55 protein-coding genes and 1 pseudogene (1 of these 56 running past the window's edge) are annotated in these 57671 nt (G+C 67.0%); 42 read left to right on the top strand and 14 right to left on the bottom strand.

Annotated features, from left to right (window positions below):
• Together ACN675_RS08280 and ACN675_RS08275 are read right to left on the bottom strand one after the other, a co-directional pair.
• A protein-coding gene (locus tag ACN675_RS08280) for an acyl-CoA dehydrogenase family protein (RefSeq protein WP_420750387.1) crosses the window boundary here: on the bottom strand, nt 1–186 show its 5' end (the start). 972 nt of this gene lie to the left of the window's left edge; 186 of the gene's 1158 nt are visible here — the first part of the coding sequence; its start codon is at nt 184–186; the stop codon falls past the left edge of the window.
• Entirely contained in the window at nt 183–998 is an 816-nt protein-coding gene (locus ACN675_RS08275; protein WP_420750386.1) for an enoyl-CoA hydratase-related protein, read from the bottom strand. Before ACN675_RS08275 ends, ACN675_RS08280 begins: the two co-directional genes overlap by 4 nt.
• A gap of 123 nt (nt 999–1121) precedes the next feature.
• Here ACN675_RS08275 and ACN675_RS08270 point away from each other — a divergent pair, with 123 nt between their 5' ends.
• The gene (locus tag ACN675_RS08270; RefSeq protein WP_420750385.1) at nt 1122–1880 is read left to right on the top strand and encodes an SDR family NAD(P)-dependent oxidoreductase; all 759 of its coding nucleotides are present in this window, start codon (nt 1122–1124) and stop codon (nt 1878–1880) included.
• Nucleotides 1877–2296, top strand: coding sequence for a VOC family protein (locus tag ACN675_RS08265; RefSeq protein WP_420750384.1), 420 nt, complete (start codon nt 1877–1879; stop codon nt 2294–2296). The genes ACN675_RS08270 and ACN675_RS08265 overlap by 4 nt, the downstream gene beginning before the upstream one ends.
• Before the next feature lie 375 nt (nt 2297–2671).
• Here the strand turns inward: ACN675_RS08265 and ACN675_RS08260 are convergent, their stop codons facing one another.
• Nucleotides 2672–3451, bottom strand: a complete 780-nt coding sequence (locus tag ACN675_RS08260; RefSeq protein ID WP_420750383.1) for an IclR family transcriptional regulator — start codon at nt 3449–3451, stop codon at nt 2672–2674.
• A 272-nt stretch (nt 3452–3723) separates the two neighbouring features.
• Here ACN675_RS08260 and ACN675_RS08255 point away from each other — a divergent pair, with 272 nt between their 5' ends.
• The 8 genes from ACN675_RS08255 to ACN675_RS08220 all read left to right on the top strand — a co-directional run bounded on the left by ACN675_RS08255 (nt 3724) and on the right by ACN675_RS08220 (nt 14028).
• Nucleotides 3724–4920, top strand: coding sequence for a Rieske 2Fe-2S domain-containing protein (locus ACN675_RS08255; RefSeq protein ID WP_420750382.1), 1197 nt, complete (start codon nt 3724–3726; stop codon nt 4918–4920).
• Between the two features lie 49 nt (nt 4921–4969).
• On the top strand, nt 4970–6154 hold the full coding sequence (locus ACN675_RS08250) for an acyl-CoA dehydrogenase family protein (RefSeq protein WP_420750381.1): 1185 nt from the start codon (nt 4970–4972) through the stop codon (nt 6152–6154).
• 31 nt (nt 6155–6185) lie between these two features.
• On the top strand, nt 6186–7097 hold the full coding sequence (locus ACN675_RS08245; protein ID WP_420750380.1) for a VOC family protein: 912 nt from the start codon (nt 6186–6188) through the stop codon (nt 7095–7097).
• A gap of 67 nt (nt 7098–7164) precedes the next feature.
• Complete coding sequence (locus tag ACN675_RS08240; RefSeq protein ID WP_420750379.1) at nt 7165–8781, top strand: flavin-containing monooxygenase; 1617 nt, start codon at nt 7165–7167, stop codon at nt 8779–8781.
• A gap of 36 nt (nt 8782–8817) precedes the next feature.
• Nucleotides 8818–10797 carry a flavin-containing monooxygenase gene (locus ACN675_RS08235; protein ID WP_248673013.1) on the top strand — a complete coding sequence of 660 codons (1980 nt, stop codon included), beginning with the start codon at nt 8818–8820 and terminating at the stop codon, nt 10795–10797.
• Nucleotides 10794–11054, top strand: a complete 261-nt coding sequence (locus ACN675_RS08230; protein WP_420750378.1) for a hypothetical protein — start codon at nt 10794–10796, stop codon at nt 11052–11054. Before ACN675_RS08235 ends, ACN675_RS08230 begins: the two co-directional genes overlap by 4 nt.
• A gap of 131 nt (nt 11055–11185) precedes the next feature.
• Nucleotides 11186–12034, top strand: coding sequence for an SDR family oxidoreductase (locus ACN675_RS08225; protein ID WP_248673015.1), 849 nt, complete (start codon nt 11186–11188; stop codon nt 12032–12034).
• A 71-nt stretch (nt 12035–12105) separates the two neighbouring features.
• Complete coding sequence (locus tag ACN675_RS08220) at nt 12106–14028, top strand: ATP-binding protein (RefSeq protein ID WP_248672921.1); 1923 nt, start codon at nt 12106–12108, stop codon at nt 14026–14028.
• 82 nt (nt 14029–14110) lie between these two features.
• Here ACN675_RS08220 and ACN675_RS08215 read toward each other — a convergent pair whose 3' ends face one another.
• On the bottom strand, nt 14111–14596 hold the full coding sequence (locus ACN675_RS08215) for a nuclear transport factor 2 family protein (protein ID WP_420750377.1): 486 nt from the start codon (nt 14594–14596) through the stop codon (nt 14111–14113).
• A 190-nt stretch (nt 14597–14786) separates the two neighbouring features.
• On the opposite strand from ACN675_RS08215, the gene ACN675_RS08210 reads away from it, so the two are divergent.
• The 3 genes from ACN675_RS08210 (at nt 14787) to ACN675_RS08200 (ending at nt 17640) form a co-directional block, all read left to right on the top strand.
• Complete coding sequence (locus tag ACN675_RS08210; protein ID WP_420750376.1) at nt 14787–15806, top strand: alpha/beta hydrolase; 1020 nt, start codon at nt 14787–14789, stop codon at nt 15804–15806.
• Between the two features lie 62 nt (nt 15807–15868).
• Nucleotides 15869–16762, top strand: a complete 894-nt coding sequence (locus ACN675_RS08205; protein WP_420750375.1) for an SDR family NAD(P)-dependent oxidoreductase — start codon at nt 15869–15871, stop codon at nt 16760–16762.
• A gap of 2 nt (nt 16763–16764) precedes the next feature.
• Entirely contained in the window at nt 16765–17640 is an 876-nt protein-coding gene (locus tag ACN675_RS08200; protein WP_248672925.1) for an SDR family NAD(P)-dependent oxidoreductase, read from the top strand.
• A gap of 134 nt (nt 17641–17774) precedes the next feature.
• Here ACN675_RS08200 and ACN675_RS08195 read toward each other — a convergent pair whose 3' ends face one another.
• Entirely contained in the window at nt 17775–18647 is an 873-nt protein-coding gene (locus ACN675_RS08195; RefSeq protein WP_420750374.1) for an alpha/beta fold hydrolase, read from the bottom strand.
• Nucleotides 18648–18794: 147 nt separating this feature from the next.
• Between ACN675_RS08195 and ACN675_RS08190 the strand changes: the two genes are divergently transcribed.
• Nucleotides 18795–19325 carry a nuclear transport factor 2 family protein gene (locus tag ACN675_RS08190; RefSeq protein ID WP_420750373.1) on the top strand — a complete coding sequence of 177 codons (531 nt, stop codon included), beginning with the start codon at nt 18795–18797 and terminating at the stop codon, nt 19323–19325.
• A gap of 67 nt (nt 19326–19392) precedes the next feature.
• On the opposite strand, the gene ACN675_RS08185 is transcribed toward ACN675_RS08190, so the two are convergent.
• Together ACN675_RS08185 and ACN675_RS08180 are read right to left on the bottom strand one after the other, a co-directional pair.
• The gene (locus ACN675_RS08185; protein WP_420750372.1) at nt 19393–20046 is read right to left on the bottom strand and encodes a response regulator; all 654 of its coding nucleotides are present in this window, start codon (nt 20044–20046) and stop codon (nt 19393–19395) included.
• Complete coding sequence (locus ACN675_RS08180) at nt 20043–21185, bottom strand: sensor histidine kinase (RefSeq protein ID WP_420750371.1); 1143 nt, start codon at nt 21183–21185, stop codon at nt 20043–20045. Before ACN675_RS08180 ends, ACN675_RS08185 begins: the two co-directional genes overlap by 4 nt.
• Nucleotides 21186–21294: 109 nt before the next feature.
• Here ACN675_RS08180 and ACN675_RS08175 point away from each other — a divergent pair, with 109 nt between their 5' ends.
• The 5 genes from ACN675_RS08175 (at nt 21295) to ACN675_RS08155 (ending at nt 26586) form a co-directional block, all read left to right on the top strand.
• The gene (locus tag ACN675_RS08175) at nt 21295–22272 is read left to right on the top strand and encodes an ABC transporter ATP-binding protein (protein WP_420750370.1); all 978 of its coding nucleotides are present in this window, start codon (nt 21295–21297) and stop codon (nt 22270–22272) included.
• Between the two features lies 1 nt (nt 22273).
• Nucleotides 22274–23167: an ABC transporter permease gene (locus ACN675_RS08170; RefSeq protein ID WP_420750369.1), complete on the top strand. Its 894-nt coding sequence runs from the start codon at nt 22274–22276 to the stop codon at nt 23165–23167.
• Between the two features lie 193 nt (nt 23168–23360).
• A complete protein-coding gene (locus ACN675_RS08165; RefSeq protein WP_420750368.1) occupies nt 23361–24155 on the top strand; it encodes a carbon-nitrogen hydrolase family protein in 795 nt (264 codons plus the stop codon).
• 143 nt (nt 24156–24298) lie between these two features.
• Nucleotides 24299–26008 (top strand): 3-ketosteroid-delta-1-dehydrogenase, encoded by a 1710-nt coding sequence (locus tag ACN675_RS08160; RefSeq protein WP_420750367.1) that lies wholly within the window; start codon nt 24299–24301, stop codon nt 26006–26008.
• Between the two features lie 32 nt (nt 26009–26040).
• Nucleotides 26041–26586, top strand: a complete 546-nt coding sequence (locus ACN675_RS08155) for a hypothetical protein (RefSeq protein ID WP_420750366.1) — start codon at nt 26041–26043, stop codon at nt 26584–26586.
• Between the two features lie 36 nt (nt 26587–26622).
• Here ACN675_RS08155 and ACN675_RS08150 read toward each other — a convergent pair whose 3' ends face one another.
• From ACN675_RS08150 to ACN675_RS08140, 3 genes are all read right to left on the bottom strand, one after another.
• Nucleotides 26623–27504: an SDR family oxidoreductase gene (locus tag ACN675_RS08150; RefSeq protein ID WP_420750365.1), complete on the bottom strand. Its 882-nt coding sequence runs from the start codon at nt 27502–27504 to the stop codon at nt 26623–26625.
• A 26-nt stretch (nt 27505–27530) separates the two neighbouring features.
• Entirely contained in the window at nt 27531–27953 is a 423-nt protein-coding gene (locus ACN675_RS08145) for a CBS domain-containing protein (RefSeq protein ID WP_420750364.1), read from the bottom strand.
• An 84-nt stretch (nt 27954–28037) separates the two neighbouring features.
• Nucleotides 28038–28829 carry an FAD-binding oxidoreductase gene (locus tag ACN675_RS08140; RefSeq protein ID WP_420750363.1) on the bottom strand — a complete coding sequence of 264 codons (792 nt, stop codon included), beginning with the start codon at nt 28827–28829 and terminating at the stop codon, nt 28038–28040.
• 201 nt (nt 28830–29030) lie between these two features.
• Here ACN675_RS08140 and ACN675_RS08135 point away from each other — a divergent pair, with 201 nt between their 5' ends.
• The 4 genes from ACN675_RS08135 (at nt 29031) to ACN675_RS08120 (ending at nt 34198) form a co-directional block, all read left to right on the top strand.
• Complete coding sequence (locus tag ACN675_RS08135) at nt 29031–30182, top strand: TetR/AcrR family transcriptional regulator (protein WP_420750362.1); 1152 nt, start codon at nt 29031–29033, stop codon at nt 30180–30182.
• A 97-nt stretch (nt 30183–30279) separates the two neighbouring features.
• A complete protein-coding gene (locus ACN675_RS08130; RefSeq protein WP_420750361.1) occupies nt 30280–31881 on the top strand; it encodes an AMP-binding protein in 1602 nt (533 codons plus the stop codon).
• Nucleotides 31878–33146: an acyl-CoA dehydrogenase family protein gene (locus tag ACN675_RS08125; RefSeq protein ID WP_420750360.1), complete on the top strand. Its 1269-nt coding sequence runs from the start codon at nt 31878–31880 to the stop codon at nt 33144–33146. The genes ACN675_RS08130 and ACN675_RS08125 overlap by 4 nt, the downstream gene beginning before the upstream one ends.
• Complete coding sequence (locus ACN675_RS08120) at nt 33143–34198, top strand: phosphotransferase family protein (RefSeq protein ID WP_420750359.1); 1056 nt, start codon at nt 33143–33145, stop codon at nt 34196–34198. Before ACN675_RS08125 ends, ACN675_RS08120 begins: the two co-directional genes overlap by 4 nt.
• Nucleotides 34199–34287: 89 nt before the next feature.
• Here the strand turns inward: ACN675_RS08120 and ACN675_RS08115 are convergent, their stop codons facing one another.
• Complete coding sequence (locus ACN675_RS08115) at nt 34288–35025, bottom strand: SDR family NAD(P)-dependent oxidoreductase (RefSeq protein WP_420750392.1); 738 nt, start codon at nt 35023–35025, stop codon at nt 34288–34290.
• Nucleotides 35026–35199: 174 nt separating this feature from the next.
• Here ACN675_RS08115 and ACN675_RS08110 point away from each other — a divergent pair, with 174 nt between their 5' ends.
• The 8 genes from ACN675_RS08110 to ACN675_RS08075 all read left to right on the top strand — a co-directional run bounded on the left by ACN675_RS08110 (nt 35200) and on the right by ACN675_RS08075 (nt 42498).
• On the top strand, nt 35200–36390 hold the full coding sequence (locus tag ACN675_RS08110) for a lipid-transfer protein (RefSeq protein ID WP_420750358.1): 1191 nt from the start codon (nt 35200–35202) through the stop codon (nt 36388–36390).
• A complete protein-coding gene (locus ACN675_RS08105) occupies nt 36390–36872 on the top strand; it encodes a MaoC family dehydratase N-terminal domain-containing protein (RefSeq protein ID WP_420750357.1) in 483 nt (160 codons plus the stop codon). The genes ACN675_RS08110 and ACN675_RS08105 overlap by 1 nt, the downstream gene beginning before the upstream one ends.
• Nucleotides 36869–37279: a MaoC/PaaZ C-terminal domain-containing protein gene (locus tag ACN675_RS08100; protein WP_420750356.1), complete on the top strand. Its 411-nt coding sequence runs from the start codon at nt 36869–36871 to the stop codon at nt 37277–37279. Before ACN675_RS08105 ends, ACN675_RS08100 begins: the two co-directional genes overlap by 4 nt.
• Nucleotides 37280–37325: 46 nt before the next feature.
• Nucleotides 37326–38153, top strand: coding sequence for an SDR family NAD(P)-dependent oxidoreductase (locus ACN675_RS08095; protein ID WP_420750355.1), 828 nt, complete (start codon nt 37326–37328; stop codon nt 38151–38153).
• A gap of 3 nt (nt 38154–38156) precedes the next feature.
• Entirely contained in the window at nt 38157–39308 is a 1152-nt protein-coding gene (locus tag ACN675_RS08090) for an acyl-CoA dehydrogenase family protein (protein ID WP_420750354.1), read from the top strand.
• A gap of 16 nt (nt 39309–39324) precedes the next feature.
• Nucleotides 39325–40446: a CaiB/BaiF CoA transferase family protein gene (locus ACN675_RS08085; RefSeq protein ID WP_420750353.1), complete on the top strand. Its 1122-nt coding sequence runs from the start codon at nt 39325–39327 to the stop codon at nt 40444–40446.
• 172 nt (nt 40447–40618) lie between these two features.
• The gene (locus ACN675_RS08080) at nt 40619–41689 is read left to right on the top strand and encodes an alcohol dehydrogenase catalytic domain-containing protein (protein ID WP_420750352.1); all 1071 of its coding nucleotides are present in this window, start codon (nt 40619–40621) and stop codon (nt 41687–41689) included.
• A 386-nt stretch (nt 41690–42075) separates the two neighbouring features.
• The gene (locus ACN675_RS08075; RefSeq protein WP_420750351.1) at nt 42076–42498 is read left to right on the top strand and encodes a response regulator transcription factor; all 423 of its coding nucleotides are present in this window, start codon (nt 42076–42078) and stop codon (nt 42496–42498) included.
• Nucleotides 42499–42540: 42 nt separating this feature from the next.
• Here ACN675_RS08075 and ACN675_RS08070 read toward each other — a convergent pair whose 3' ends face one another.
• The gene (locus ACN675_RS08070) at nt 42541–43194 is read right to left on the bottom strand and encodes a hemerythrin domain-containing protein (RefSeq protein ID WP_420750350.1); all 654 of its coding nucleotides are present in this window, start codon (nt 43192–43194) and stop codon (nt 42541–42543) included.
• Between the two features lie 85 nt (nt 43195–43279).
• Between ACN675_RS08070 and ACN675_RS08065 the strand changes: the two genes are divergently transcribed.
• Both ACN675_RS08065 and ACN675_RS08060 read left to right on the top strand, forming a co-directional pair.
• Nucleotides 43280–44398 carry a response regulator transcription factor gene (locus ACN675_RS08065; protein ID WP_420750349.1) on the top strand — a complete coding sequence of 373 codons (1119 nt, stop codon included), beginning with the start codon at nt 43280–43282 and terminating at the stop codon, nt 44396–44398.
• 143 nt (nt 44399–44541) lie between these two features.
• Entirely contained in the window at nt 44542–46095 is a 1554-nt protein-coding gene (locus ACN675_RS08060) for an AMP-binding protein (RefSeq protein ID WP_420750348.1), read from the top strand.
• A gap of 35 nt (nt 46096–46130) precedes the next feature.
• On the opposite strand, the gene ACN675_RS08055 is transcribed toward ACN675_RS08060, so the two are convergent.
• Both ACN675_RS08055 and ACN675_RS08050 read right to left on the bottom strand, forming a co-directional pair.
• Nucleotides 46131–47177 (bottom strand): hypothetical protein, encoded by a 1047-nt coding sequence (locus tag ACN675_RS08055; protein WP_420750347.1) that lies wholly within the window; start codon nt 47175–47177, stop codon nt 46131–46133.
• Between the two features lie 153 nt (nt 47178–47330).
• A complete protein-coding gene (locus ACN675_RS08050; RefSeq protein WP_420750346.1) occupies nt 47331–48488 on the bottom strand; it encodes a globin domain-containing protein in 1158 nt (385 codons plus the stop codon).
• Nucleotides 48489–48746: 258 nt separating this feature from the next.
• Here ACN675_RS08050 and clpB point away from each other — a divergent pair, with 258 nt between their 5' ends.
• From clpB to ACN675_RS08005, 9 genes and pseudogenes are all read left to right on the top strand, one after another.
• Nucleotides 48747–51302 carry an ATP-dependent chaperone ClpB gene (gene clpB, locus ACN675_RS08045; protein WP_420750345.1) on the top strand — a complete coding sequence of 852 codons (2556 nt, stop codon included), beginning with the start codon at nt 48747–48749 and terminating at the stop codon, nt 51300–51302.
• Nucleotides 51303–51370: 68 nt separating this feature from the next.
• Nucleotides 51371–52228 (top strand): hypothetical protein, encoded by an 858-nt coding sequence (locus ACN675_RS08040; protein WP_420750344.1) that lies wholly within the window; start codon nt 51371–51373, stop codon nt 52226–52228.
• Nucleotides 52229–52256: 28 nt separating this feature from the next.
• Entirely contained in the window at nt 52257–52916 is a 660-nt protein-coding gene (locus ACN675_RS08035; protein WP_420750391.1) for a hypothetical protein, read from the top strand.
• Between the two features lie 51 nt (nt 52917–52967).
• Complete coding sequence (locus tag ACN675_RS08030; protein ID WP_420750343.1) at nt 52968–53759, top strand: SDR family NAD(P)-dependent oxidoreductase; 792 nt, start codon at nt 52968–52970, stop codon at nt 53757–53759.
• Nucleotides 53760–53850: 91 nt separating this feature from the next.
• The gene (locus ACN675_RS08025; RefSeq protein WP_420750342.1) at nt 53851–54468 is read left to right on the top strand and encodes a LemA family protein; all 618 of its coding nucleotides are present in this window, start codon (nt 53851–53853) and stop codon (nt 54466–54468) included.
• A gap of 79 nt (nt 54469–54547) precedes the next feature.
• Entirely contained in the window at nt 54548–55081 is a 534-nt protein-coding gene (pyrE, locus tag ACN675_RS08020) for an orotate phosphoribosyltransferase (RefSeq protein ID WP_197254864.1), read from the top strand.
• An 18-nt stretch (nt 55082–55099) separates the two neighbouring features.
• The gene (gene galT, locus ACN675_RS08015) at nt 55100–56203 is read left to right on the top strand and encodes a galactose-1-phosphate uridylyltransferase (protein ID WP_420750390.1); all 1104 of its coding nucleotides are present in this window, start codon (nt 55100–55102) and stop codon (nt 56201–56203) included.
• Entirely contained in the window at nt 56200–57351 is a 1152-nt protein-coding gene (gene galK, locus ACN675_RS08010; RefSeq protein ID WP_420750341.1) for a galactokinase, read from the top strand. The genes galT and galK overlap by 4 nt, the downstream gene beginning before the upstream one ends.
• A gap of 31 nt (nt 57352–57382) precedes the next feature.
• A pseudogene (locus ACN675_RS08005) lies at nt 57383–57671 on the top strand (lysoplasmalogenase); the annotation flags it as partial.

Here is a 57671-nt window from a genome sequence, read left to right as displayed (position 1 = left end):
GCCGAGCCAGCCTCGCTCGGCCACGCGGCCGCTGAAACCGGGGTCGAACCCGGTCATCCAGCTGTCGACGTCCGGAACGTAACTGCCCCGGGCGAGTTCGTCGGCGAGGAAGCCGCGCACGTCGGCGCGCAGGTCCTCGAGTCGGGTATCCGTGGGATCGGGATGTTCGGTACGCACAGCGGTCATGACCGATTCGGTCCTCGGGACGACCACGCGGCGTTGCCTTTCCGCGACATCGACCACATCTGCACGCCGCGCTCGATTTCGAGTGCAGATGCCCAGCCGACGGCCGGGGGACCGAGTTCCAGACGTGCGCTGGTCATGATGCGGCGGGTCAGTTCGGGATCGGCGGCGGCTGTTCTCACCAGCTCGTCGACCGTTCGGGGAATGTCCTCGACCGCGACCGCGGTGTAGGCCAGACCCCGGGCGACGGCTTCGGTCCCCGTCAACGTTCGGCCGCAGGCGGCGAGGGCGATGGCTCCCGACCAGCCGAGGGCCCGCCCGAGCAGGGAGATGTGCCCGCCACCGGGGTGGATCCCGCGGGCGGAGAAGCCGCTGTCGAGCACGGTGTCCGGGGTGACCACCATGATGTCGGCGGCCATCGCGAGATTGAGTCCGGCACCGACTGCGCCGCCGACCACGACTGCGATGGTCGGCACGGGAAGTGAACCGACGCGCACGAATGCGCCGTAGACGGCGGAAGTGCGGCGAACGGACTCGGGGGCAGCGGGATCGGAGGACGACGACGCGAGGTCGCGGGTGTCGGCGCCGCTGCAGAAGTAGCTGCCGTTGGCTTCGATCACGGCGACGCCGATCGTGGGGTCGGCTTCGACGCGGTCGCAGAAGGCGACGATTTCGGCTGCCATGTCGAGGGTGATCGCGTTCTTGCGGCGGGGATTGTTGAGGGTCAGGCGGGCGACGCCGTGGTCGAGGGAGGTGAGTACCGGCGGTTCCGTCGGGCCTGCGCCCAGGTCCGCGTCGGGTGAAGTCTGGGTCATGGGGCGACCGTAACAGATTGGATTCATATTTTGGATCCAATTTTGATTGACAAAAACTGGCGGGCTGCTGTGCACTGGCTGGACCACAAGTCGCCGCGCAGGCGGCGTCGGGAAGGAGTACCTGTGTTCAGCTTGGCGGGACGCATCGCGCTGGTCAGTGGAGGCGGACAGAGCGTCGGTGAAGGAATCGCGAAAGTGCTGGCGCGACAAGGTGCCGCGGTCATCGTCAACGATCTGCACGCCGAACGGGCCGAGAAGGTTGCAGCCGCGATCGTGGAGGAGGGCAACGTCGCCGTCGCCTCGGCGTTCGACGTCACCGACTTCGACGCCACCCTGGAACACGTGCGCGCCGCGGAAGCGGAACTCGGTGGGCACGTCGACATCGTCGTCAACAACGCGGGTGTCGCCGAAGGTCGCGTGATCAAACCGTTCCGGGAGCTGTCGCCCGAAGAATGGCGGGCGCCGATCGACCTGAACATCTTCGGGTCGATGAACTGCATCAAGGTTGCTCTCGACGGAATGTGCGATGCCGGCTGGGGGCGGGTCGTGCAGATCTCTTCGGGATCCGCGCGGACGGGCCAGGACATCAACCAGACGATGTACGCGACCGGCAAGAGCGGCATCGAAGGCTTCATCCGTCATCTCGCCGCCGAGACCGGCAAGCACGGTGTGACAGCCAATATCGTGGCGCTCGGCCACCAGAAGAACCTCGAGGACAAGATGAGCCCCGAGATGATCGAGCAGATCCTGCGGACCATTCCCATCGGCCGATTGGGCGACCCGATCGAGGTCGGGGCGTTCTGCGCCTATCTCGCATCCGACGAGGCCGGCGGTATCACCGGACAGACGTTGGACTTCAACGGAGGGTCGCAGACCCGATGACGCCGGACTCGAGCCCGCCGAGCACGATGTCGCTCACAGCGCTGCGGGTGGCCGATCTCGATCGCGCCGTCGAGTTCTACGTTCGGGGTTGCGGATTCGTGCACGACAAGGATCTCACCACCCCGGCGTTCCGGGCCACGATCGTCCGGGCCGGTGTCGCCGGACTCGAACTGGTGCTTCCGACGGACGGTGGTGCGGACGCCACGCCCGACCACGGCAACATGCTCGTCAAGATCGTCGTCAACACCACGGACACCGAAGCGCAGATGGCCGACGCCTGTGCGCACGGCGGTACCGAGGTGACCCCGGCGACCGGACTCGAGGCATACGGCATGGTGATCGGATCCGTCCGCGATCCGGACGGCTATCTCGTCGAGTTCGTACAACGCGCGGCCGTCGAGACTTCCGACCGTTGAGCGGGAGAGCCACTCGCTCCGAGGCACAGGCGCCGTCAGGGTCCGTGACGGAATTCCACGGACCCTGACGGAACGCGCGGTAAATACTGCTGCGAGACAACAAGTTCGACGTTGAATCAGTCGGTTCGGGGTGGTCACCCTGTGCGGTGCCCTCGCCGCAACAGCCCGCGGAACGTCGGTGTCCGCCTGAGATCGGAGAACGTCCATCGGCCGCGGTGTCTGCAGGGGACACCGCGGCCGACGTGTTCGGTGACAGCGAGGTTCGACGAACCGGCTCAGTGTGCGACGAACCGGCTCAGTGTTCGACGAACCGGCTCAGTGTGCGACGAACCGGCTCAGTGTGCGACGAACCGGCTCAGTGTGCGACGAACCGGCTCAGTGGGCCACGAGGTCCGCGGCCACGCAGCGCTGCCAGATTTCTCCCGCGACCATGCGCAGGGGAGCGACCATCTTCTGATGGTCGAACGTGCCCACGGGCGCGCAGACGGACAGCGCCGCCAGGTTGCCGTACATATGATCCGGCGGGCCGATCGACACCCCGACGCACGCGATGCCAGGGAACGCCTCACCCCGGTCGAACGCGGCGCCACGGTCTCGGACCAGGGCCATCTCCTCCTCGAAGCGGCTCGAGGCGGAAGGGATGCCGTGCTTGCCCTCGGTGGCGCCGTGGAGCCCACGGGCCGACGATGTCCCGGAGACCGCAGAGAAGGCCATGACGACCTTGCCGAGCGCGGTGAGGTGCGCCGGCACCCGCTGTCCGACAGCAGTCGGGGTGGGACCCGAGGAGCGTCCGTTGATCTTGGTCAGGTAGACGGTGTCCCCGCGGTCGACGACGCCGAGCTGAATCGTGATCCCGGTGCGCTGCGCGAATGCGTGCATGACGGGACGCGCGTGCTGGAGGAGCCGGTTCTGATTGAGCGCGGCCTGCCCCATCTCGTAGGCCTTGACACCCAATTCGTAGGTCTGCTCGGGCGAGCGGGCGAGCCATCCCGCATTGGCGAGTTGTTCGAGCAGGCGGTGCGCCGACGACCTGGGCAGCCCGGTGCGGGCCGTGACCTTGGCTAATGTCATCGGGCCCGTGCTGAGGGCCTCGAGGACCAGCGACACCCGGTCCACCACGGAAACCGGAACTCCATCGGTGCGTGACGTACTCAACCCATCCTCCTGACACCCGAACTCGGTGTGATGCCCATCACGGTACCTGCGGTGTGCTTCGGACATCAATGCACTCGAGACCGTTCGCCCCGCGCGTGCCGCGTCGGGGAACCGGCGTGTACGAGTACACGCCGCGGTCCCGGCGGGAGATGCCGCCGGAACTGCTCTCCCGTTGTACGGGAGACCCGCGTCACAGGGCAAGCCCCGCTTGCCAAGCTGACCACACACGACGGGCGAGTTGTCGCGATCAGTCGATCAGGAGGCGAGGCACAGTGAGTTCCACCGATTCCGAGGATCAGATTCGCATCATCGACACCGGCACGCCACCGGCACGGTATGCGCGCGGTTGGCACTGCCTTGGGCTGGTGCGCGACTTCGCCGACGGTGAACCGCATCAGGTGGATGCATTCGGGACATCCCTCGTCGTGTTCGCAGGCGAGGACGGACAGCTCAATGTCCTCGACGCGTACTGCCGGCACATGGGCGGCAACTTGGCTCAGGGCACCGTCAAGGGCAACTCGATCGCATGCCCGTTCCACGACTGGCGCTGGCGCGGTGACGGAAAATGCTCCGGAATCCCCTACGCGCGCAGGGTCCCTCCTCTCGCCCGCACGCGTGCGTGGACTACGACCGTGGTCAGCGGCCAGCTCTTCGTGTGGCACGACCCCGAAGGGGCCGAGCCGTCCGGCGAAGTGGCGATCCCAGCGATCCCCACGTACGGCGATCCCGGCTGGACGGACTGGGTGTGGAACTCGATCGAGGTCACGGGTTCGCACTGCCGCGAGATCGTGGACAACGTCGTCGACATGGCGCACTTCTTCTACGTGCACTACGGGATGCCCACATACTTCCGCAACGTGTTCGAGGGACACACGGCGACACAGGTTATGCGCTCGCGGCCGCGGGCCGATGCCGTCGGGGTGAGTCAGTCCACCAACTACAGTGTCGAGAGCCGATCGGATGCAACGTATTACGGTCCGTCCTACATGATCGACAAGCTGTGGAGTGGCGGCCGAGATCCCGAATCCGCGCCGAACATCTACTTGATCAACTGCCACTACCCGATAACGCCGACGTCGTTCCGCCTGCAGTACGGGGTGATGGTGGAGAAGCCCGCCGGAGTCCCGGACGAGCAGGCCGAGCAGATCGCTCAGGCGGTCGCGAAGGGCGTCGCGATCGGTTTCGAGCAGGACGTGCACATCTGGAAGAACAAGTCCCGCATCGACAATCCGTTGCTGTGCGAGGAGGACGGTCCCGTCTACCAGTTGCGCCGCTGGTACGAGCAGTTCTACGTCGATGTCGCCGATGTCCGACCGGAGATGATCAACCGGTTCGAATACGAGATCGACACGGAACGTGCCCTCGCGAGCTGGCAGGCCGAGGTGGACGAGAACCTCGCAGCCGGGCGCAGTGCCTTCGCGCCGAACCTGACGGCAACCCGTGCGGCATCCGGGACGGCCGGATCCTAGCGCGCGTCCCCCTCGACGATTTCATCCGATTCCTCACAGGAGTACGACCATGAGCTATGAAGTGCTCGACAACATCGTCGCGATCGCGGACGACCTGCGTGCCGCTGCCGACGAATCCGACGCACTCGGCCGGCTGACCGACGACATGGCCAAGAGCCTCAAGCGAGCCGGGATCATCCGGTTGCTGCAGCGCAAGAAGTACGACGGCTACGAGGCGCACCCTCGCGAATTCGCCGAGACCGTCATGAAGACGGCGAGCATCTACGGTTCTGCGGGTTGGGTGGGTGGAATCGTCGGCGTCCATCCCTGGCAGCTGGCGTTCGCGGACCCGAAGGTTCAGGACGAGGTGCTGGGCTGGAACTCCGATACCTGGCAGGCGTCGCCGTACATGCCCGGCGGCATTGCGATCCCGGTCGAGGGTGGATACCGCATGACCGGGCGCTGGCAGTTCTCCTCCGGAACCGACCACTGCGACTGGATCTTCCTCGGCGCGCTGATCGGCGGACCGGACGGTGCACCGATCATGCCGCCCAGCGGGTTGCACGTGATCCTGCCGCGATCCGACTACGAAATCGTCGACGACTCGTGGGATGTGATCGGACTGCGTGGAACGGGCAGCAAGGACATCGTCGTGAAGGACGCCTTCATCCCGGACTATCGGGTGATGAAGGCGCAGGACGTGATCGATGGAACCGCGGCCAAGGAATACGGAGTCACCGAGACGCTCTACCGGATGCCGTGGTCGACGATGTTCCCCCTCGGCATCACCTCCGCCACGATCGGCATCTGCGAAGGTGTCCTGGCCGCGGGAATCGCGTACCAGCGTGAACGGGTGGGCGCCGCCGGAACGGCGATCAAGGACGACCCGTACGTCCTCCATGCGCTGGGAGAGGCGGCCGCGGAGCTGGACGCTGCGCGGCAGCAGTTGCTCGCGAACGTCGACCGTATCTGGGATCTGGTCGACGCGGGTAAGGAAGTCGACTTCGAGACTCGAGCCTCCTCCCGACGCAATCAAGTGCGCTCGGCATGGCGAGCGGTCCGTGCGGCCGACGAAGTTTTCGACCGCACGGGTGGCAACGCGCTGCGCGTCGACAACCCTCTGCAGCGGTTCTGGCGGGACGCGCATGCCGGACTGCACCACGCCATCCATGTGACCAGCACGACCTACCACGCCTCGGCCATGGCCTCGTTGGGGATAGACGTCCCGAACGGCCCTCTGCGCGTGATGATCTGACGCTGTTTCCGGTGGACAGGAAGGGAACTCTGTGACCGAGATCAAGGGCCTGGGATACGTTCGTGTGCTGGCCACCGACATGAATCGCTGGCGCGAGCTGGGATTCGACGTACTCGGATTCGCACCGGGTAGCGGTATCGAAGAGGACGCGCTGCACTTTCGGATGGACGAGCGACCGTCCCGGATCACCGTGGAACGCAGCGATGTCGATCGCGTCAGCGCAGTGGGCTGGGAGGTCCGGGACGGCGCGTCTCTGCGCCGGCTCGCGGAGCGGCTCGACGATGCCGGCTGCGAGTACAGCGAGATGCCGTTCGAGATGTGCGAGGCGCGTCGCGTCGAAGGTGGGCTCCTCATGAAGGATCCGGGCGGTACTCCGCTGGAGTTCTTCTTCGGCCCGGCGCTCGATCACAGCCCGGTGATCACTCGCTACGGCCAGAAGTTCGTCACCGGAGCGCAGGGGCTGGGGCACGTGGTGATGCCCACAACGATGTTCGACGAGTCTTTCCGCTTCTATACCGAGGTACTGGAGTTCCTGCCGCGCGGCGCATTCCGCATGCCCTCCCCGCCCGGCACTCCACCTCAGCGGATCCGTTTCCTCGGCGTCAACCAGCGGCACCACAGTCTTGCCATCATGCCGAGCCTCGAGGGACGAGACCCCGGGCTGATCCACGTCATGGTAGAGGTGGATTCCCTCGACGCGGTGGGGCGTGCCCTCGATCAGGTCGAGGCGCACGAGTTCCCGGTTTCCTCGACGCTCGGCAGGCACACCAACGACAAAATGATCTCGTTCTACGTCCGGGTACCGGGCGGATGGGACATCGAGTACGGCACCGGCGGAAAACTCGTCGACGAGACCTACTACACGGCGGAAGAGATCACCGCGGACAGCTATTGGGGCCACGAGTGGATGTGGGCCCGGCAGGCGAAGGCCGCGAGCGCATGACCCCGCCGACCGATTCGCAACTGGGTGAGCCCGGACCGACGGACTCCCGGACAAGGATGTGACCAGAATGGACATGCAGAGAACAGATTTCGATGCAGTTGTCATCGGAGCCGGCATCTCGGGACTGTACGCGGTGTACAAGCTTCGTGCACGAGGAATGACCGTGCGCGGCTTCGAATCCGCGGCAGGCGTCGGGGGTACGTGGTTCCACAACCGCTATCCCGGAGCGCGGTGCGACGTGGAGAGCGTCGACTACTCCTACTCGTTCGACGAGGAGCTCCAGCAGGAGTGGACCTGGACGGAACGGTTCGCCACCCAGGCGGAGATTCTCGCCTACCTCGAGCACGTGGCAGACCGGCACGACCTTCGATCCGCCTACGAGTTCCTCACACGGGTCACCTCCACCGTGTACGACGAGGAGACGGCGCGATGGACAGTCACCACGGACACGGGTCACTCGGTGACTGCGAGGTTCTGCATCATGGCCACCGGTGTGCTGTCGGCGACCAACCGCCCCGACATCCCGGGCCGGGACTCGTTCACCGGCGAGTCCTACCACACCGGCGAATGGCCGCACAGCCCTGTCGATTTCGCCGGCAAGCGAGTCGGGGTGATCGGAACCGGCTCGTCGGGAATGCAGTCCATCCCGCTGATCGCCCAGGAAGCGGCACACGTGTTCGTGTACCAGCGCAGCCCGAACTATTCGATTCCCGCCGGAAACCGGCCGTTGACCGCCGAGCAGATCGAGGAAGTCAAGGCCACCTACTCGGAGCGTCGCCGGCTCGCGCGTCTGAGCGGCGGTGGAACCCCCTTCACGCCGTACCCGAAAGGGGCGATGGAAGTCGACGAGGCCGAGCGCCGACGCGTGTACGACGAGTGGTGGCAGCGCGGTGGATACCTGTTCGCGAAGGCATTTCCCGATCAGACCGTGAACCTGGCCTCGAACGACACCGCACGCGAATACGTCGAGGCGAAGATTCGCGAGATGGTGAACGATCCGGAGATCGCGGACCAGCTCATTCCCACCGACCATCCGATCGGGACCAAGAGAATCGTCACGGACAGCGGGTATTTCGAGACCTACAACCGGGACAACGTGACCCTGGTCAATCTGCGACGCACTCCGATTGTCGAGGTTACCGAGACCGGCGTGCGAACGAGCGAGGAACACCACGAGCTGGACATGCTCGTGTTCGCGACCGGCTTCGATGCGATGACCGGTGCGCTCTCGCGGATCGACATTCGCGGGCGCGGCGGCCGCGCTCTGCGTGACGAATGGGCAGCGGGGCCGCGTACCTACCTGGGACTGGCATCCCACGGCTTCCCCAACATGTTCTTCATGGTCGGTCCGGGCAGCCCGAGCGTACTGGCAAACATGGTGCTGATGGCGGAACAGCAGGTGGACTGGATTTCCGACTGCCTCGATCACCTCGACGAACACAATGCACGGTCGATCGAGGCCGGTGAACAGGCCGTCGACGAGTGGATCGCCGAATGCAACGAGAAGGCCGCGGGCACTCTGTTCCCGACCGCGAACTCGTGGTACATGGGTGCCAACATTCCCGGCAAGCCGCGAGTCTTCATGCCTTACATCGGCGGTTTCGCCAACTACTGCAACATCTGTGCCGAGGTCGCGGCCGCGGGCTACAAGGGATTCGACATCGTCGGATCGGAGAGGGCCTGACATGACTACGGCACATCCATCGACGAGGGGACAATGATGACCGAGACGGTGCCCGTCGACTCCGGTGCGGACGTCGACGCCGAGAGCCACGAATCACAGTTGCGCGCAGCGATCGACGTATGTGATCCGGCGCCGCTGCTCATGTCGCTCGTACACGTGACCGGTGATACCGGCCTCCTCGACGAGTTCGGGTCCCGGCTGACGATCGGCGAACCGGGCAACCACTACCGCACCGGCACCCGTCCGACCACTCCGCCGGGGCAGTACCCCGCCGAGGTCGTCGCCGACATCCGGACCCGTGCGCACGAACTGCTCACCGTCGAAATGATCGATCGCCTCGGTGTTCCCGATCGCGAGACATTTCTCCGCATGGCGACGATCGCGACGTCGGAGCGCGTCGACGACGAGTTCGTCCCGATCCTGCTCGAACAGGCCGGATTCGTCCTGGGGGAGCGCCGCGTGCCGGTGACCGTCACGCCGCCCGCCGACTTCTCCGTCATCGTCATCGGTGCCGGGATCGTCGGCATCAACGCCGCGATCAAACTGCAGGACGCCGGATTCCGGTACCGCGTCTTCGAGGCGCGACACGAGATCGGTGGAACCTGGTCGCGCAACACGTATCCGGGCGCTGCTGTCGACACTCCCAGCCACTACTACTCGTACTCCTTCGAGCTGAACCCCGGTTGGTCGAAGTACTACCCGTCGGGCGTCGAATACCAGCAGTATCTGAAGGGCGTCGTCGACACCTACGGGATCGCCGAGAACATCTCGTTCCGGACCCGGGTGCTGTCGGCACGTTGGCTCGACGACCAGCACGTGTGGGAGGTGACCACCGAGTCCGCCGACGGATCACGGGAGGTACACCGTGCGAACGCGGTCGTGACAGCGCTGGGCATGCTCAACTCGCCGAACATCCCCGACGTCGAGGGCTTGGATTCGTTCGGCGGCACGGTCGTCCACACCGCCGACTGGGACGAGGGTCTCGACCTGACCGGCAAGCGCGTCGTGGTCCTGGGCACCGGATGCACTTCCGTGCAGGTGGTCGCCGACATCGTCGATCGGGTGAAGACACTCGACGTCGTGGTCCGCTCACCACACTGGATCGTGCCGGAGAAGGCCGTCGTGAACGACGTTCCGGAGGAGGAGAAGTGGGCCCTCGCCCACATTCCCCGTTACCACGAGTGGTTCCGGTTGCGTTCGTACTGGTTCGCGTCCGACAATCTGTACACACTGCCGCGAATCGATCCCGAATGGGCGCAGACCCATTTCTCGGCCTCGCCGGCCAACGAGATGGTGCTCAACACTGCGCGGAACTACTTGCAGGACAGCTTCCCGGACCGTCCGGATCTGATCGAGAAGCTGACCCCGGACTTCCGTCCGTACGGTAAGCGGATCGTCAAGGACCCCGGCTTCTTCAAGGCACTCACCCGTGATCACGTGGCATTGCACCGAGCATCGTTCGAGCGTGTGACACCGGACGGCGTCGTCACAACCGAGGGCCGGTTCGTGCCCGCCGACGTCATCATCCTGGCCACCGGATTCGCGCTGGAGTTCACCACGTCTATCGAGATCACCGGACAGGACGGGCGCACTCTTGCGGAGCGGTGGAAGGGCGGTGACGATCCGCGTGCCTACCTCGGCATCCAGGTCTCCGGATTCCCGAACCTGTTCGTCACGGCAGGACCCAACTCTGCGCCGAATCATGGTGCGGGACACAATATTCTGAGCGAAGAACACGTCCACTACATCGTCGAGTGCCTGCAGTACCTCCTCGAGAACGGGCACGACGCGATGGACGTGCGTCAGGACGTACTCGACGAGTACAACCGCAAGGTGGACGAAGCGCTCGACAAGACTGTGTGGGTGCATCCCGGCGCGGAGATCAACGGCTACTACCGCAACAGTCAGGGACGGGCGGTGGTGCCGTGTCCGTGGCGCCTGGTCGACTACTGGACCATGCTGAGAGAGCCGAACCCGGACGCTCTGGAATTCATCGACCCGGTGGTCCCGGGATGACGATGCAGCCGCTGAACTGCGAGACGTGCGGACGTGGTGTGCTCGTCGAGAAGTTCAGCGCCGCGCACACCTCGATCCAGTGGACCTCCGACGCGTCGGAATGCCCGATGATCAGGGACGCAGTGCAATCGGTCGGTGACCACCGGCGCGGCTGCAGTGCGCTGCGTCGCTCCATCGACCGTGCGGTGGAGCGTCACGAACTGAGCGAATCACGGATCGATCTGCCGACCGGACCGGATCTGCCGCGGCTGCATTGACCAGCAGCAGCACGGCCCGCTGCGGAATCCCGCAGCGAGCCGTGCTGTCCGATCGGCGTCAGGCCGGAGTATCGAGTATCGGCCACCTGGGACGGTGGACGGTGGCCTTCGAGCGCGCAAAGGGCGGTGCTGTGGGTATCTATGCGGTGACAGGATCGGCGTCGGGAATGGGCCGTGCGGTTGCGGATCGGCTCCGGTCCGCCGGGCACACCGTCATCGGTGTCGACATCCAGGAAGCCGACGTCGTCGCCGATCTGTCGACCGTCGGCGGACGGCAGAAGGCGGTGCGGGGGGTGCTCGCGGCCGCGGGCGATCGGCTGGACGGTGCCGTGCTCGCCGCCGGTCTCGGCCCGGCGCCCGGGCCGGAGCGTCCGAGGCTGATCGCAGAGGTCAACTATTTCGGTGTCGTCGATCTCCTGGAGGGGTGGCGAGACGCGCTCGCGTCGACCGGCAACGCCAAGGTCGTCGTCTTCTCCAGCAATTCCACGACCACCACCCCGGCCGTGCCCCGTCGCACGATCAACGCCTTCCTCAACGGCGACTCGGACCGTGCGGTGCGTTCGGTCCGGATCTTCGGAAGAGGAGCTCCGGGAATCATCTACGCAGGATCGAAAATCGCCGTCAGCAGATGGTTGCGACGCGCCGCTGTACGTCCCGAGTGGGTGGGTGCCGGAATTCGGCTCAACGCACTCGCGCCCGGCGCGATCATGACGCCGTTGCTGGAGAAGCAGCTCGCCACACCGTCCGAGGCCAAGGTCATCCGTTCTTTCCCGGTGCCCGTCGGCCGATTCGGCGACGCCGGGCAGCTCGGCGACTGGGTGGTGTTCATGCTGTCGGATGCCGCCGAATTCCTCTGCGGAAGTGTAGTCTTCGTCGACGGCGGCTCCGATGCGTACTTCCGGTCCGACGACTGGCCTCGGTCCGTCCCGGTCGGTCGCATCGTTCCCTACCTGCGCAGGTTCCGCGCATTCGGCCGGTAGTCACCGGCCGCTCCGGAATACACACGGGAATGGAAGGGAACCGACCGATGGGGCGATTCGGGCGCAGATCCGTGAAGCTCGCAAACTGGCGCTTGTCGTACAAACTGACCGCGATTCTCGTAGTTCCCCTGCTCGCGGCTGTCGCTCTCGGCGCACTGCGTATCTCCACGCAGCTGGATGAGGCCCGTCGCTTCGAATCACTCTCCGAACAACTCGCTACTATCCCCGCGCTGTTCGACTTTTCCTACGACGTTGTCAGCGTGACGACTGCGGCGAGCCTCGGCATGCCGGCCACCGTTCAGCCGGAGCAGTTCAGGCAATCCACCGCGGACGTCCAGGCACTCGCCACTGCCGGAATCCTGGAGCCTCGAATCGTCGAGGGCCTTGCCCGCCTGATCCAAGACGGACAAACACTCCACGACACCGCGTACACCGGTGGTATGTCGGCCGAGGAACTCGATCGGCGCACGATCGACTTTCTGATCCGCTGCGAGGCGACTTTCCGTGAGTTGCTCGATCTTGCCGAGGGCACAGAGGTGCTGACCGACGGTGCCAACATGCTCAATGCCTGGAAAGCGCAACGGACGATGCTCGACCAGGCGAACGCACTCGGCTTGTTCGCCGTCGATCCCGAGACAGCACGGCTCACTGCTCAGAACGCCATGCACATCGAGGAGGCAACTCTCGGGCTGCTGCGCGGAAGTTCGCTCGATCACGGCCGGCTCGACGGCCTGCTCGAGAATCTCGTCGTCCGCCGGGCGCTGGTTGCCGATTTCGATCCTCGACGGGATTCGGGGGCGGAGTTGAGCAACGCGATGTTGGCGGCCTTTCCTCCGTACCAGGAGATGAACAGCAAGGCGATCGCGCAGATCACCGAGACTCTGGATCGGCTCACCGCCGATGCGCGGACCTCCGCGACGCGCGACAGTATCCTCGTCGCCGCGATACTTGTGATCGCCCTCGGCGTCGCCCTTCTCGTGGCGCGTGCTCTGTCCGTTCCGATCCGGCGACTTCGCGACGGCACCCTCGCCGCCGCCCACCACGAACTGCCCGCCGCGATCGCCGCGGTCAACGACGGAACCGACATCGCCACGGTCGAACTCACTCCCATCGAGGTGCACACCGACGAGGAAATCGGCGAACTCGCCCGCGCCGTCGACACCGTGAACTCCGAAGCCCTCCGTCTCGCCGGCGAACAGGCACACCTGCGCCGACAGATTTCGACGATGCTCGAGACCCTCGCTCGCCGCAACAAGACCCTCGTGGAACAGCAACTGTCGCTCATCGACTCCCTCGAATACGAAGAGAAGGACCCCACCCGACTCCGGAGCCTGTTCTCCCTCGACCACCTCGCCACGCGAATGCGCCGCACCGGCGACTCGCTCCTGGTCCTGTCCGGCACCCGGCCCCGTACCCGCACCGCGGCCACCCCGCTGGGCGACGTTCTCCGGGCCTCCGTGTCCCAGGTCGAGAACTACGACCGTGTGCGGATCGGAAGAACACCTCACGGCTACCTCGTAGGCACCGCCGTCACGGACGTCGTGCACCTGCTCGCCGAACTCGTCGACAATGCGCTGCGGGCCTCGCCGCCGAACAGCACCGTCACGTTCGAATTCTCATCGGCCGTCGGTGGAGGACTGCTACTCGAAATTGCAGACTGTGGCATCGGTGCACCGGCCGAAATTCTCGGCGAGATCAACACACGTCTCGCTGCCGGCGACAGCGCCGAAATTCATGCACCCCGGCAGATGGGCTTGTTCGTCGTCGGCCGCCTCGCTGCCCGAAACGGCATCAGCGTCCGGCTGCGGCCCACGTTCGATTCGGAGACCAACGCCGGCATCACTGCGTCCGTCTACTTCCCGGCCACGCTCCTCGCCGAGGTCCACTACGCGGAACCCGAGCAGATGAAGGAGCGTCCCCCTCGCCTACGCCGGTCCGACGATTCCGCCAGGCACGATGACGACCCCATCGCGTGGGCACCCTTCCAAGGGTGAGTTCTCCCGGCACGGACGAGCGGTCGGGGATCTCACGGCCGCTCGTCCGCGAACTGCTCGATTTCGTGGTCGGAACGGAAGATCAGCTCTGCGAGGTGGGTTCCCTGCACTCGTAGAATCGTGGAGTCGTGTCCACGCGGAGCCGGGTCAGTGCGCGCCGGCTGATCAGCCACCTGCCGTTCTCCAGGCGGTATTCCTCGTGATAGTGACCGTATCCGTGGAGGTGCTCCTCCTGATCCCCGTTCGTCCACCACAGTTTGTCCTCCATCGCCCAGATGCCCCGGGCCGTCGTGTCGGAGGTCAGCTCGATTTCGGGTGTGTGGCCGTGATGCACGGACGTGATCGGAATGCGGCCGTCCAGGACGCGCCTGATGGATGCGGTCACGGCGTCGGCGCCTACGACATCGTGGTCGCCGAACGTCGAACTCACGACGTCGTCCGTGTGGAGAGTCGGATAGACGTGCCATTCCTTGTTGTCCATGCACCGTAGCCGCGCCGCGAAGGTGCGCTTGATCTGCTCGATGGCCAGACACTGTTCGGCTGCGCTGAGAGTCGGTTCGATTGTCATGGTGGCACTGTCGGTCGTGGACTCCGGAGAATACAACGGCTGATTCCGCTGAGCGGTTGAGTGGGTCCACCACCGTCGACCCCGCGCCGATCGGTCTCCGGTACGACTGCCACTCTTCGTTTTTCGGTGGATCTCCCGGAGAACGGGAGACGGTCGTGTGCGAGTGTGTCCGGCCTCCTAGCGTGAGCGGATGACGACTGGGGGATTCACTTCCGATCAGAAGGAGAAGGGCGTGCGCCGATCCGATCTGCACCCCGATGTCGAGGCGATGCTCTCCACCTTGGAGGCAGGATTCCCCGACGTAACGCAGTATCCCGCTGCCGAGCTGCGGCAGATCATCGTCTCGCGGCGAGCGCCGCTGACGCGGACCCCGGATATGCGGATGGCGCGGGACGTGGTGATCGACGGGCCGGGCGGTGATCTGTCTCTGCGTGTGTATGTCCCACACGGAGACGGGGCAGCGCCGCGACCCGTGATCGTCTTCGCGCACGGCGGCGGATTCGTCTTCTGTGACCTCGACAGCCACGACGAGTTCTGCCGGTCGATGGCGGCGGCAGTAGATGCAGTCGTGGTTTCGGTCGACTACCGGTTGGCTCCGGAGAATCCGGCACCCGCGGCGATGGAAGACGTGTACGCGGCGGTGTGCTGGACGGTGGAGAACGCCGACTCCTACGGGGGTGATCCCGCGCGGGTAGCGGTTGCCGGAGACAGCGCCGGTGGAAATCTCTCGGCAGCAGTCTCGGTCGCAGCACGGGAGCGCGGCGGCCCCTCGATCGCGGCACAGATCCTGCTGTATCCCGTGATCGGGGACGATTTCGAGACGGAGTCGTACCGGAAATACGGCGTCGGCTACTACAACACAACCAAGGCGATGCGCTGGTACTGGGAACAGTACGCGCCGAACGGCCGCGACAGCGCCCTCGTCGTCCCCTCTCGCGCCTCGACGTTGGCGGGGCTGCCCCCCGCGCTGGTGGCCACCGCAGAATTGGACCCGCCGTGCTCGGAGGGCGAAGCCTATGCGGAGAGACTCGCCGCGGACGGGGTGCCTGTCATCGCGCACCGCTTCGACGGGTTGTTCCACGGATTCCTCACGTTCCCGCAGCTGTCGCTGACCGGGCCCGCGCGGGAAGAACTGTGGCAGTTGATCAGCCGGATTCTCGACCCTGCCGTTCGAGGAGCAGGCTCCGCGAGCCGAGCAGGCACGAGCTGACAGGACATGACCACAACAATTCGGGATGCAATGCCCGGACGACCAGGCATACGGGGATAGAAATGACACGACGACTGACAGGCCGCACCGCTCTGGTGACCGGGAGCAGCCGGGGGATCGGGCGGGCGATCGCACGGCGATTGGCCGCAGAAGGTGCTGCGGTGGTGGTCACTGCACGCTCGAGGACACCCTCGCGATCGATTCGGGACGGGCGTGAGCACGTGATCGAGGGCACGTTGGACGAGACGGTGCAGTTGATCGAGAGCGCCGGCGGCCGGGCCGTCCCGATTGCGGCGGATCTGGAGGACCCGGCGCAGCGATCGGGGCTCGTCGATGCTGCGATGGATGCCGTGGGCGGAATCGACATCCTGGTCAACAATGCGGGGTTCGCCGATTACTCCTCCATCGAGGACATGGGTGAGGACACCTTCGACCGCACTCTCGAGCACTATCTCAAGGTTCCCTTTCTGTTGTCGCAGGCGGTGATTCCTCGCATGCGCAAGGCCGGGGGCGGGTGGATCGTGAACATCGGCTCGTCCACCGGGCTTCCGCCGATACGTCCCTTCCGGGAGTACAACAAGACCTCCGGCGATGTGATCTACGCGTCGGCGAAGGCCGCGTTGCATCGGTTCACCCAGGGCCTGGCCGCAGAGGTGGTCGACGACAACATCGCCGTCAATGTGGTCGGACCGTCGACGGCGATCATGACTCCGGGTGCGGCGGCGTTGCTGCCGGAGGGTTACGAGACGGAACCGGTGGAGTACCTGGCGCAGACAGTTCTGGAGATGTGCACGCTGCCGGCAGCCGAGCGCACCGGCCTCGTGGCGTTCAGCCTGCACTTTCCGTGGTCGCAGGGAATCCCGGTGATGGACCTGGACGGCCGGATCGAATTGCCGCGGCGGCAGCCTCCGGAATGGGCGAATCCGAACATCGCCGCGGACGGGCTGGTGGTGTGACCATGCCGGCAGGTAAGGCGAGCGAACGGTTCTCCCACGGCGTCGCGGTGGTGACGGGTGCGGCTGCCGGAATCGGGGAGGGTCTGGCACGTCATCTCGCATCCCTCGGAATGACGGTGGTGGTCGCGGACGTCGACTACGAGCGTGCCGTGAAGGTGGGCGACGACATCGTGGCGGCCGGCGGTCGGGCGGAACCGTACGCTGTCGACGTCGCCGATCCCGAGTCGGTGGAGGCGATGGCTGCCGAGGTGTTCGAGCGCCACGGCAGCGTGGAGCTGCTCGTGAACAACGCGGGGGTGGAGTCGGCGGGGCTCCTGTGGGAGATCGACAGAGACCGCTGGCGCCGGGTGATGCAGATCAACGTCGACGGCGTGTTCTTCTGTCTGCGGTCGTTCGTTCCGCGGATGATCGAAGCGGGTACGCCGTCGTGCATTGCGAATCTCTCTTCGGTGGGTGGACTCAATTCCGTTGCCGTCCAGTCTCCTTACATCGTCAGCAAGCATGCCGTGTTGGCGATGACCGAATGCCTGCATCAGGATCTGTCGATTGTCGGCGCACCGATTCAGGTCAGTGCCGTCATTCCGCACTCGATTCGCAGCGAGATCTTTCTGTCGGCGCAGCGCGACGCACCCACGGAGAACGCCACCGCGAACGCGGTGTTCGAGGCGATGCAACGTGACAATGTGGAGAAGGGACTCGACCCGCTCGTCGCGGCAGAGCACATGATCGAGCAGATCGCCCGCGGCGAATTCTGGATCCATTCCGACGACGACCTGTGCGTCGCCGCTGCCCATCGACGCGGGAAGCAACTTCTCGACCTCGACCCGCCCGCAGATCCGCGGAACATGCTCACCCGGATGGGGATACCGATCGAATGACCGTCGTGAACCGATGGAGACAGGAGCAGCGGAGCTTCCCACGCCGGCAGGCGTGACTGTCGAAAGAAGGTCTCTCGTGAAGCGTAATTGCTCGAGCTTCACGAGAGACCTTCGCTGCGTTCGGGAGAGCTTGGTCAGGCATCGTCCTTGCGGAGCAGGAACGCAAGCACGGCGGAGGTCCATGCCTCCTTTGCTTCGATCATCGTCCAGTGACCGCAGTTCGGGAACACGTGCAGTTCCGCATTCGGGATGTCGCGCATCGGCAGCATCGCCATGTCGACCGGGCTGACCCGATCGTCACGGCCCCAGGTCAGCAGCGTGGGTGCCGTGATCTTGCTCAGTTGCGCCCAGTACGGAGTCGCGCCGGAGGCTTTCGCGGCGGCGGTGTTCGCGGCAAACGCTGCGCTGCTGTACATCCGGGAAGCAATCGCGAGTGTCGTCGGGTCGGTCGCGAGGGCCCAGCGCTCCTCGATCAGTTCCTCGGTGACAACGGACGGGTCGTACACCATCGAGTGCAACCAGCGGACCAGTCCCTCGCGGGTCGGATTGTCGGTGAACTCCATCAGCAGCCGGATTCCCTCGCCGGGGCCGGGTGCGAAAGTGTTCTTCCCGATTCCGCCGATCGTGACGAGCTTGTTCACTCGCTGCGGCGCGTTGATGGCCACGGTGGCAGCGACGATGCCACCCATCGAGTTGCCGATCATGTCGACCGGACCGTCGACACCGATCGCGTCGAGGAACACGCCCACCGACTGGCCGGCCATCGCCATCGGATGGCCGTCGCCGGGATCGCTGACACCGAAGCCCGGAAACTCCAGCACGAGGCAGCGGAAGTGCTCGGCGAAGTCCGCCAGGACACCGCGATAGTTGCGCCAGCCCGTGACTCCCGGCCCGGAACCGTGGAGCAACAGCAGCGGTGGCCCGTCACCCGCTTCGTGGTAGCGCAGTACCCCGAGGTCGGTGGCGATCTCGCGTCGTGTGGATTCGTGGGTGAGTGCTTGTGTCATGGTCAGTACGGTCTCAATTCGACGAGCGTCGAGACAGAGTGTTTCCCGGCCAGCGAGAGGGTAGTTCGGGTAGGTACGGAACGCGGGTTTCCCGTTGAGCGGGAGATGGTGGAGGGTGGGTCGGTACGCCGGTGCATAGCATGCGGTATGAGCGAAACCAACTGGAGCAGAGAAGAACTCGAGAATGCGTTTCAGAACTGGCATGCAACCGTGAACCGAGCCGGTTCAGGCGAGGGGAGCTGGCGGGACTTCCTCGAACTGTTCACCGACGATGTCGTCTATGTCGAGCAGATGGCGGGTGTCCTCAACGGCAAGGACGGTGTCTGGGCGTGGGCCGAGCCGAGCCTCGCCCAGTTCCCCGGTTCGCACACCGTCGCCTTCCCCGAGCATTTCCACGTCATCGACGAAACGAACGGCACGATCGTGGCCAAACTGGACGACGTGATGAGCGATCCGGGCGACGGATCCGTGTGGTCGGCACCCCACGTGAGCATCCTGACGTACGCCGGGAACGGCAAGTTCTCCAGGCAGGAGGACATCTACGACGTCACCAGTTTCCTCGACCTCATCAAGGGGTGGGGCCGCCGCGCGATGGAACTGGGCACCTTCGATGAAGCTCAGCGCGGATGGTTCGAGCAGGTCTATCCGGAGACGGTCCCGCAAACCGTGTCCGACTGAGGTCGAGGAAGCGTCGAGCCTGCGACAGTCGCGGGCTCGACGCTCGACGGACGGGGCGCCGGCGCTGTCACGGCTGCAGGCCCGAGCGGATCGCGAACACCACCAGTTGTGCTCGGTCGCGCGCGCCGAGTTTGATCATCGCGCGCGACACGTGTGTGCGGACGGTGTCGGGACTGACCACCAGCTCGTCGGCGATCTCCTTGTTCGACCGCCCTGTCGCAACCCACGCGACGACCTCGCGTTCCCGTGCCGTGAGATCCGCCATGCGGGGGTGGGGTTGCACAGTGTCCTGCGTGTGGACGAAGTGCTCGATCACGCGTCGGGTGACCGACGGCGCGAGCAGTGATCCTCCATCGGCGACGACCCGGACGGCATCGAGCAGGGCCGTCGGTTCGGCATCTTTGAGCAGGAACCCGCTCGCGCCGGCGTGCAAGGCCTCGAAGACGTATTCGTCGAGTTCGAACGTCGTGAGCATCACGACGCGGACGTCCCTCAACACGGGATCGGCGGTGATCCGGCGCAGCACCTCGAGGCCGTCGGGGGCAGGCATGCGGATATCGCACAGGACGACGTCAGGGTGGGTGCGCGCGATGACCGCGAGTGCTTCACCACCGTCGCCGGCTTCGCCCACGACCTCGATATCGGGTTCGGCGGCGAACAGCGTTCGTAGGCCCACCCGGACGAGCGTCTGATCGTCGACGAGCACCACCCGCACGGTCATGCCCGGTCCTCCGTGCTCCCGGCGGCACCGACCGGGAGCACGGCCCGCACGACGAAGCCGCGTTCCGGTCCCGGTGCGGCGACGAGCGTTCCACCGAGCTCGGCTGCACGATCTGCCATCGCGCGAAGCCCGAGGCCACCGGTCGGCGCGTCTGTGGTGCGGCCACGCCCGTCGTCGGCAACCCGCACCGTCACCGCCTGTCCTTCGCGCATGATCTCGACGGTCACCGCGGTGGCCTGCGCGTGCCGGAGAACGTTGGTCGTCGCCTCCGCGACGATCGAATACGCGACATGATCGACGTCGGCCGGTAGTGGGAGGACCGGTACCCGCACGTCGACGTCGAGGCCGGCGGCCCGGACCCGGTCGACGAGAACCGGCAGGTCGGCCAGACCACGTCGCGGTCGGCGCTCGGCCGCGTCACCGGTGAGGGTCGTCAGCTCGGTCCGCAGGTCGTTGAGGGCGTCGCGGCTCGTGTCGCGGATGGCGACCAATGCGTCCCGCACCGCCTCGGGGTTGCGCTCGAGTACGTGCAGCGCCACCCCGGCCTGCATCGCGATCACTGCGAGCCCGTGCCCGACCCCGTCGTGCAGGTCGCGGGCGATGCGTAGTTGTTCCTCGGTCGCGGCACGGCGGATCCGCTCGGCGTTCGCATCCCGCCGAGCCGACCGCCACCACCCCACGGCCGCGGCGGCGAGGGCGAGGGCGGCGGTGCCGAGCGTCTGCCAGAGCGTGACCCACGCGGGATATCCGGCGACGAGGACCCGGGCCGTCATCCCGGCGACGAGAACCAGGACGGCGAGGGCAGCGGGGACGGCGAGGTCGCGGGCGGGACGCACGCTCGCCGCCCCGAACGCTGCGAGGGCGGGCAGGAGGAAGATCGGTCCGTCGGCTCCACCGGTCGCAAAGTAGATCCCGACCAGCGCAGGCACCGCGATCAGGGCGGTTCGCGGCCATCGCGGGGCGGTCAGTGCGACCCCCGCGCAGGCCGCTGCGAGAGCACCCGCACCGACCATCGCGGCCGGCGGGCGCATGTTGTTCGCCCCGAGTGTCGCCACGGTGACCAGGGCAACGAGCGCGAGCGTGAACCCGACGCGGAGCATTACCGGTTCGGTGACGGCACGGCCCTGATCGGTACCCACATCGTCGACGCTAGCCGTGCACGCCGGTCGATGGCGTACGCAATATTGCGTAGGTCGATGACGCCTGTGGACGGACGACGTCGGCATGTGTGCGGCCGACGATCGATGTATGAGCGACAACACGACACTCACTACTGCGACCGACCTACCCGGCCGGGCGGGATCGGCGGACATCGATGCCGACATCGTGGTCGAGACGTCGGCGCTGACCAAACGCTATGGCGACCGCGCCGCGGTCGACTCCGTCGACATGACCGTCCGGCGCGGCGAGATCTACGGATTCCTCGGCCCCAACGGCGCCGGGAAGACCACGACGCTGCGCATGATCCTCGGCCTGATCCGCCCGACCTCCGGGTCCGTCCGCGTTCTCGGCAGGCCCGCCGGCTCGCGCGAATCGTCCTCGTGTACCGGTGCTCTCATCGAGGGGCCCGGCTTCTTTCCCTATCTGTCGGGACGAGCGAACCTACGCACCCTGGCGCGTCACCGCGGGTTGAGTGATCGGTGCGTGGAGGAGGTGCTGGGCCGGGTCGGACTTGTCGACCGCGGCAACGATGCGTACAAGTCGTATTCGCTGGGGATGAAGCAGCGGCTCGGGGTCGCCGCGGCCCTGCTCGGTGACCCGGACCTGATCGTGCTCGACGAGCCGACCAACGGCCTCGACCCGAGTGGGATGGCCGACATGCGGGCCCTGATCGTCGACCTCGCCAGGGCCGGGCACACCGTGATTCTGTCGAGTCACCTGCTCGGCGAGGTCCAGGAGATCTGCGACCGCGTAGGCGTGATCGCGAACGGGTGCCTGGTGCGCGAATCGACCGTCTCCACCCTGCTCGGCGACGCGATCCTGAAGGTCCGCGGCACGCCCCAGGACCGGGTGGTGTCGATCGCCTCGGATCTCGCCGGTGAGAACGGCTTCGAAATCGACGGCGATGCTGTGCTGCTGGACCTGCCACCCGAGCGTGCACCCGATGTCGTCCGGGCGCTCGTCGCCGCCGACGTGGCGGTGTCGTCGATCGGACCGGACGAACGCACCCTCGAGGACGTGTTCTTCGAGATGACCACCACTTCCACACCGATGAAAGGGGTGTGACATGTCCGCGTCGACACTGCGCTCACCCACCAGCCCGGTCCCCCATGCCGCGGGGCGCAACACCGTGGCGCGCAGTGTGCGCGCCGAACTGTTCCGGTTGCGTGCATGGCCGGCGATGTGGGCGACCCTCGGCACATGGTTCCTGCTCGCGACCGTATTCGGATACGTGTTCCCCTACATCTCGTATACGACCGGATCGGCCGGTTTCTCCACCGAGGGACAACCTGCCGAGGCCCTGTTGCAGGGCGTCCTGCCCGAGTCGGTCCCCGATGTCCTGGTACAAGGCACGCCGTTGTTCGGGGGCGCCCTCGTGCTCGTCCTCGGCGCCCTCGTCGCAGGGAACGGTTACACCTGGGGAACCTGGAAGACGGTGTTCACCCACGGCCGGCTGCGTCCGACGATCGGGGCGCTGCTCGCGCTCGCGGTGATCGTGGCCGCGATGGTGATCGTCACCGCGGTGCTGTGCACGACCATTTCCGTCGTCCTCGCCACGGTCGAATCGCAACCGCTCACCTGGCCGGCGGCCACCGACCTTCTCCGCTCGGCGGGTACGGCGTATCTGGTGTTCATGATGTGGGCGACGATCGGCTTCGCGCTGGGCACCTACGCCCGCAGTGCGGCGTTGTCGGTCGGCCTGGGGTTGGTGTGGACCCTCGTCGTGGAGAATCTGCTGCGCGGTGTCGGTTCCGCTCTGCCGCTCGTCCAGGACGTGACGGCATTCCTGCCGGGCACCGCCGCCGGGTCGCTCGTCGGTGCGGTGACCGGTGCAGGACAGGGCACGCCCGGGGTGGTGGACGTGATCTCCGGACCCAGGGCGGTCATCACCGTCACCGCCTACATCGTGGTCGCGGTGGTGACCACCGGGATTCTGGTGCGGCGTCGGGACGTGAACTGACCGCGATACTCCTGTCGGGTAACGAGTTTCGCAGTCTTCCCGGCATCCGCACCACCAGCGGAAACGGTGGAGACTAAACTCTCTTCAACCGTTTGCTTTCCGAACGCCGGGATCGTCCTGCTCTCGGGCGCCGTCGACAAAAGCGGATGTCCAGGCCCGGTCGCGGTGCAGCCGGAAGGAACAGGGGAGAGGCATGCAGATCGCGATCGGCCAGTTCGCGTCCGGCGACGACACGGCCGCCAACCTCGCACGTGTCGGTGACCTGGTGAAACAGGCGGCATCGGCAGGTGCCCGTCTGCTCGTCCTGCCCGAGTACTCCATGTTCACGGTGCCGGTGATGGACGATCGATTCGTGGCGACGGCGGAACCGCTGGACGGACGATTCGTCACGGAGTTGGGGCATCTGGCGCAGACCCACGACATCCACATCGTCGCGGGGATGAACGAGACCATCACGGGCGAGGACCGCATCCACAACACTGTCGTCGCGATGGCTCCCCACCGCAGCATCGTGGCAACCTACCGAAAAATCCATCTCTACGACGCATTCGGCTACCGTGAATCGGACATGGTGCAGGCCGGGCCCCTCGCCACCCCGGAGACCTTCCAGGTCGACGGAATCACCTTCGGGATCCAGACCTGCTACGACCTCCGCTTTCCCGAGGTGACGAGGACGATCGTCGATGCCGGTGCCGATGTCCTGCTCCTGCCGGCGGCGTGGATGGCCGGCCCGCTCAAGGAAGACCACTGGACCACTCTTGTCCGTGCCCGCGCAATCGAAAACACGATCTATGTCGCTGCAGCCGACCAGAATGCTCCGGTGGGATCCGGCGCGAGCATCGTCGTCGATCCCATGGGCGTGGTGATTGCCGGGCTGGGTGAGCGTGAAGGCGTCGCCGTGGCCGAGACCGATCCGGCTCGCCTGTCTGCCGTTCGTGCCAAGAATCCCGCTCTGACACTGCGCCGGTACACGGTCGTTCCGCGATAGTCGCCGTTCCGGTTTCCTGGAGCAGACCGGTTCGTCCGGTTCCCGACCGCGTGTCCCGGTGGTAGGGAACGTCCGTGCCGTCGGGGTCGATACCGGTCTACCGTCGTCCCTCGTTGCGGAACAACCAGGCGAAGGAGAGTGGCATGGCGAAGAAGCCCGTACCGGCCCCCGTCCAGGCACAGGACACCACCGTGGACCTGCTCGTGATCGGCTCGGGCACCGGCCTGGCCGCCGCGCTCACGGCGCACGAGGAGGGACTGTCGGCGCTCGTCGTCGAGAAGACGCAGTACGTCGGCGGGTCCACGGCACGGTCGGGCGGCGCGTTCTGGATGCCGGCCAATCCCGTTCTGCAGGAAGCTCGTTCCGGGGACACCCGTGAGCGTGGCCGCACCTACGTCCGCGCGGTGGTCGACGGCAGCGCCTCCGTCGAGCGCGGTGACGCGTTCGTCGACAACGGCGCCGAGACGGTGGCGATGCTCAGCCGTACCACGCCGATGAAGTTCTTCTGGGCCAAGGGCTACGCCGACTACCACCCGGAGCGTCCCGGTGGCGCCGCGATCGGCCGCACGTGCGAGTGCCGCCCGTTCGACCTGTCGCAGCTCGGCGACGAGCGGGGCCGGTTGCGGCCGGGGCTGATGGAGGCGAGTCTGCCGATGCCCACCACCGGCGCCGACTACAAGTGGATGAACCTCATGGCACGGGTGCCGGTCAAGGGGTTCTCGACGATCTTCCGCCGCCTCGCGCAGGGTGTGGCAGGGCTGGCGATCAGACGCGAGTACGTCGCCGGTGGCCAGGCTATCGCCGCGGGTCTGTTCGCGGGTGTGCTGCGCGCAGGGATCCCGGTGTGGACGGAGACCTCGCTCGTGCGTTTGGTGACCGACGGCGATCGCGTCACCGGCGCGGTCGTCGAGCAGAACGGCCGGGAGGTGACCGTCACGGCGCGTCGCGGTGTGGTCCTCGCCGCCGGCGGTTTCGACCACGACATGCAGTGGCGGCACAAGTTCCAGTCGGAATCGCTCGTCGACGGCGAGAGCCTCGGCGCGGAGGGCAACACCGGCGACGCCATCAAGATCGCGCAGGAGGTCGGCGCCGATGTCGACCTGATGGACCAGGCGTGGTGGTTCCCGGCGGTCGCACCGTCGCGCGAAGGCAATCCGCCGCTGGTGATGCTCGCCGAGCGGTCGCTGCCCGGCTCGTTCATCGTGGACCAGAAGGGCTCCCGGTTCATCAACGAGTCCTGCGACTACATGACGTTCGGCCAGACCGTTCTCGAGCGTGAACGCTCGGGTGATCCGGTCGAGTCGATGTGGATCGTGTTCGACCAGAAGTACCGCAACAGCTACGTGTTCGCCGCGGGACTGTTCCCGCGCCAGCCGATCCCGGGCTCCTGGTTCAAGGCCGGCATCGCGCACAGCGGCGGCACCCCTGAGGAACTCGCGGCATCGATGGGAATCCCGGTGGAGGCCTTCGCCGAGACCTTCCGCCGATTCAACGACGACGCGGTGGCGGGAACGGACTCCGAATTCGCTCGCGGCGCAAGCGCATACGACCGGTACTACGGCGACCCGACGGTCGAGCCCAACCCGAACCTGCGCCCGCTCGACCACGGCCCGTACTTCGCGGTGAAGATGACCCTGTCCGATCTCGGCACGTGCGGCGGCCTGCGCGCCGACGAACGCGCCCGCGTGCTGCGCGAGGACGGCAGCGTCATCGAGGGTCTGTACGCGATCGGCAACACTGCCGCCAACGCGTTCGGCAACCGGTACCCGGGCGCGGGCGCAACCATCGGCCAGGGTCTGGTGTTCGGATACATCGCGGCGCGCGACGCCGCGAACGCGAGCGTGTCCGTCTGACGCATTCTCGCCGGGCGAGAGGGAGAATCACCATGAAAAGTGTTGTTCCGGAAACAGGTTCCGCACCCACCTTCCTGTCGCTCGGCGCCGCGGCGGGCCGGCTCGACGGCGCAGGTGCCGACGAGGCGGACATCGTGTTCTTCCTCCCGCCCCGGGCGGACGAACCGCTCCGCGGCCGGACCCGCACGGTGCGCGACGCCGAGACCCACCGTGTGGACCGGACCGTCGAATACTTCGACACGGTCGGCCGCAGGGTTGCCGAAGTGTTTCTGTCGGGGTGTGAGGACGCGCCGGCAACATCGGAGAGGGCTGTCGGGGAACTCGCCCGCTGCGTCGTCGACCGGTTCGGCGCCGAGAACGTCCGGCGATTCCGCGTCCGCATCACCGGTCCCACGGCCGGTGCCGAACCGGCGAAGTGCACAGTCGGTGTGCTGCAGCACTATCGGACCGATCACGAATCCGTGCAGGACGTCGCGGTGGTGTGCGCGACCGATTCGGGGGCGGTGATCGCACGGGCGTGGGTCACGGTCGCGGTCCCGGCGCGGCCGGATGCTGCCGTGGAAGGTGTGTCCGCATGAGCGCGAGTGCGTTCGGGGCGGACTTCTGCCGACGTCTCAGCTTCTGGTCACGAGTTCGAACACGCGGGCACTCGTCGAACGGCCGAGTGCCGCAATGTGATCGTCCATCCTCGACGCCATGTCCGACATGAACCGCAGGATGAACCGGTCACCGACGGCAGAGTTGAGCAATGCCCGCGCCCAGCCTGCCGCACCCACCCATCCCGGGACGTACACACGGCGAGAGCGCTTACCGAGTCCGCGCACGAACGCTGCGGCACACGTCTCGACCGGACGAACACGGCCCAGCGGACCCGGCATCTCCGTGAACGCCCGGTCGAATGCGGGTAGATCGGTCCTCGCTTCCTGCACCATCGGAGTGTCGATCCACGACATGTGGGCCGTTCCGACATCGACCCCGTACGGCCTCATCTCGAGGCGCAGCGTGTTGGCGAAGTGTTCCACACCGGCTTTCGCCGTGCTGTACGCGGCCAGGCCCGGAGCGGCCAGATACGCCGCCAGCGACGAGACGACGAGGATGTACCCGCGGCGCGCGATCACCGACGGCAACGCCGCGCGTACCGTGTGGAACACCCCGACGATGTCGACCTCGATCACCTCACGGAATGCCTCGGGGTCGACCCGCAGGGTCGAACCGTACGATGTGATGCCCGCATTGGCGACAACGAAATCGATGCCGCCGAAGCGGTCGATCCCGGCATCGACGGCAGCCTGAACCGCACCGAGATCCCTTACATCGGCGACGGTTCCGACCGCCCTGTCCTCGCCGATCTCCGCGACCAATGCTTCGAGTGGCTGCGCGTCCACGTCGAACAGGACCAGCCGGGCGCCCTCCTCGGACAGGGCACGCGCGGTGGCGGCGCCGATGCCGCGCGCTGCGCCGGAAATCAGGACGGTCTTGCCTGTCAGCGCGCTCATCGGCGCTCACCTCGATTCGGGACGGGTTATCTCATGGTGGCGCAGATGGATTCGACGAATCGGCCGACCTGCTCCTCGGGCAGATGTGTGGCCAGATCCGCTTCGCTGATCATTCCGATCAGCCGGTGGTCGCCGATCACCGGCAGCCGCCGGATCCGGTGCTCCTCCATGATCGTGAGCACGTCGTCGATGTCGGCGTCGGCATCGACCGTGCACGGCTTGCCCTGGGCGAGGTCGCCGGCGGTCATCATCGTCGGATCCAACCCGCGCGCAACACATTTCAGAACGATGTCGCGGTCGGTGATGATGCCGTGCAGGCGGTTGTCGTCGCCGCAGATGGGAAGTGAGCCGACATCGAGCTCACGCATCTGCTGCGCCGCGTACTCCAGGGTTTCGTGTTCGCCGATGCACGTCGCACCGGCATGCATGATCTCTCGAGCGGTCGTCATGACGACCCTCCTCGGTGGACGAGAATGTTTGCCCATCCATCGTCCTGCCGAAGTGGGATGCAGACAACCCCCGCACCCGGGCGATCAGTACGGGTCGAACCGGATGTTCTCCACGGGTGTCCCCGTCTCGACCAACTTGTGCAGGGTCGCCCGGACCATCGCCGCGGACCCGCACAACAGGACCTGATGGTCGCCGAACGCGCCGTAGGACGTGACGACCTCGTCGAGGCTGCCCTCGATCAGATCGTCCGGGTCGGCACCGATGTCGCCGAGCTGGGCGACGATCCGGTTGTACCAAGGATCCGGGAAGTCCGGGTCCTCGACCGATTCGACGACCGGCACCACCGTCAGCCACGGCAACGCCTCGGACAGCAGCGACAGCATGTCCGACGCGTAGAGGTCGCGGGGAGAACTGCCGCCCACGAACAGGAACGTGCGCGGCGGTTCGGGGCGACGAGCCATGTCGAGCAGCAGTGCGCGCAGCGGGGCCAGACCGGTCCCGCCCGCGATCATGATGACGATGCGGCCGCTGTCGTCGACGTGCAGATCGCCGCCCTTCGGTTCACCGATCGTCCACACGTCGCCCGGGCGGGTGTCGGCGACGATGCTGCCGCTGACCCAGCCGCCGGGAACGGACCGCACGTGGAACTCGAGTTTGCCGTCCAGGGACGGTGGCAGCGCGGGTGACAGACGTCGCGGCAGACCGGGCCGCTGCGCGACTGTGACGTCGACGTACTGGCCGGCGCGGAACGGCACGACCTCGTTGTCGCACTGGAGACGGATGACCGAGAGGTTGTTGCGAAGGCGATGGTGTTCGACGACGGTCGCGGTCACCGTCGTGCCTGTTTCGGCAGGTGTGGTCGAGGCAGGCTGCATTGTGTTGTATCCCCCGGGGTGCGCGGTGTTGCCCCGACTGTAATAGCCCGCCCGCACGTCGTCCCGGTGGGTGTCGTGCGGGCGTTCGTCGCCGGCGACCGGCGGTTGGTTCTCGCCGCAAATACGCTGACGAGCCGATCGTCGATGGCGAGTGCTCGATACATTTATGCGGATTCACTTCTTCGGAGAAAGGGCCCCTCGGTGACCGGGCAGAATGTTGAAGATCGCGTCAGACGGCGTCCGAAGGACCGCAAGCAGCAGATCTTGGCGCATGCGCGGGACCTGTTCGTCGAACAGGGCTACCACAACGTCACCATGGGTGCGATCGCGAGCCGGGTAGGAATCGGGCCGAGCGCGCTCTACCGGCATTTCGCCAACAAGGCGGTTCTCCTCGAGGCCGTGATCGAGGACAGTTTCGGTGACATCGAGTTCCCGGCGAGCGGCGACATCCCGCTCGACGAGGTGATCGCCGAAGCTGCATCGATCGCCGTCGCTCGCCCCCTCGGTGTGCTCTGGTCACGCGAGGCCCGCCACTTGCCCCCCGAGGTGCGGGAGTCCCTCCGGGAACGGCTGCGTAGGTCTGCAGAAGGATACGAGCGTCTGCTGCGGCGAGACCGGCCGCAGCTGACGGCCGGTCAGGCGGAGCTGTTGGCGCGGGCGATCCAATCGGTGATGGCGAGCCCGAGCTATCGGTCGGTGCGTATCCCGGCGTCGACCCATGTCGAGGTACTCGTCCGCGCAGCGCGTGCGGTCGCGGGAGCGCGGATGGCCGACATCGGGGCTGCCGGTCCGAGCCTTGCGAGCAAGGGGCTTTCACCGGTGTCGCGCCGGGAGCGGCTGCTCTTGGCTGCGAGTCGTCTGTTCGCGGAGCAGGGTTATCAGGAAACTTCCCTGGACGATATCGGCAGTGCGGCCGAGGTGACGGGGCCGAACCTCTACGGCTACTTCGAGAACAAGGCTGCCGTGCTCCGCGCAGTGCTCGAGCGGGGCACCCACTCCTTGTGGCTGGATCTCGACCAGGCATTGAGTCGAACCAGCGATCCGCGTGAGGCTCTGGCTCTTCTCGCCCACGCCTATGTGTCCCGGTTCGCGGCTCAGCCACGGATGGTGCACCAGCTGACGGGTGAAGTGGAAATCGAGGAGCGGAGTGTCGCGTATCAACGCGAGTACGTGGCCGAATGGGTAGCGCTCGTCCGGGCAGTCCGGCCCGAACTCGACCAGCGCGATGCTCGACTCCTGGTTCATATCGCGCTGTCGGTGGCCGATGACCTGACGACGGCGCGACATCTCGCATCCACAGAGGGATTCGTGGCCGACGTGAGTGCGGTTGTGGTGGCAGTGCTGGAGGCGTGAGCCCGGGGATGGCGAGCGCCCACCGCGCTCCGTGACCCCCTTCACAACTAAGTGAATCTCGGTTAATGTCTAGTTTATGACTAGACCGGATCCGAGCATGAAAAATCAAGCGATCAGGAAACCTACAGTCAGGTCTGATTCCCTCGAGGCGGGCGGGTCCGGAGAGCCCCGCGTGTGGTCCGGTGGCAGGGCGCAGACCGTGGTGGAGGTCAAAGCCAGGGCCGCGCGCCTGGCTGCCGGGCTCCGAGCCTCGGGTGTCGGGCCGGGAGACCGCTTCGCCATCGTGATGCGCAACGAGATCGCGTTCCTCGAGGCCACACTCGCGGCGGCACCGATCGGCGCCGTCCCGGTCCCCGTCAATTGGCACTGGATGGGTTCGGACCTGGCACACCTGTTGCGGGACAGTGGGGCGAAGGCTGTCATCGCCCATTCCGACCTGATCGGTGCTGTCGTCGCCCAGGCGCCCGAGGGGGTGGTGGTCATCGAGGCGGAGGTGCCGGCGGAGGTCGCCGACGCCTACGGGCTCGGTGACGTCCGGGCCACCGGGCGGTACGACACCCTCGACGGTCTCATTGCGAGCAACGAGCCGATTTCGGTGGTCACAGATCAGACGCCGATGGGCGTCATCTACACCTCGGGCACCACGGGCCTTCCGAAAGGTGTTCTCAGGAATCGGATTTCGGTGGAAGACCAGGCGAAGGTGCTGAAAGCATCGATGGGCCTGCTCGGCCTGCGACCCGGGGGGAAGACGCTGCTGCCCGCGCCGCTGTACCACGCGGCCCCGAACAACCATGCGCTGTTCGCCGCGGCGCTCGACATGGACATCACGATCATGCCCAAATTCGATCCTGTCGAGTTTCTGCGTCTCGTCGAAAGTCGCCGAATCGAGTCCGTCCAGATGGTGCCGACCATGTTCACCCGCCTGCTACGGCTGCCGACGGAGGTGCGGAAGTCGTTCGATGTGAGTTCGCTGCAGGTGATCGTGCACGCCGCGGCGCCCTGTGCCCCCGAGACGAAGAAGGCGATCATCGATTGGTTCGGACCCATCGTGCGCGAATACTACGGTGGATCCGAGGTCGGGCCGTTCGTCATGTGTGACAGTGCCGAGGCGCTTGCTCACCCGGGAACGGTCGGCAAGCCTCGCTTCGGCTCCGATGTCCGCATCCTGGACATGTTCACGGGCGAGCGGCTTCCCGCCGGGACACCCGGAGTCATCTACGGCAGGAGTGTCGAGGGGTGGCCCGACTTCACCTACATCGGGAACGATGCCGAGCGCCGCGAGATCGAGCAGGACGGTTACATCACCGTCGGCGACATCGGATATGTGGACGACGACGGGTACCTGTACCTGACCGATCGGGTCAGCGACATGGTCATCTCCGGCGGCGTCAACATCTATCCGGCCGAGATCGAAGCCTGTCTCATGCGCATGGACGGAGTGGCCGACGTCGCGGTGTTCGGCATTCCCGACGACGAGTTCGGTGAGTCCCTCGCCGCCCACATCGAACTCCTGCCGGGCGCCGAGGCCACGGCCGGCGCCGTCCGGGACTTCGTCGCAACACACCTGGCTCGCTACAAGGTTCCCCGGGTGGTCGTGTTCGACGACGACCTGCCCCGTGACGACAGCGGAAAACTGTTCAAGCGCCGGCTCAGGGAGCAGTACCGGCGGCCCACCGCATCCACCGAAAGGCATCGATGATGTTCGATCCGAGTCCACGAGCAATTCACTTGCGTGAGAAGATGATCGACTTTCTCGAGAATCATCTCTATCCCGCGGAGAACGTGTTCGAGGAGCAGTTGCGTGATCAGAACGGGCAGCGCGCAAACCCGCCCGTTCTCGAGGACCTCAAGAAGGTTGCTCGCGACCGAGGATTGTGGAACCTCTTCCTGCCACACCCGGAGGCCGGACACGAGCCCATGACCAATCTGGACTACGCACCGTTGGCCGAATTGAGCGGCCGGAGCCTTCCCCTCGGCCCCGAGGCGATGAACTGTTCGGCACCCGACACCGGAAACATGGAACTGCTTTCGCTCTTCGGGACGCCCGAGCAGAAGGCCCGGTGGCTGCGCCCCCTGATGGACGGTGAAATCCGATCCGCTTACGCGATGACCGAGCCTCGGGTCGCGTCGTCGGATGCGAGCAACATCGAGCTGTCCATCGTTCGAGAAGGTGACGAGTGGGTGCTCAACGGGCGCAAGTGGTGGATCTCGGGTGCTGCTCGTCCTCGATGCGAGCTCTTCATCGTCATGGGCATCACCGATGCCGCACCCGACGCGCCCAGGCACCGCCGGCACAGCATGGTGCTCGTTCCGAAGGACACCCCGGGCGTCACCATCGAACGGGATCTTTCCGTCCTCGGCTACCACACGTTCGAGTCGCACGCCGAGATCACCTTCACGGACGTCCGGGTTCCGGTGACCAACATGCTCGGCGAGGTGGGCGCGGGGTTCGCCATGTCCCAGGCGCGTCTCGGTCCCGGCCGTATCCATCACTGCATGAGAATGATCGGTGCTGCCGAGCGCGCCCTCGAGTCGATGATCGACAGGGTGAACAAGAGATCCACCTTCGGCACCACACTCGTCGATCAGGGAGTGGTCCGCGAGTGGATAGCGGATTCCCGGATCGAGATCGACCAGGCACGGCTCTACACGCTGTACACGGCGCACCTCATGGACACGGTCGGCAACACCGGAGCCGCGAGCCAGATATCGGGGATCAAGGTTGCCGTCCCCAACGTCGCCTCCCGAGTGATCGAACGCGCCATGCAGGCACACGGCGCCGCCGGTCTCGGACCGGACTTCCCGCTGGCGCGGATGTACGCCGAGGCCAAGATCGTGCGCGTGGCCGACGGTCCGGACGAGGTCCATCGTCGTGCCGTGGCACGCACCGAGCTGAAGCGATTCGCCTCCGCCACGACACCGACACCGCAGGGGGTCGCCGCACACCTGGTCCACCAGCGATGACCGGCACGGCTCGAAGGGGACCGGACGTGATCGGTCTCGATCTTCCCGCCGTGGAACGGTGGATGGACTCGGCCGGCTTGGGAAGCGGACCGGTCTCGCACGTCCGGCCGGTGGGCGGGGGGACCCAGAATCTGATGTACCGATTCGAGCGTGACGGAATCGGATACGTCTTGCGCCGCGGACCGCGGCATCCGCGCCCCGAATCCGACGACGCGCTGCGCCGTGAGATGACGGTATTGCGTGCACTCGGCGACACCGGTGTGCCGCACCCCCGACTGCTCGGCGGATGCGAGACACCGGAGGTGCTGGGAGACTCCGTCTTCTTCCTGATGGAGCCCGTCGACGGCATCAACGCGATGGTCGCTCTGTCACCTGATCAGCAGGCATCGGTCGACATACGTCATCGGATGGGATTGTCGGTTGTCGACGCGCTGCTCACGCTGGATGCAGTGGATCCGGACGAGATCGGACTCGGCGGAATGGGACGTCCCGACGGTTTCCTGGAACGACAGGTGCGCAGGTGGCTCGATCAGCTCGACAGCTACCGACGAATGGGATACTCCGGCAACGAAATACCCGGTGTCGACACAATCGCCGAATGGCTCGATTGCCATCGACCCCCAGCAGCGGACCCTGGGCTGATGCACGGTGACTTCCACCTGGGCAACCTCATGTTCACGCCGGACAGCTCGAAGGTCGTCGCGATCGTCGACTGGGAGATGTGCACGATCGGCGACCCGTTGCTCGACCTCGGATGGCTGCTGGCGGTCTGGGCCGATGCGGGGGCAAGAACGGATCTCATGGGCAGCCGCCTCGCCGAAGCGGGTGGTATCGCCACACCGGACGAACTGATCGCCCGTTACGCCGCGGCGGGCACGCGGTCGCTGGAACATCTGGACTGGTATCGCGTACTGGCATGCTTCAAACTCGGCATCGTGCTCGAGGGGACGTACGTCCGTTCGCTCGCCGGCTTGGCACCGCCGGAACTCGGGTTCGAGATGCACACGCGCACATTGCAACTCTTCGAGCGTGCGCATCGATTGATCGAGTGACCCCGGAAGTCGGACAGCCTCGGCGCCCGTGCGCGTAAGCGCGTGCACGGGCGCCGGGGCGTTTGTCCGGGCGATCGCGGTAGCTGCTTCTAGGGCATTCCGCCGTCGACTCGCAGAACCGAACCGGTGCAGAACGACGACGCGCCGGTGGCGAAGAACAGCGCGGCGTCCACCACCTCTTCGGGTCGCCCGCATCGCGCGAGTGCGAGGCTGCTCTCGAGGCTCTCGCGAACCCCCGGCGTCCAATTCTCGGAGATGTCGGTGAGGAACGGGCCGCACTGGATCGTGTTGACCCGAACGGTAGGGCCGAAAGCCTGGGCGAATCCCTCTGTCAGCGTGTGCAGACCGGCCTTTGCCGCCGCGTAGGGGAGGGCGTCCGGTCCGGGGCGGATCGCCTCGATGGATCCGACATTGATGATCGAACCGCCACCCTGCTGCACCATATGTGTCCCGGCCAGTGCAGCCAGACGAAACGGTGCCCGCAGGTTGACGGCAATCACCTTGTCGAACAGGGCTTCCGAAACCTGATCGAGGCTGGGGTACAGCGGAGACAAGCCCGCGTTGTTGATCAGTACGTCGATGCCGCCGAATTCGCCGAGGGTCTTCTCGATCAGCGCCGTGCACTCGTCCCAGTCGCTCACATTGCACGCGAGCGGCAGGGCGCGAACGGAGTAGCGATCCTCGACCTGCTCGGCAAGAGCCTTGCAGCTCTCGAACTTTCGACTCGCGATGACCACCGACGCGCCTCGCTCCGCGAAACCGTGCACCATCGCCCGGCCGAGGCCACGACTTCCGCCTGTGACCACGACGGTCTTCCCTGTCAGCATGCTCATTTCACTTCCTGATGGTTTCTTGAGTGTGAGTGCAGATTCACAACAGTTTCGAAGTGCACCCTGCACACTCCGCTTGTACTCGTCTAATACTGGCGTCTTCGGCTCTTGCGGTCAACGCAGACCTGTGTCACTCTGCTTATTAGAAATTCACTTATCGAAGGAGGCGCGATGAATCGCCGAGTATTCGTGGTCGGTGTCGGGATGACGAAGTTCGAGAAGCCCGGCGCACGCGAAGGGTGGGACTACCCCGACATGGCGCGGGAAGCGGGGAGTGCGGCACTGTCCGACGCCGGCGTCTCGTACGACCGGATCCAGCAGGCATACGTGGGCTACGTGTACGGCGACTCGTGCTCGGGGCAACGCGCGGTGTACGAACTGGGGCTGTCCGGGGTGCCGGTCGTCAACGTCAACAACAACTGCTCGACGGGTTCGACCGCGCTCTATCTCGGGGCCGAAGCCATCCGGGGCGGTCGCGCGGACTGTGTGCTCGCTCTCGGGTTCGAGAAGATGCAGCGCGGCTCGCTCAGCGCTTCCTACACCGACCGGGCGGGCGCGCTGGACAAGCACCTGGAGGTGCTCGCCCGCAAGTATCAGCCGCAGGAGCCGTTCGCCCCGTACATGTTCGGTGCCGCGGGACTCGAACACATGGAGCTGTACGGTTCCACGCCCGAGCATTTCGCGATGGTGGGGGAGAAGAACCACCGGCACTCGGTCGACAATCCGTACGCCCAATTCCAGGACGAGTACACACTGCAGGAGATCCTCGATTCGCGTTCGATCTACGGGCCGCTCACCAAGCTGCAGTGCTCGCCGACCTCGGACGGCTCCGGCGCCGTGGTCCTCGCGAGCGAGGATTTCGTGCGCGAGAACGGGCTGACCGAGCAGGCCGTCGAGATCGTGGGCCAGGCGATGGTCACCGACCTTCCGGAATCGCTCGGTGGGAGCGCTATCTCTGCCGTCGGTTTCGACATGAGTCGTAAGGCCGCCGAGATGGTCTTCGAGCAGTCCGGCCGATCGGCCGAGGAGGTCGATGTCATCGAGCTGCACGACTGCTTCTCCGCAAACGAGCTGCTCACCTACGAGGCGCTCGGTCTCTGCGACATCGGCGAGGGTCACAAGTTGATCGAGAAGGGCGACACGACCTACGGAGGTCGCTGGGTGGTCAATCCGTCCGGTGGCCTGATCTCGAAGGGCCACCCGCTCGGCGCCACCGGCCTCGCGCAGTGCAGCGAGCTCACCTGGCAGCTGCGGGGTATCGCCGGCAATCGTCAGGTCCCCGATGCGCAGCTCGCGCTGCAGCACAACATCGGACTCGGTGGCGCCGTCGTGGTCTCGCTCTACCGGAAGGCGGCGATCTGATGGCCATCGATCGCAGCATCATCGGTCAGGAAACCGGCCGGGCGTCGTTGCTGATGACCCGGAGCCGACTGCGCGACTTCGCGGTCGCCACAGGCCAGCGGGACCCGATCTACACCGATCTCGAGGCGGCGAAGAAGGCCGGGCACCCGGACCTACCGGTCCCACCGACCTTCCTGTTCGGGATCGCCATGGAGGACCCGGACTCCGCCGGATTCCTCGACCGCCTCGGCGTGGATCTGCGCTTCGTACTCCACGGCGAACAGCAGTTCTCCTACCGGCAGGTGGCCCACGCGGGGGACGAACTGACAGTGGTGAGCACGGTGAGCGACATCTACGACAAGCGTGGCGGCCGACTCGAGTTCCTCGTGCAGGACTCCGTCGTCACCAACCAGCACGACACGGTCGTTGCGGAGATGCGCAGCGTCCTCGTCGTCCAACACCCGGACCCGGCCGCAGTGGCCGGCGAGGAGAGCAACCGATGAGCATCGACACCCTGGTGGCCGGAGCCACCCTTCCCGCCCTGGAGATCCCTCCGATCTCGCGGACCACACTGGCACTGTTCGCCGGCGCTTCCGGTGACCACAACCCGATTCACATCGACATCGACGTGGCCCGGTCGGCCGGTCTGGACGACGTGTTCTCTCACGGAATGCTCTCGATGGCGTACCTCGCCCGATTGCTCACCGATTTGGTTCCCCAGGAACGGATCCGGTCGTACAAGGTGCGTTTCGCCTCGATCACACCCGTGCACGGGCAGCCCACCTGCACCGCGACGGTGGCCTCGGTCGCCGACGTCGACGGCGAACGACTCGCCACGCTCGATCTTCGGGTTTCCCTGACCGACGGCACGACCACCCTGGTCGGCGAGGCAACCGTCGCACTCGACTGAACCGGAACCCACCTTCTCACGACACACCCAGTAAGGACGAACAATCATGGGAAAGCTCAACGGTAAGACAGCGATCGTCACCGGCGCGGGTCGCGGCATCGGCCGGTCCATCGCCCTCCAGTTGGCAGCGGAGGGAGCCAACGTCGTTGTCAACGATCTCGATGCGGTGCCGGCCACCGAGGTGGTCGACGAGATCACCGGTGCGGGTGGCGCGGCCGTCGCCTGCGCAGGCAGCGTCACGGATCCGGAATTCGCCGATCGATTCGTCGGCACCGCCACGCAGAACTTCGGCGGCCTCGACATCATCGTCAACAATGCCGGATACACCTGGGACAGCGTCATCCAGAAGATGACCGACGAGCAGTGGGACGCAATTCTCGACGTCCACCTCAAGGCGCCCTTCCGTATCCTCCGTGCCGCTCAGCCGGTGATCAGCAAGGCCGTCAAGGCAGAGCGCGACGCAGGACTCCAGGTGCATCGCAAGGTCGTCAACATCTCCTCCGTGGCAGGCATTTACGGCAATGCCGGTCAAGCCAACTATTCCTCGGCGAAAGCCGGCATCGTCGGCATGACCAAGACCCTGGCCAAGGAGTGGGGACGCTACAACGTCAACGTCAACGCGGTGGCGTTCGGGTTCATCGAAACCCGGCTGACCATGGCACCCGCCGACGGTGACTCGACCATCGACGTGGAAGGCCGCCAGATCAAGGTCGGGGTCAACCCGCAGCTGCTCGCCGCCGCGAAGCAGATGATTCCTCTCGGCCGTCCCGGCACACCGGAGGAAGCTGCCGGTTCGGTCGTGATGCTGACCTATCCGGAATCCGACTACATCAGCGGACAGCTGATCATCACCGGCGGCGGGTACGAGGGCTGAGACATGGCTACAGCGCAGTACGTTTCGCCGTGGCGTGACCCCGAGGTCGACGCCCTCGGTGAACTCGCCACGAAGTTCTTCACCACCGAGGTGGTGCCGCACCGGGAGAAGTGGGAAAGTCAGCAGTACGTCGATCGTGAGGTCTGGCGCAAGGCCGGCGACCTCGGGCTGCTGTGCTGTTCCATCCCGGAGGAGTACGGCGGCGGCGGTGGCAACTATGCCCACGAGGCTGCAATCATCGAGGCCCAGGCCCGTTCGGGTGACGCGACATTCGGCATTCTCGTGCACTCGGCGATCGTCGCCCACTACATCTACGCTTACGGAACCGAAGAGCAGCGCCGTCGATGGTTGCCGCCGATGGCGAGGGGTGAGCGCATCGGGGCAATCGTGATGACGGAGCCGGGAACCGGGTCGGATCTGCAGGCGATCCAGACCCGGGCGGTCCGCGACGGCGACCACTTCATCGTCAACGGCGCCAAGACTTTCATCTCCAACGGTGGCACCGCCGATCTGCTCGTCGTCGCGGTCAAGACGGATCCCGAGGCCGGGGGCCGCGGAATCTCCCTCCTCGTGGTCGAAACCGACAACAGCCCAGGCTTCGTGCGAGGCCGGATCCTCGACAAGGTCGGGTGCAAGGGCGCCGACACGTCCGAACTCTTCTTCGAAGACGTCCGGGTGCCGGTCGCGAACCTGCTCGGTCCGGAGGGACAGGGCTTCATGCAGCTGAAAACTCAACTCGCCCAGGAGCGTCTCAATATCGGGATCTCCGCCGTCGGCGCGATGGAAGCCGCTGTCGCGGCAACCGTGGACTACACGAAGTCACGTAAAGCATTCGGGCAGTCTGTCTTCGACTTCCAGAACACCAGGTTCGAGCTTGCCGAGTGCGCATCCGTGACGCATGTGGCCCGGGTGTTCGTCGACCAGTGCATCCAGCGGCACCTGGCCGGAGAACTCGACGCCACCACCGCCGCGATGGCGAAGTACTGGCTTACGGAGCAGCAGTGCGATGTCGTCGACAGATGTCTCCAGCTCTTCGGGGGCTACGGATACATGCGTGAGTACCCCATCGGACGTATGTATGCCGACGCCCGGATTCAGAAGATCTACGGCGGCACCAACGAGATCATGAAGGAGATCGTCGCACGGTCCCTGTGACCGGGACGAAACGACCATGAACACATCGAATTCGAATCCCACGCGGTCGACCGGGCCGCTTGCCGGGCTCCGGGTGGTCGAGCTGGCCGGTATCGGTCCCGGGCCGCACGCGTGCATGCTGCTGGCCGACCTGGGTGCCGACGTGATCCGCGTCGAGCGCCATTCGACGCCGGAACTGATCCCGGGAGTGTCGAGTGACAAGGACACCACTCTGCGGGGACGAAAAGTAGTGCGTGTCAACCTCAAGGATTCCGACGATCTTGCCGGTGTCCGCAACCTCATCGGCTGCGCCGACGTACTCGTCGAGGGCTTCCGTCCGGGTGTTACCGAGCGCCTCGGCCTCGGACCCGATCCCTGCCTGGAACTCAACCCGCGGCTGATCTATGCCCGGATGACCGGCTGGGGTCAGGACGGCCCGTTGGCGAACGCGGCCGGCCACGACATCAACTACATCTCGCTGACCGGAGTACTCGACAACATCGGTGTGGCGGACGGCAAGCCGGTTCCACCGCTGAACCTGGTGGGCGACTTCGGCGGCGGCTCGATGTTCTTGATCGTCGGCGTTCTGGCGGCGCTCTGGGAGCGCGAACGTTCGGGGCGCGGGCAGGTCGTCGATGGTGCGATCGTCGACGGGACCAGTGTGCTCGCCCAGATGCTGTGGTCGTTGCGGGGAGCGGGAGCATGGGCGGCGGGCCGGGGGGAGAACTTCCTCGACGGGTCCACACCGTTCTACGACACCTACACGTGCGCCGACGGCCGGCATGTCGCCGTCGGCTGCCTGGAACCGCAGTTCTTCGCGGAGATGGTCCGTGGTCTCGGTCTGGAGATCGGTGAATTGCCGGCTCAGTGGGATCGCGCACGCTGGCCCGCGCTGAGAGCGGCATTGACGTCGGCGTTCAAGTCCCGCACCCGGGACGAGTGGGCCGAGGTGTTCACGGGCACCGACGCGTGTGTGACGCCGGTACTCAGCTACGACGAGGCGCTTGCGGACCCGCACATGTCGGGGCGCGGGATTTTCGAGAACATCGGTGGCGTCGATCAGCCGCGGCCGGCGCCGCGGTTCTCGCGGACCGACCCGGCCACGCCGGTACCTGCCGGCCGACTCGACCTCGCCTCGGCGACACGCAGCTGGGCCTGACCCGAAACGGGTACCAGCCGATTATCGCGTATCCGGCGCGAACCTGATGTCCGAGCTCGGCGCAGCCGATAGGGCTGAGCGGCATCGGTTTTCGGGAGGCACTCCGCTGCTGGAGCGGAGTGCCTCCCTGAAGGTGGGAGAAGTACGACGTGGTGGCAAGGGAGAAGACGCGATGAAAGCTCTGACCTATCGCGGGCCGAGGGACGTGGCCTGTGCCGAAGTCCCATCGCCGGTGCTGTCCGGGGACCTCGACGCCATCGTAGAGGTGACGTTGGCCGGTATCTGCGGCAGCGATCTGCACATCTGGGGCGGACACGGATTCACCGACGACATCGGTTTCATCGTCGGGCACGAAGCCGTCGGAATCGTGAGGGAGGTGGGTGCCGGTGTCACCGGATTCGCGCCCGGCGACCGAGTGTTGGCCACGGCGTCGGTGGGCTGCACGACGTGCTCCGAGTGCGCGGCCGGTCGAGTGTCGACCTGCACCTCCAAAGCCGGTAAGCCCTGGCAGTCGAGCTGCTACGGGCTCGGCCACGCGCTGGCCGGCACCCAGGCCGAGTACCTGCGAGTGCCGAACGCGGACGTGAATCTGGCGACGATCCCGGACTCGGTCGGCGACGAGGCCGCGCTGGTGCTGACCGACAACGCACCGACCGCATGGTACGGCTGTCGGCGGGCCCGGATCGTGCCCGGCGACTCGGTGTTGGTGATCGGGCTGGGGCCGGTCGGGTTGATGTCGGTCCAGTCCGCCATCGCGATGGGTGCCGGGCAGGTCCTCGCGATCGATCCGGTGCCGGACCGCCGTGCGCGGGCCCAGGCGATGGGTGCCCGTGCGATCGACGTGGGTGACGACCGGAAGAGCCAGGTCCGAGCAGTCCGCGACGCGACGGGTGGCCGGGGCGTCGACGCCGTCATCGAGGCGGTCGGCGCGGACGCCACGATAGATCTGGCGCTGCGCGCGGTACGGGTCCGTGGGCGGGTCAGCGTGATCGGCGTCAGCCAGAACAACCAGTTCACCTTCCCGATGGAGATTGCCCAGCTCAAGGAATTGGACTTCGCGATTGGCTTGTGTTCGGCGCAGGCAGAGCTCCCGACGTTGCTGGCGCTCACCGAGAACGGCCGCCTTGATCCGGGGGCTGTTGTTTCCCACCGATTTCCGTTGTCCGAGGGTGACCGTGCCTATCGGATGTACGGCAGCCGCTCGGACAGCGTCTGCAAGGTGGTGCTGGATCCGAGACTCTGAGCACGTCGACCCGCGCTGTTCGTCGCCGACGTCCCCTTATGCGAGCGGCGTTTGCCGACAGCTTCTCGAGGCCGCGTCGTGGAGGGACCCCGAGTGGCCGGTTGGGGCCGCGCGTGTTCATTCCCATCTGCGGACGCGGCGGTACTCGTTTCCTATCTCCTGGCTCGTCCCTGACTTCAGATTCCGACCACCCGTGCCCGTTCTCAATCCCTCGTTGATTCCGCATCAACGTGTAGACCCCCGGGCGCGGTTATGCCACTGGTTCGTCGGTCGAGCTGCGTCCTCGCAGGACGAGCATCGGCAGTAGGGGCGACACACAGTGATGAGAGTCCGAAGGGGACACAGCTTCTCGACGCACTTCGCGAACAGGTCTCGTTCGACTCGCCATGCAGGTCCGGACTCTCGGGGGCAGGCCGGTCGTCGTGCGGGCGCGAACCCGCGACGGCGAATGGGTCGTGTTGCGGGCCGTGGGTACCGCGGACGGGACCAGGCCGTCCGGGGTGGTGGTCAACATCGAGCGAGCGCACCCGCCCGAGGTCGTCACGTTCGTCGCCGCAGCCTACCGTCTGTCCGCGCGGGAATCCGAGGTGGTGCGTCAGATGCTGGCCGGGCGCACCCGCGAGCAGATCGCGCGGGCCCTGTTCGTCAGCCCGTACACCGTGCAGGACCACCTCGAGAGCATCTACGCCAAGACCGGGGTGCGCAGGCGGCGCGACCTGGTGACGCGGCTGGCCTGGTCACACATCCTGCCGCGGAAGGGCGAGCCGCTGGCTCCCGACGGGTCCTTCGCGGCCACGGCGAGCGGGTGACGTCCGCCCTCCTTTCGTTCCGGGTGGGTGCCGTGCGTGCGCCTATTCCCATCTGCGGGCGTGGCGGTACTTCGGTTCCCACCAGAACCGGTGGACGAGGCGCAAGGGCAGTGGCAGCTCGCTGAACACCAGGCGGACCCGGTCCTCCGGGGCTCCCTCGAACAGGTACGGCGTCGTCGCCGCGACATCGGAGAGGGACATCTTGCGCAGCGCGTCCTTGGAGATCTGATGCCATTCCTCGGACGTCAGGGCGCGGGCGACAAGGGGCAGCGCGTCGCGTTCCTCGTGGGCGAGATGGGACCGCAACAGGTGCACTATCGCATCCAGACGTTCCGCCAGGACGTCGGGTCCGTGCTCGCGGTCGTCGAACGCTTCCTCGACGGCCGCGAGTGTCGGATCGATGAGTGAGTGTTCGGCTTCCATCGCATCGAGCACTTCGAGGGCGTCCGGCTCCTGGCCGAGCCGGGTGCGCATCAGCGGCCAGAGGAATTCGTCCTCGATCATGTGATGCTGATGCAGTTCCCGGCTGAAGCCGTGCCAGCCGAGCAGCACCGCATCGTGGGTGGCCGGGTCCTCGGGGACACCCTTCTCGGCGACCCGGGCAAGGCGTTCGGAGTCGCGCCGGAAGGCGTCGTGGATGAGGTACATCACCTCGAGATCGGCATCGGACATCGGGGTGGATTTCGTGGTGGTCATCGGTCCTTACCTCCTGGCTGGCCCGCCTCCAGATTCCGATCTCCCATGTCCGTTCTCAATCCCACTTTCGGGGGATACTGGCTCCATGGACGCGGCGCGCTCTGCCGCCCGGTTGAAGTCGACGGTCCGCCGCGCGGCGCGGACTGCGACCGATTCCGCGGATTTTCGGACACAGATTCTCGATGCACTTCGCGAACAGATCCCGTTCGACGGCGGGGTCGTGGCTCTCCTGGATCCCGCGGTCCGCATTCCGACGGCGGCGACGAACATCGGTTTCGACGACAATGCCGGAAAACTCTGCGCCGAACTCGAATACGGACCGGACCCGGACACCTTCAGTTTCGACGAGTTGTTTCGCCGACCGGGTGGAATCTGCAGTGTGCGGCAGGTGACCGGTGGACGATTCAGGACTTCCCGGCCCTACCGCGAATTCCTCGAACCGATCGGGGTCGACGACGATGTGCGCATGCTGCTCCGCAGCCGGGACGGAACGTGTTGGGGTGTAGCCGAATTGTCGAGGTCCGAGATGGCCGCGTTCACCGAGGCCGAGATCGGTATCCTCGCCGCGGTCCTCCGCGACATCGGTGACGGTCTCCGGACGAGCCTGCTCCGCCAGGCGGCGTACCCGAATTCGGACTCGGACGACGGTCCTGCGGTCGTGATCGTGGACGACCACGACGAATTGGCGATGACGACACCTGCGGCGCGGGCCTATTTCGACCGGCTCGGCTGGACGGCATCCGCCCGGCCGGCGGGGGAACTGCTGGTGCGTTTCATCGCGATGCGGGTTCGTTCCTCCGGCGGCGGGCCGGTCGTGGTGCGGGCGCGGACTCTCGACGGCGAATGGGTCGTCCTGCGGGCCGTGGGCACCGCGGACGGGACCGGGCCGCCCGGGGTGGTCGTCAACATCGAGCGAGCGCACCTGCCCGAGGTCGTCACGTTCATCGCCGCGGCTCACGGCCTGTCCGCGCGGGAAACCGACGTGGTGCGTCAGGTGCTGGCCGGACGGACCCGCGAGGAGATCGGGCGAGCCCTGTTCATCAGCCCGTACACCGTGCAGGACCATCTCAAGAGCATCTTCGCCAAGACCGGGGTGCACAGCCGGCGCGACCTGGTGGCGCGGCTGGCATGGTCGCACTACGTGCCGCGACTCGGTGATCCGGTGGCGTCCGACGGTTCCTTCGCGGCCGCGTCGAGCGGGTGACATCCCCGGTGCCCGCGGGCATCGAAATGCAACATGTTTCAGTTTTCGGCGTCCGGCGGTTATCGTGACGGACAGCAGGTGACGGAGCCCACACCGGCGGAGCGGCCGTCACCCACGCCGTCACCACGAGCGGAAGGACGACCATGACCGAGGAGTACGCCGACCTGCACCGGCCCGTGTTCACCGCGGACCTGCTGATCACCGCCCTCGACCGAAGCGCCGACAAGCCCGCGCTGTACCTCGGCGACGTGGTGCTCACCGGCGGTGAAATGCGGGACGAGATAAGCCGGTTCGGGCAGGCGCTCGCGTCCGTCGGCGTCGGGCAGGGCTCGTCGGTGGCGATGCTGTCGAAGAACCGTCCCGAGGTGCTGATCTCCATGGGTGCGACGATGGTCGCCGGTTGCCGCAACAGCGCCCTGAACCCGATGGGGTCGCTGTCGGATCACCTGTACATCGTCGAGGATGCCGCGATCGAGACCCTCATCTTCGATCCCAACCACTTCGAGGAGCGGGCCGCCGAACTGAAGGCGCAGGTCCCCACTTTGAAGAACGTGTTCTCGCTCGGTCCGTCGGAGGTCGGCACCGACATCCTGGCGCTCGCGGCGACGTTCACGCCGCAGCGCCTCGTCGCCGCGCCGGTGGACGCCGAGGACACCTCGAGCATCGTCTACACCGGCGGCACCACCGGCAAGCCGAAGGGCGTCATGGGGGCGTTCCGCTCCGGTGTCGCGCTGACCCAGATCCAGATGGCCGAATGGGAGTGGCCCGAGGAACCCCGGTTCCTGATCTGTACGCCGCTCTCGCACGCGGGCGCCGCGTTCTTCGTCCCCACCCTGCTGCGCGGCGGATCGCTGTACGTCCTGCCGTACTTCGACCCGGCTCTCGTCCTCGAAACCATCGAGAAGCACCGCATCAATGCCACGATGCTCGTGCCGACGATGATCTACATGCTGCTCGACCACCCCGACTTCGACAAGCGCGACCTGTCGAGCCTGCAGACGCTGTTCTACGGTGCCTCGGCGATGTCTCCGGCGCGGCTGCGTGAGGGCATCGAGCGGCTCGGCCAGGTGTTCTTCCAGTTCTATGGGCAGTCCGAGTGCGGCATGACCATCTCGGTGCTCCGCAAGAGCGAGCACATCGCCGACGACCCCGAGCGCCTCGCCACCTGCGGCCGGCCCGTGCCGTGGCTCGACGTGCGCCTGCTCGACGACGACCTCAACGAGGTGCCCCGGGGCGAGCTCGGCGAGATCTGCGTGCGCGGCCCGCTGGTGATGAAGGGCTACCTGAACAAGCCGGCCGAGACCGCCGAGGCGCTGCGCGGCGGCTGGCTGCACACCGGCGACGTGGCCCGTGCCGACAAGGACGGCTTCCTCACCATCGTCGACCGCAAGAAGGACATGATCGTCACCGGCGGTTTCAACGTCTTCCCCCGTGAGATCGAGGACGTCATCTCGTCGCATCCCGCGGTCGCGTCGGTCGCGGTGGTCGGGGTGCCGGACGTCAAGTGGGGCGAGGCGGTCAAGGCGTGCGTCGTGCTGCGTGACGGTCAAACGGTCGCCGCCGAGGAGTTGATCGAAAGCGTGCGCGCGGCAAAGGGTTCTGTGCACGCCCCCAAGTCCGTCGACTTCCTCGACTCGCTGCCGCTGACTCCGCTGGGGAAGCTGGACAAGAAGACGCTGCGCGCGTCGTACCGGTAAGTGCGGCTGACGCCGCCGGTGTGCCTTTGTGGCGGTCAGGGCCGCCAGAAAGGCACACCGGCAGCGCAGCTGCACTGGGACGGTGAGCGACGTCGCCACCCGAGGCGGGCGAGGACCGCTTCGACCTCGGCCGCCACGCCGCACGGGTCGCGGACGACTTCGTCGTAGCCGTAGACCAGGCGGGACCGGCCGGCCAGTTCGGCGGCGTTGTCCCGGCGGCGGTCGCGGAAGGCGACCTCCGCCATCGCGTGGAACCGGCGCCCGTCGAGCCGGACCGTCAGCGCAGCCCCGTGGGTGTCGTACGTGCAGTCCTCGTACAGGGTTCGCCCGTCGACGATCACCGGGGTCTGGCGGTCCGCCGTCGGTAGGCCGTGGCGGCGCTCGACGTCGGTGGCGTACCGGAACTCGAGCATCGACTGGACGCCCGAGGCGAGCAACCCGACGGCGTCCTCGAGTGTCCTGCGGTAGCGATACGGCTTGCGCTCGTGCATGCGACGTCGCACCTCCGACAGGGGAATCCGCCCGTTGGTCACGATGCGCACCAGGGCGCTGTAACCGTCCTGCGCAGTGGGTTCGGCCGTCGCCAGATCGATGGCGGTGTCGGCGGTGCTCGTGCGCGGCGGCATCGTCGGCACCGCGATGTGCGGATGCGCACGGCTACGGTGGACGATCACCCCCGGATGCAGCATCTCCCCGAAGTGCGGCAGCCGGACGTCACGGGGTTGCGCGGTCGCGAAGGTCGCGGGCTGGCCCCGCGTCGACAGACCGAACGGGACGGTGACATGGACGGGTGCGAGCGGGTCGATCGGCAGCAACCCCCATTCCTCGGCGGCCGTGCGATGACTGAGGACGGCGACGTCGCCGCAGAACGCCAAGGCAGCGGCGAGGATCACCGGGCGCGACAACGGGCCCGTGGTCACCGAATACACACCGTGGAGGACCTGCTGCCAGCGACCTTGGTCGAGGCGGTGGCGGATCCCGTGCCACGTGAATTCGTGATGCATCAGCTGGGCGCGGGTGATGATGCCGTGCTGGAACGCGACGACCCGGTCGAGTTCGGGGATCTCCGGAAGGAACGACACGCCATCATGATTGCCGTGTAGACCGCGCGGAGATGTCCGCGAACGGCGGATCGGCGAAATCTGTGGATGAACGGGGCGCTTGGGGATAAATCCCCGGTGTGCACTTGTGGCGGCTCCCACCGCCACAAAGGCACACGGGCGGCGCCAGCCGCACTACAGCGGATCGAAACTGATGTTCTGCCTTGGTGTTCCCGCTGCGGACAGTGCGTACAGCGTTGTCTTGATCATCGACGGGGATCCGGCGATCTGGATCTGACGGTCCGCCCACGACCCGAACTGGGCCACGACCTTACCGAGCTTGCCGTACATCGTGCGGTGCAGGCCGGTCGGCGGTTCCAGCACGGGAACCGGGTGCCACCAAGGGTTTTCCTTCTCCTCGACGACCGGGACGACGGTGAGCCAGGGGTTGGTCATCGCCAGGTGCCACAGCGTCTCGATGTCGTAGAGGTCGCACGGGTACTTGCCGCCGTAGAACAGGTGGACGCGCGGATTGTCCCCGCGCATCGCCATTTCCATGAGTTGCGCGCGCAGTGGGGCCAGACCGGTACCGGAGGCGATCATCAGTACGTCGCCGCGCGACCGGTCGACGTGCAGGCCGCCCAGCGGCGGGCCGATGACCCACCGGTCGCCGACCGCGGTCTCGCCGACGAGTGCCGGGCTCACCCAGCCGCTGGACACGCGCCGGACGTGGAACTCGATCTGTCCCTGAGGATTCGGCGGGATCGCCGCGGAGAGGTACCGCCACATCTGCGGGCGGTGCGGGGTCTGCACGCTCATGTACTGACCCGCGTGGTACGGGATGGGGGAGTCGCTCTCGAGCCGGATGATCGCCAGGTCCGGCATCACCCGTTCGTGGCCGACGACGGTCGCGCCCCACACGGCGGGCAGGTCGTCCTCGGCGGACGCGATGGCCATGGCGGCGACCAGCCGGCTGATGATCTCGCGCCAGGTGTGTTCGAGCGCGGCCGTCCACAGGATCAGCGGTGTGCACTCGCGGACCGCGACGAGCATCGCCGCCCCGGCGGCCCGGAAGTGCTCGGGTCGCACCCCGTACTTGCGGTGGTCGCGGGCGAGTTGAGAGAGGAACGCCTCGACGACGGCGAAATCGCTGAGTCGGTTGACGGCCCACCCGACCGCGGTCGCGAACCGGTGCCGCATCGATTCCATGCCCGCCGGGAACAGCTCGCGCAGGGCCGGGTTGTCCGCCCACAGCGCGGTGTAGAACGCCGACGCGAACCGTTCGGGGCCGGTGGGGGTGGCGACGATCGAGGCGAAGCTGAGCTGGACACGGGCGATGGCGAAGGCCTCCACGCCACCCTCCCACGTGCTGTTCCTGCTGGTCGGCCGCCACTGTAGCCGTTCCTTGATCAATCGCGCCACCAATGGGCGGCGTCCGGTCGCGGCGGATATCGCACACTGGAAGCGCCAGAGTGATGCACGTCACCGAGATTCTCAAACTTGAGTGGAACAAACTCAACTTTGGACTCGTTGATCACATCGAGTTCCCGCGGACAGTACTGCGGGCGTAAGAATTGATACGGACACACTCGAGAATGGAAGGGGCCCGTAGTGGACTCGTTCAATCCGACAACGAAGACCCAGGCTGCACTGACCGCTGCGCTCCAGTCGGCGTCCGCTGCGGGCAACCCGGAGATCCGACCCGCCCACCTGCTGGTGGCGCTTCTCGACCAGACCGACGGCATCGCCGCGCCGCTGCTCAAGGCCGTCGGCGTCGACCCCCTCGTCGTCCGGCGGGAGGCCGAGAGCCTCGTCGACCGGCTGCCCAAGGCCAGTGGCGCGACCACCACACCGCAACTCGGCCGTGAGGCCGTTGCGGCGATGACCGCTGCCCAGCATCTGGCGACCGAACTCTCCGACGAATACGTCTCCACCGAGCACGTCCTCGTCGGGCTCGCGAGCGGCGACTCGGACGTCGCCAAGCTCCTCGCCGGCCACGGTGCCACCCCGGCCGCGCTGCGCGAGGCGTTCACCGCCGTGCGCGGCACCGGCCGCGTCACCACCGCCGACCCGGAAGCGACGTTCCAGGCGCTGGAGAAGTACTCGACGGACCTCACGGCCCGCGCCCGTGAAGGCAAGCTCGACCCGGTCATCGGGCGCGACAACGAGATCCGGCGCGTCGTGCAGGTGCTCTCGCGCCGTACGAAGAACAACCCGGTCCTCATCGGTGAGCCGGGCGTCGGCAAGACCGCCATCGTCGAAGGACTCGCGCAGCGCATCGTCGCCGGCGACGTCCCCGAGTCGCTGCGCGGCAAGACCGTCATCTCCCTGGATCTGGGGTCGATGGTCGCCGGCGCGAAGTACCGCGGCGAGTTCGAGGAACGCCTCAAGGCCGTCCTCGACGAGATCAAGCAGTCCGCCGGTCAGATCATCACGTTCATCGACGAGCTGCACACCATCGTCGGCGCGGGCGCCACCGGTGAATCCGCGATGGACGCCGGCAACATGATCAAGCCGATGCTGGCCCGCGGCGAGCTGCGGCTCGTCGGCGCGACCACCCTCGAGGAATACCGCAAGTACATCGAGAAGGACGCCGCTCTCGAGCGTCGATTCCAGCAGGTGCTGGTCGGCGAGCCCAGCGTCGAGGACACCGTCGGCATCCTGCGCGGGCTCAAGGAGCGGTACGAGGTGCACCACGGCGTGCGCATCACCGACTCCGCGCTCGTCGCCGCCGCGACCCTCTCGGACCGGTACATCACCTCCCGGTTCCTGCCGGACAAGGCCATCGACCTCGTCGACGAGGCCGCGTCCCGGCTGCGGATGGAGATCGACTCGCGTCCCGAGGAGATCGACACCGTCGAACGCATCGTCCGTCGCCTCGAGATCGAGGAGATGGCGTTGCAGAAGGAAACCGACGAGGCCTCGAAGGAGCGGCTCGAGAAGCTGCGCAGCGAGCTCGCCGACGAGCGCGAACGACTCAGCCAGCTCACCACCCGCTGGCAGAACGAGAAGACCGCGATCGACTCCGTCCGCCAGATCAAGGAACAGCTCGAAGCCTTGCGTGGTGAGGAGGAACGAGCCGAACGCGACGGCGACCTCGGCAAGGCCGCCGAACTGCGGTACGGCCGAATCCCTCAGCTGGAGAAGCAACTCCAGGCCGCCGCGGAAGCCTCCGGTGCCGCCTCCGACGGTGACGTGATGCTCAAGGAGGAGGTCGGACCGGACGACGTCGCCGACGTCGTCGCCGCATGGACCGGCATCCCCGCGGGCCGCATGCTCGAGGGCGAGACCGCCAAGCTGCTGCGCATGGAGGACGAACTCGGCAAGCGTGTCGTCGGACAGACCGAGGCCGTGCAGGCCGTGTCGGACGCGGTGCGCCGCGCCCGCGCCGGCGTCGCGGACCCCAACCGGCCGACCGGCTCGTTCCTGTTCCTCGGCCCGACCGGTGTCGGCAAGACCGAGCTCGCCAAGGCGCTCGCGGACTTCCTGTTCGACGACGAACGCGCCATGGTCCGGATCGACATGTCCGAATACAGCGAGAAGCACTCGGTCGCGCGGCTCGTCGGTGCACCTCCGGGCTACGTCGGTTACGAGGCCGGCGGCCAGCTCACCGAGGCGGTGCGCCGTCGGCCCTACTCGGTCGTGCTGTTCGACGAGGTGGAGAAGGCCCACCCGGACGTGTTCGACACGCTGCTGCAGGTGCTCGACGACGGCCGGCTCACCGACGGTCAGGGCCGCACGGTGGACTTCCGCAACACCATCCTGATCCTCACCTCGAACCTCGGTTCGGGTGGCGACAGGGACTACGTGATGGCCGCGGTGCGGGCCGCGTTCAAGCCCGAGTTCATCAACCGGCTCGACGACGTCGTCATCTTCGACTCCCTGTCGGAGGAACAGCTCGAGCAGATCGTCGAGATCCAGCTCGGTCAGCTGGCCGACCGGCTCGCGGCGCGCCGGCTCACGCTGGACGTCAACGGTGCCGCCCGGATGTGGCTCGCGGTGCGCGGGTACGACCCGCAGTACGGTGCCCGGCCGCTGCGTCGCCTCATCCAGCAGGCCATCGGTGACCCGCTCGCCAAGAAGCTGCTCGCCGGTGAGATCCGCGACGGCGACACCGTGCAGGTGGGTGTCACCGACGACGGCGATCGCCTGACGATCGGGGCCTGACCTACCCTCGTGCGCGTTTCCGGTAGCACCCGCTACCGGAAACGCGCACGGGTACCTTGGGAGAGACCATGACGAATCCGCAGGATCCGCGCACACCGCAGGAGCGCGCGTACTCGCTCGACGAGTCGCACGACGAGACGCGGGTGCTGCACACGTCCGATCCGACCGAGGCATACGGTCGCCCCCAGCCCACGCAGGCGCTGCCGCCCTACGGCCAGGCGCCGGGGCAGGGCTATCCGCAGGGCTACCAGCCGACCCAGCAGTTCTCTCCCACGGAACAGGTCCGGCAATACCAGCCCGAACAGCAGTACCAGCCGACCCAGCAGTACCAACCGACCCAGCAGTACGGCTACAGCCCGGAGTACGGCTACGGGCCGGGCGGGCCGGGCGTCCCGCCGGGCACCCCGCCGACACCGGAACCCCAGGAACCGCGCCGGCGCCGCTGGCTGTTGCCGGCGCTGGCAGCCCTCGTCGTGATCGCCCTGGCCGGTGTCGTCGGATACCTGCTCAGCGGGGGGAGCGGCAACGACGCCCCGACCGCGTCGGCTCCCACGACCACCCTCGCGCAGCCACCCGCAGCGACGCGGACGCAGCCGCCGACCCTCGAGCCGTCGCTGCCCCCGACCCTTCCGCTCGACCGGCTGCCCGGTGGGCTCGGCGACGCCATCGGATCCAACGGCACGACCATCGGCACCGTCACGGCGAACGACGGATCGAGCATCACGATCAGCGGGATCGGCGGCACTGTCGTCACCGTCCGGTTGACGCCCGAGACCCAGATCATCGCCCTCGCGGGTTCCTCGCCGTCGGCGTTGCGCGTGGGTGACACCGTTCTCGCGCAGGGCACACCCGTCCGGGACGGGGAGATGACCGCCGACACAATCGTCAGCGCGACCGTGCCCGGCTTCAACCGTTCCGGCAACTGAACACGCTAGGCTGGGCCCGATGACGGTTATGTGGTTCGGTCTTGCAGCGGTCGCGCTCCTCGGCGCGCTCGTACTGCTCTACATCGACCGCACACGCCGGGAGCAGTCCGGGCGGGTGCGGGAGATCTGGGCGCGTGCACAGGGCTACAAGTACACCGCGTCCGACGGTTCGCTGCCGTCGAACTGGCATCGTGCCGCTCTCGCGAAGCAGGAGTACCTGGGCGCCATCGACGTCGTGCACGGTGTGCGCCGCGGTGACGAGTTCCTGCTCTTCGACATCGAGGAGACCGCCACCATCGTCGCGGTGCGCCGCAAGGTCGGGTCCGACGTCGACATCGACCTGCGCCTGAAGTCGACCCCGCCGCCGAAGGATCCCGACATGAATCTGCTCGGGTCCATCGGGCCGCGGGTGGTGTTCACGACCGATCTCGAGATCGCGCGGCGCGTCTGCGACCAGCGGATGGTCGCGTTCACCGAGTCGATCCCGCCGCACGTGCAGATGCTGTGGAGCGAGAACGAGTGGACCCTCGGCTCCATCCCGCTGAACAGCAACGGTCGCGAGTGGGACGCCGCGATCGACACCGTCGCGCGGCTCTCGGGGATTCTGCACGTGCTGCCACCGGTCGTGGAACCGGCGGAGATGGACCGCGGCATGCACGACCCCGGCCGGCCGTCGGCGCACTACTGACACCGCGCACCGGGTATTACCCGCCGGTAAGGACCCGCTAGTGTGACCGGCATGACACCGGATCGTTCTGCTCGACCCGTCGCTCTCGTCACCGGCCCCACCTCGGGCATCGGCGCCGGATACGCCCGCGCGCTCGCCGCTCAGGGCTACGACCTGGTGCTGGTGGCCCGCAACGAGACGAAACTCGCCGACCTCGCGGCCGACCTGAAGGGCCGCCTCGGCGCCGAGTCCGAGATCCTGGCCGCCGACCTCGCGACCGAGGCGGGACGCGCCCGCGTCGCCGAACGGCTCGCTCGCGGTGTCGACATGCTCGTCAACAACGCCGGCTTCGGCACGACCGGCGAGTTCTGGACGGCTGCACCGGAACTGCTGCAGGCGCAGCTGGACGTGAACGTCACGGCGGTGATGCAGCTGACGCGCGCGGCATTGCCGCCGATGATCGCGGCCGGTTCCGGCCGCATCGTCAACGTCGCCAGCGTGGCGGGCCTGCTGCCCGGCCGAGGCTCGACCTACTCCGGCAGCAAGGCCTACGTCGTCTCCTTCACCGAGGGGCTGGCCGGTGGTCTCGCGGGGACGGGCGTGCAGGTGCAGGTGCTGTGCCCCGGTTTCGTGCACACCGAGTTCCATCGCCGCGCGGGCATCGAGATGGACTCGATCCCGGAGTGGATGTGGCTCGATGTCGACACGGTGGTGCGCACGTCCCTCGCCGACCTCGAAGCGGGGAAGGTGCGCAGCATTCCCGGCCTCCAGTACAAGGTCCTCACCACCGCGGGCCGGCTCGTCCCGGTCAACCTCGTGCGGCGCCTGACGAACATCTTCGGCCGGGGCCGCGGCCGCACCTGAGAGCGTGCGCCAGGTCACGGTCCGGACACACCCTGCGGACACGCGGGACCGGTGATGCGCACGGATGGACCACCTCGGTACATTTCTGCGCGTGACCGTTGTGGCTGTTGTGATCGCTGTGATTGTGATGCTCGTGCTGTCGACCCGCACGGCGATGCGTCGCGCGCAGAAGCTCAGAACCCGGCACCGCGACAGCCTGCGCCTGCTCGCCAACGAACTCGACGATCGCTACGACCTCGTGCCCGCGCTGATCGCGGCGTCGGCCGGTGCCGGCGTCGAACGCAGCCGCATCAGCCCGGTCGTCGGCGCCCGCACCTTCGCCATCGCGATGCGCGACCAGCGTCTCGGCCTCGGCGAGCGCGCGGCCGCCGAGAACACGCTGTCCGCGACGCTGCACGAACTCATCGGGGACCCGGACGAGGGCACCCACTGGCCGTTCATCCGCGTCGCCCGGGAACTGCGGAAACGAGAGGTGCGCATCGCCGGGGCCGCGCGCGTGCACAACGATCTCGCCCGCGAGATCAACAGGACGGTGAGCCGCTTCCCGTCCTCGATCTTCGCGAAGCTGGCCGGGGTGGAGGCCGTTCCCCTGTTCGAGGTCACGCTCCTGCCCGAGGACACGATGCAGGCGGAGGACACGGCCCGGGTCGAGGTCGCGCAGCCGGTCGTGACCGAGGGTGGCGAAGCGTCGAGCACCGTCGCGGCCTGACCGCACGTCGCACCGACTAGGCTTCTTGCCGCCGGTCCCGCGGGCCGGCGGCACGAACAATCGACGGTGAGGACGAGCGATGAGTGATCGCGAAGAGCTGGCTGCGCTGGTGCGTGAGCTGGCAGTGGTGCACGGCAAGGTGACGTTGTCGTCCGGTAAGGAAGCCGACTACTACGTGGACCTGCGTCGCGCGACCCTGCATCACCGGGCCGGTCCGCTGATCGGCAGCCTGCTGCGCGAACTCGTCGCCGATTGGGACTTCGACGCCGTCGGCGGGCTCACCATGGGCGCCGACCCGGTCGCGCTGGCCGTGATGCACGCCCCGGGCCGGCCCATCGACGCGTTCGTCGTCCGCAAGGCCGCGAAGGCCCACGGCATGCAGCGTCAGATCGAGGGACCCGACGTCGTCGGCAAGCGCGTGCTGGTCGTCGAGGACACCACCACCACCGGTAACTCGCCGCTCACCGCCGTCAAGGCGCTGCGTGAGGTCGGCGCGATCGTCGTCGGTGTCGCGACGGTCGTCGACCGGGCCACCGGTGCCGACGCCGTCATCGCCGCCGAGGGGCTCGAGTACCGCTCGCTGCTGGGCCTGGCCGACCTGGGCCTCGAGTAGCAGCCGGTGACCCCGCGGGTGCGTCGCACCGTCACGCAGCTCGCGGACGGTCGCGAACTGATCTGCTTCGACGACACCGAACCGTATGTCTCCGGTGGCGCCGCGCGGAATCTGCACGACGCCCGCGACCTTCCGCCGGTGACCGCGACGTCGGAACTGCGCCTGGATCCGCTCACCGGTGAATGGGTGACGTTCGCGGCGCACCGGATGGACCGCACGTTCCTGCCGAGCGCCGCGGACTGCCCGCTGTGCCCGACCCGTCCCGGCGGCCCGCCCACGGAGATTCCGGCCGACTACGACGTGGTGGTGTTCGAGAACCGCTTCCCGTCGCTGACCCCCGGAGGGGACGCCGCCCCGACCATCGACGACGAACCGCTGTGGCCGCGGCGACCGGCCGGCGGCCGCTGCGAGGTGGTGGCGTTCACCTCCGACCACGACGCACGGTTCGCGGATCTGCCGGTGTCGCGGGCGCGCACCGTCATCGACGTTCTCGCCGACCGCACCGCCGAACTCTCCGCGTCGGCCGGTGTGCGGCAGGTGTTCTGCTTCGAGAACCGCGGCACGGAAATCGGTGTGACACTGGAACATCCGCACGGGCAGATCTACGCGTACCCGTTCCTGCCGCCGCGGTCGCAGGTGCTGCTCGATCGTGCCCGCGCCCATCGGGCGGCGACCGGACGGTCGCTGCAACGCGACGTGCTCGATGCCGAACGCCGCGCCGGCAGCCGCGTCGTCGCGGCCGGTGCGCACTGGACCGCGTATGTGCCCGCGGCGGCCCGCTGGCCCGTCGAGGTGCACGTTGCCCCGCACCGCGACGTTCCGGATCTGGCGGCGCTCACCGACGACGAACGCGACGAGCTGGCGCTGATGTACCGGGACGTGCTCGGCCGCGTCGACCGGTTCTTCGACGGGCGCGACCGGGTGCCGTACGTCGCGGCGTGGCACCAGGCTCCGGTGGGGGACGGTCGCGAACACGGGCGGCTGTTCGCGCAGGTCTTCTCGGTGCGCCGCGCCGTCGACAAGCTCAAATATCTCGCCGGATCGGAATCGGCGATGGGCGCATGGATCAGCGACACCACGCCCGAGCGCATCGCGGCACGCCTGCGGGAAGTCGCGGAATGAGCGTGTGCAGCGAGGCCCGCGCACGGTTCGTCGACGACTTCGACGAATCCCCGGACGGGGTGTGGTGCGCGCCCGGGCGGGTCAACCTGATCGGCGAACACGTCGACTACGCGGACGGGCTGTGCCTGCCGATGGCACTCGACCACTGCACGGCCGTCGCGGTGCGCCGCCGTGTCGACGGGATGCTGCGACTGCGCAGCGCCGGATTCCCCGCGGTCGACGTCACCGTCACCGACATCGCGTCCCGCGCGGTCCCCGGCTGGGCGGCCTATGTCGCCGGGGTCGTGTGGGCTCTCGGGCCGGCCGGTTTCGCGGGAGCCGACGTCGCGGTGGTCTCGGACGTCCCGGTCGGGGCGGGGCTGTCGAGTTCCGCGGCGCTCGAATGCGCGGTCGCGCTGGCGCTGGCCGAACTGTACGGACGGGCCACCGACGACGCCGGCCGTGCGGTGCTCGCGTCCGCCTGCATGCGCGCCGAGAACGACTTCGTCGGCGTGCCCACCGGCGGGATGGACCAGCAGATCTCGCTGCGCGGACGGGCCGGGCAGGCGATGCTGCTGGACTGCCGCACCGGCGAGGTCCGGCACGTCCCGTTCGACCCGGCCGCCGACGGTCTGACGCTGCTCGTCGTCGACACCGCCGCCCCGCACCGCCTCGTCGACGGGCAGTACGCGGAGCGTCGTCGCGCGGTCGAGGACGCGGCACGGCAACTCGGGGTCGCAACCCTGCGTGACGTGGAAGATGTTTCGGCCCTGCGGGATTCGCTGAAGGACGAGGTGCTGCTGCGTCGGGCGCGGCACGTCGTCACCGAGATCGTCCGGGTCCGCAACGCTGTGGATGCGCTCGACGGCGGTGACGTGCGGGCGCTCGGTCTCTTGCTCGACGCCTCGCACCGCTCCCTGCGCGACGACTTCGAGGTCAGCTCCGTCGAACTGGATTCGGCCGTCGACGCCGCGCGCGACGCCGGGGCGCTCGGCGCCCGCATGGTCGGGGGAGGTTTCGGCGGTTCGGCGCTCGCGCTGTGCGAGGCGGACGAGGTCGACGCGATCTCGCGTGCCGTGCTGGTCGCGGCCGAGCGTCGCGGACTCCCACAGCCGAGGTTCTGGGAGGTGGCTCCGGCCGCCGGAGCGCACCGCTGCGACACGGCGTGAGCGGCGGGGTGCGGACGGTACTGTGCCCTGCATGGGTGGGTTCAGCACAAGTTGGTTCGGCCGGAGGAAGTGGGGCGCCGAACATGCGGTGTTCGCCGCCGCGACCGCGGCGACGGTACTCGGTGGGGTGCTCGGCAACGAGAAGCTGCAGCAGGTCGCCAAACCACTGATCGCGCCGGCACTCGCGGTGCGGGTGCTGCGCCGCAGCCGGGACACCGACCGCGTCGACACCGCCCTGCTGCTGGCCGGACTGGCCGCCGCGACCCTCGGCGACGTGTTCATGATCGACCCGGACGACGACCGGAGGCTGCTGCGCGGCG

Source organism: Rhodococcus sp. O3, assembly GCF_048897285.1.
Classification (GTDB): domain Bacteria; phylum Actinomycetota; class Actinomycetes; order Mycobacteriales; family Mycobacteriaceae; genus Rhodococcus.
Note: the sequence above shows the minus strand (reverse complement) of the source record. Positions and strands in the feature narration are given on the sequence as shown.

Coding starts and splice junctions, on each gene's coding strand:
- ACN675_RS08085 (WP_420750353.1), top strand. CDS start 39,325: ATGAACACATCGAATTCGAATCCCACGCGGTCGACCGGGCCGCTTGCC.
- pyrE (WP_197254864.1), top strand. CDS start 54,548: ATGAGTGATCGCGAAGAGCTGGCTGCGCTGGTGCGTGAGCTGGCAGTG.
- ACN675_RS08175 (WP_420750370.1), top strand. CDS start 21,295: ATGAGCGACAACACGACACTCACTACTGCGACCGACCTACCCGGCCGG.
- ACN675_RS08095 (WP_420750355.1), top strand. CDS start 37,326: ATGGGAAAGCTCAACGGTAAGACAGCGATCGTCACCGGCGCGGGTCGC.
- ACN675_RS08195 (WP_420750374.1), bottom strand. CDS start 18,647: ATGACACAAGCACTCACCCACGAATCCACACGACGCGAGATCGCCACC.
- ACN675_RS08090 (WP_420750354.1), top strand. CDS start 38,157: ATGGCTACAGCGCAGTACGTTTCGCCGTGGCGTGACCCCGAGGTCGAC.
- ACN675_RS08230 (WP_420750378.1), top strand. CDS start 10,794: ATGACGATGCAGCCGCTGAACTGCGAGACGTGCGGACGTGGTGTGCTC.
- ACN675_RS08160 (WP_420750367.1), top strand. CDS start 24,299: ATGGCGAAGAAGCCCGTACCGGCCCCCGTCCAGGCACAGGACACCACC.
- ACN675_RS08205 (WP_420750375.1), top strand. CDS start 15,869: ATGACACGACGACTGACAGGCCGCACCGCTCTGGTGACCGGGAGCAGC.
- ACN675_RS08040 (WP_420750344.1), top strand. CDS start 51,371: ATGACGAATCCGCAGGATCCGCGCACACCGCAGGAGCGCGCGTACTCG.
- ACN675_RS08235 (WP_248673013.1), top strand. CDS start 8,818: ATGACCGAGACGGTGCCCGTCGACTCCGGTGCGGACGTCGACGCCGAG.
- ACN675_RS08075 (WP_420750351.1), top strand. CDS start 42,076: ATGCAGGTCCGGACTCTCGGGGGCAGGCCGGTCGTCGTGCGGGCGCGA.
- ACN675_RS08185 (WP_420750372.1), bottom strand. CDS start 20,046: ATGACCGTGCGGGTGGTGCTCGTCGACGATCAGACGCTCGTCCGGGTG.
- ACN675_RS08115 (WP_420750392.1), bottom strand. CDS start 35,025: ATGCTGACAGGGAAGACCGTCGTGGTCACAGGCGGAAGTCGTGGCCTC.
- ACN675_RS08165 (WP_420750368.1), top strand. CDS start 23,361: ATGCAGATCGCGATCGGCCAGTTCGCGTCCGGCGACGACACGGCCGCC.
- ACN675_RS08140 (WP_420750363.1), bottom strand. CDS start 28,829: ATGCAGCCTGCCTCGACCACACCTGCCGAAACAGGCACGACGGTGACC.
- ACN675_RS08250 (WP_420750381.1), top strand. CDS start 4,970: ATGAGCTATGAAGTGCTCGACAACATCGTCGCGATCGCGGACGACCTG.
- ACN675_RS08190 (WP_420750373.1), top strand. CDS start 18,795: ATGAGCGAAACCAACTGGAGCAGAGAAGAACTCGAGAATGCGTTTCAG.
- ACN675_RS08275 (WP_420750386.1), bottom strand. CDS start 998: ATGACCCAGACTTCACCCGACGCGGACCTGGGCGCAGGCCCGACGGAA.
- ACN675_RS08155 (WP_420750366.1), top strand. CDS start 26,041: ATGAAAAGTGTTGTTCCGGAAACAGGTTCCGCACCCACCTTCCTGTCG.
- ACN675_RS08120 (WP_420750359.1), top strand. CDS start 33,143: ATGACCGGCACGGCTCGAAGGGGACCGGACGTGATCGGTCTCGATCTT.
- ACN675_RS08070 (WP_420750350.1), bottom strand. CDS start 43,194: ATGACCACCACGAAATCCACCCCGATGTCCGATGCCGATCTCGAGGTG.
- ACN675_RS08240 (WP_420750379.1), top strand. CDS start 7,165: ATGGACATGCAGAGAACAGATTTCGATGCAGTTGTCATCGGAGCCGGC.
- ACN675_RS08125 (WP_420750360.1), top strand. CDS start 31,878: ATGATGTTCGATCCGAGTCCACGAGCAATTCACTTGCGTGAGAAGATG.
- ACN675_RS08215 (WP_420750377.1), bottom strand. CDS start 14,596: ATGACAATCGAACCGACTCTCAGCGCAGCCGAACAGTGTCTGGCCATC.
- ACN675_RS08060 (WP_420750348.1), top strand. CDS start 44,542: ATGACCGAGGAGTACGCCGACCTGCACCGGCCCGTGTTCACCGCGGAC.
- ACN675_RS08110 (WP_420750358.1), top strand. CDS start 35,200: ATGAATCGCCGAGTATTCGTGGTCGGTGTCGGGATGACGAAGTTCGAG.
- ACN675_RS08035 (WP_420750391.1), top strand. CDS start 52,257: ATGTGGTTCGGTCTTGCAGCGGTCGCGCTCCTCGGCGCGCTCGTACTG.
- ACN675_RS08100 (WP_420750356.1), top strand. CDS start 36,869: ATGAGCATCGACACCCTGGTGGCCGGAGCCACCCTTCCCGCCCTGGAG.
- ACN675_RS08105 (WP_420750357.1), top strand. CDS start 36,390: ATGGCCATCGATCGCAGCATCATCGGTCAGGAAACCGGCCGGGCGTCG.
- ACN675_RS08150 (WP_420750365.1), bottom strand. CDS start 27,504: ATGAGCGCGCTGACAGGCAAGACCGTCCTGATTTCCGGCGCAGCGCGC.
- ACN675_RS08210 (WP_420750376.1), top strand. CDS start 14,787: ATGACGACTGGGGGATTCACTTCCGATCAGAAGGAGAAGGGCGTGCGC.
- ACN675_RS08130 (WP_420750361.1), top strand. CDS start 30,280: ATGAAAAATCAAGCGATCAGGAAACCTACAGTCAGGTCTGATTCCCTC.
- ACN675_RS08145 (WP_420750364.1), bottom strand. CDS start 27,953: ATGACGACCGCTCGAGAGATCATGCATGCCGGTGCGACGTGCATCGGC.
- ACN675_RS08265 (WP_420750384.1), top strand. CDS start 1,877: ATGACGCCGGACTCGAGCCCGCCGAGCACGATGTCGCTCACAGCGCTG.
- ACN675_RS08080 (WP_420750352.1), top strand. CDS start 40,619: ATGAAAGCTCTGACCTATCGCGGGCCGAGGGACGTGGCCTGTGCCGAA.
- ACN675_RS08065 (WP_420750349.1), top strand. CDS start 43,280: ATGGACGCGGCGCGCTCTGCCGCCCGGTTGAAGTCGACGGTCCGCCGC.
- ACN675_RS08170 (WP_420750369.1), top strand. CDS start 22,274: ATGTCCGCGTCGACACTGCGCTCACCCACCAGCCCGGTCCCCCATGCC.
- galK (WP_420750341.1), top strand. CDS start 56,200: ATGAGCGTGTGCAGCGAGGCCCGCGCACGGTTCGTCGACGACTTCGAC.
- ACN675_RS08030 (WP_420750343.1), top strand. CDS start 52,968: ATGACACCGGATCGTTCTGCTCGACCCGTCGCTCTCGTCACCGGCCCC.
- ACN675_RS08200 (WP_248672925.1), top strand. CDS start 16,765: ATGCCGGCAGGTAAGGCGAGCGAACGGTTCTCCCACGGCGTCGCGGTG.